This is a genomic window from Frigidibacter sp. MR17.24, assembly GCF_037095655.1.
GTDB lineage: Bacteria > Pseudomonadota > Alphaproteobacteria > Rhodobacterales > Rhodobacteraceae > Frigidibacter.
In genome coordinates, this window is record NZ_JBAWKE010000001.1 from 185,894 (window position 1) to 241,286 (window position 55,393).

Here is a 55,393-nt window from a genome sequence, read left to right on the forward strand (position 1 = left end):
CGGTGGCGAGTCGCGGGGCAAACGCGATTTCGCCGCGGGGCCGTGCGGCGGCGGCGGGCAGGGTCCTGCCCGCCGGGTTGTTGCGGCAAAGCCTCAGGCGGGGCCCCGTCGGGCGCCCCGCACACCCCCCCCGAGGCCCGGGCGTCAGGCCGCGCGGCGGCGGCGCAGCGCGGCCAGCCCGCCAAGGCCCGCCAGCATCGCCCAGCCCGCCGCCGGCAGCGGCACCGGCGCCAGCGTCGCGCGCGCGGCCATCGCGGCGCGGTCATAGCTGGTCCCGGCGAAGACGAAGCTGTCCCAGTTCGTCAGCGACAGGCTGAAGGCATCGCTGAAGGTCAGCGAGAACACGCCGCCCGCCAGCACCAGCCCGGCGATGTCGTCGATCGCGTAGCGTGCGAAGCTGACGGTGTCGTCATCCGCGCCGCCGTCGAACAGGCCGAAGGTCGCGCCGGCAAAGCTTGCGTCTAAGCTCAGCAGGTCGTTGCCGGTGCCGAAGAAGCTCGCGCCCACGATCGTCGCGCCCTCCTGCATCACCAGGCTGTCGTCGCCGCCCCAGAGCATCAGCGCCGTGCCCGCGGTGCCGACCAGCGCGCCGCTGTTCACGATCGCCTGCACACCCATCGACCGCGGATCGCTCTCGATCGCCGCCTCGACGCCCTGGATCAGGCCCGCGTTGTAGACGGCCGAGGCCGCGTGCGGCGTGGTCTCGGGCGCGTCGTCATCGGCGACATTCGCGTCGAAATCGATCCCGGCGCTGCCCGCGGCGACGATGCTGCCGGTGTTGATGACCGTGCCCTGGTCGATGTCGAGCGCGTCCTGCGGCTCGCCCGCGCCGGTCCAGACGTTCTCGAGCACGCCCGCGTTCAGCACATAGGCGTTGCGCCCCACCTGCAGCGCGTCGTCGGCGCCCTGGATCCGGCCGGTGTTGACCACCCGCGCGTCGTCGCCGGTCTCGACGCCCTCGTCGGTGGTCGAGATCATCGTGCCGCTGTTGGTGATGTCGGCGCCGGTGCCCGCGCCGTTGCGGATCGCGCGGTCGACGCCGGTGATGGTGCCGGTATTGACCACGGTCAGCCCGTCGAGGTCGTCGGCGTCGATGCCGCGGTTGCCGCCGGCGATGGTGCCGGCGTTGATCACCGTCAGCCCGGTGCCGCCGTCGATGCCGTCGCTGTCGTCCGACACCAGCGTGCCGAGGTTGGTGATCGTCGTGCCGGTGCCGCGGGCGCGGATCGCGTCGCGCCCGGTGCCGCTGACGCTCGCGCCGGCGGTCACGGTGACGCTGCGGTCCGCGGGCGTGGTGGCCAGGGTGAAGCCCGCGGCCGGCGCGCCGGTGCCGGTGCAGGTGGTGGCGGCGCCGGCGGTCATGCACAGCGTCGCGGCCGAACCGGGCGCGGCGGCCAGCAGGATCGCGACGGGCGCGGCGGACAGCAGAAGGGATTTCATCGGCAAGCCTCGGATGTGTCGGTTGCCCCCGGCCTAGGCGGCGGGGATGACAGCCCGGTGACATCGCCACAAAGAAGCCGCAATTTCAGGAAACGCCGTGTTTCCGAAACGAAGACGGCGGCCCCGGGGGCCGCCGTCGATGGTCCTGTCCGCGGGCGCCGCGGCTCACTCGGCGACGGTGACCTTGGCCATCCAGTCGGGGTCCTTCACCGCGCCATTCTGCGACTGGCTGCCCTTCTTGATCGCGTCGACCACGTCCATGCCGGCGATCACGTGGCCCACGACCGTGTACTGGCCGTCAAGGAACGGGCCCGGCGCGAACATGATGAAGAACTGGCTGTTGGCCGAGTTCGGGTTCTGCGACCGCGCCATGCCCACGACGCCGCGCGCGAAGGTCTCCTGCGAGAACTCGGCCGGCAGGTCGGGCCGCGACGACCCGCCCATCCCGGCGCGCGAGGTGTCGTCGCCGTGCTTGCCGAATTCCACGTCGCCGGTCTGGGCCATGAAGCCGTCGATCACGCGGTGGAAGACGACGCCGTCATAGGCGCCCTCGCGCGCGAGCGCGGTGATCTGCTCGACATGCTTCGGCGCCAGGTCCGGCAGCAGGTCGACCACGATCTCGCCCTTGGCCGTGCCGTCGACCTCGATCACGAGGTTCGGCCCGGGGCCGTCCTCGAAGGCCAGCGCGGGCGAGGCCAGCGCGGCCAGCGCCGCGGCCAGCGCAAGCTTACGCGACATCGGCGGCCACCCGGACGGTGATCATCGTGTCGGGGGTCACCGGCGGCTCGCCGCGCACGATCTTGTCCACGAACTCCATCCCCGCGGTGACGCGGCCATAGACCGTGTACTGGCGGTTCAGGAAGTGGTTGTCCTTGAAGTTGATGAAGAACTGGCTGTTGGCCGAGTTCGGGTTCTGCGAGCGGGCGGCGCCCAGCGTGCCGCGGTCGTGCGGCACGTTCGAGAATTCGGCCGGCAGGTCCGGCAGGTCCGAGCCGCCGGTGCCGGCGCGGCGCAGGTTCGACGGGTCCTTGCCATGTTCGACATCGCCGGTCTGGGCCATGAAGCCGTCGATCACGCGGTGGAAGACCACGCCGTCATAGGCCTTGGCGCGCGCCAGTTCCTTCATGCGCTCGGCATGTTTCGGCGCGATGTCGGGAAGAAGTTCGATGACCACTTCGCCGTCCTTCAGCGTGATGATGACGGTGTTTTCCGGGTCTTTGATATCGGCCATTTGCGGCTCCCTTCCTTCAGGTCGGCCGGACCCTAGACGCGGCCCGCGGCCAAGGGAAGCGCCAAAGCGGCAGGCCGGTTGACGAATTGCGGAGGATAGGCTTCCCATGGCGCGCCGGCCGCCCAAGGGCCGGACACGCGGAACCGGAGGAGGGGCATATGGCCTGGAAGACGCTCGACGACATGGATCTGGCCGGCAAGACCGTGCTGGTCAGGGTCGATATCAACGTGCCGGTCGAGGGCGGACGCGTGACGGATGCGACCCGGATCGAGAAGATCGTGCCGACAGTGAAGGACATCCTGGCCAAGGGCGGCAAGCCCGTCCTTCTGGCGCATTTCGGCCGCCCCAAGGGCGCGGTCGTGCCCGAGATGAGCCTGAGGATCTGCCTGCCCGCGCTGGAGGCCGCGCTGGGCGTGCCGGTGAAATTCGCCGAGGACTGCGTCGGCGCCCCGGCCAAGACCGCCGTCGCCGCGCTTGAGCCGGGCGAGGTGCTGCTGCTGGAAAACACCCGCTTCCACGCCGGCGAAGAGAAGAACGACCCCGCGATGGCCGCCGCACTGGCGGCGCTTGGCGACATCTACGTCAACGACGCCTTCTCGGCCGCGCACCGCGCCCATGCCTCGACCGAGGGCATCGCCCGGCTGCGCCCGGCCTGCGCCGGCCGGCTGATGGAGGCCGAGCTGAAGGCGCTCGAGGCGGCGCTCGGCACCCCGGTGCGCCCGGTGGTGGCGGTGGTGGGCGGGGCCAAGGTCTCGACCAAGCTCGATCTTCTGGGCAATCTCGTGGGCAAGGTCGATCACCTGGTGATCGGCGGCGGCATGGCCAACACCTTCCTCGTCGCCAAGGGCATCGAGGTCGGCAAGAGCCTGGCCGAGCGCGACATGGCCGCGACCGCGAACGAGATCCTCGAAAAGGCCGCGGCGGCGGGCTGCGAGATCATCCTGCCCGTCGACGTCGTCGTCGCGCGCGAATTCAAGGCGGGTGCCGAGAACGAGACCGTCAGCGCCGAGGCCTGCCCCGCCGACGCGATGATCCTCGACGCCGGCCCCGAGAGCGTGGCCCATGTCGCCATGGTCTTCGGCAAGGCCAAGACGCTGATCTGGAACGGGCCGCTGGGCGCCTTCGAGATCGCGCCCTTCGACGCCGCCACCAATGCCGCCGCGCTGAAGGCGGCCGAGCTGACGAAGGCCGGCAGCCTTGTGTCGGTCGCCGGCGGCGGCGACACGGTGGCCGCGCTGAATAAGGCCGGGGCCGCGGCCGACTTCACCTATATCTCCACCGCCGGGGGCGCGTTCCTCGAGTGGATGGAGGGCAAGGTGCTGCCGGGGGTCGCCGCGCTGGACGCCTGAAGGGGCCTGACCGGGGGCAGATCGGGGCCGGTTCGGCGCCTGATCCGGCCCGGTCCGCGCCGCCGGGGGCGGCGGTGATCTGCCGCGCCCGGGACACGGTCGGGCCGATGTTAGCGTCACCAGAATTGCACAAGTGTTTCCTAGGCTCTAACCCTGTGATCAAGGCGGTCGCCCACAGGGCCAGGACCGCCATGAACAGAAGATAGTCAGGATGGACCAGATGAACGCAGCACAGGCCGACCAGATGCGCAAGGGCGCGGGCTTCATCGCCGCGCTCGACCAGTCGGGCGGCTCGACGCCCAAGGCGCTGAAGCTCTACGGCGTCATGGAAGACGCCTATGGGTCGGAAGACGAGATGTTCGACATGATCCACGCGATGCGCGCGCGGATCATCAAGTCGCCGGCCTTCACCGGCGAGAAGGTCGTGGGTGCGATCCTGTTCGAACAGACCATGGACCGCGAGATCGACGGCATCCCCACCGCGACCTACCTGTGGGAGAAGCGCGGCGTGGTGCCCTTCCTCAAGATCGACAAGGGGCTCGAGGCGGAAGAGGGCGGCGTCCAGCTGATGAAGCCGATCCCGGGTCTGGACGACCTGCTGTCGAAGGCGGTCAAGGCCGGCATCTTCGGCACCAAGGAGCGCTCGGTGATCTCGGCCGCGAACCCCGAGGGCATCGCCAGGGTCGTCGCCCAGCAGTTCGCGCTGGGCAAGCAGGTGCTGAGCCACGGCCTCGTGCCGATCATTGAGCCCGAGGTGACGATCTCGATCGCCGACAAGGCCGAGGCCGAGGAGATCCTGCTGGCCGAGATCCTCAAGGCGCTGGACGAGATCCCGGCCGAGACCCCGGTGATGCTGAAGCTGTCGCTGCCGACCAAGCCCAACCACTACAAGCCGCTGGTCGACCACCCGAAGGTGATGAAGGTTGTGGCGCTGTCGGGCGGCTATTCGCGCGACGAGGCCAATGCCATGCTCGCGCAGAACACCGGCATGATCGCCTCGTTCTCGCGCGCGCTGACCGAGGGCCTGACCGCGCAGCAGGACGACGGCGCCTTCGACGTCGTGCTGGAAAAGACCGTGGGCGAGATCCACGCCGCTTCGGTCGCCGGCTGAGGGCTGCGGACTGTATGAAGAAGGGCCCGGAACCTTATGGTTCCGGGCCCTTTTCCGTTGCAGCTGAGAAATCGCTTCAGCCCAGTGTCACCAGCGCGTGGCGCTTCTTGCCGGCCGACAGCTTCACCGGTTCGGCAAGGTCGGTCGCGGCGAACATCCGGCCCGCGTCGGTCTCGGCGGCGTCGTTCAGCTTCAGCCCGCCCTCGGCGATCAGGCGCTTGGCATCCTTGCCCGACTTCGCCAGCCCCGAGCGCACGACGAGCTGCGCGAGCGAGATGCCCTCGGCCACCTCGGCCGGCGACAGCGCCAGCGTCGGAAGGTCGTCGCCGATCCCGCCCTTCTCGAACACCTCGCGCGCGGTGGCTTCCGCCGCCGCCGCCGCCTCGGCGCCGTGCAGCAGCGTCGTCACCTCGCGGGCGAGGATGATCTTGCCCTCGTTGATCTCAGACCCCTGCAGCGCGCCGATGCGGTCGCATTCCGCGACCGGCAGCTCGGTGTAAAGCTTCAGGAACCGCCCGACGTCGGCATCGGTCGAGTTGCGCCAGAACTGCCAGAACTCGTAGGGCGAGAGCATGTCGCCGTTCAGCCAGACCGCGCCGTTCGCCGACTTGCCCATCTTCTTGCCGTCCGAGGTCGACAGCAGGTGCGAGGTCAGGCCGAAGATCTGGTTGTCGGCCACGCGCCGGGTCAGGTCGATCCCGTTGACGATGTTGCCCCACTGGTCCGAGCCGCCCATCTGCAGCAGGCAGCCATAGCGGCGGTTCAGTTCCAGGAAGTCGTAGGCCTGCAGGATCATGTAGTTGAATTCCAGGAACGACAGCGACTGTTCGCGGTCGAGCCGGGATTTCACCGATTCGAAGGACAGCATCCGGTTGACGCTGAAATGGCGGCCGATGTCGCGCAGGAACTCGAGGTAGTTCAGCCCGTCGAGCCACTCGGCGTTGTTGAGCATCAGCGCCCCGTTCGGCGCATCCCCGTAATCGAGGTAGCGCGCGAAGACCTGCTTCAGCCCGTCGATGTTGCGGTCGATCGCGGCATTGTCCAGCAGCGGGCGCTCCTCGCTGCGGAACGACGGGTCGCCGACCTTGGTGGTGCCCCCGCCCATCAGCGTGATCGGCCGGTGGCCGGTCTTCTGCAGCCAGCGCAGCATCATGATGTTGAGCAGGTGCCCCACGTGCAGCGAGGCCGCGGTCGCGTCATAGCCGATATAGGCCGGGACCACGCCGGCGACGAACGCCTCGTCCAGCGCCTGCAGGTCGGTGCAGTCGGCCATGTAGCCCCGTTCGATCATGATCGACAGGAAATCGGACTTCGGATGCCAGCTCATCTCGGCTCCTTCGGGTGACGCGTTGCCGGGCCGGGCGGTCCCGGGCCCGGAGGGTGGCGATGCTGTAACGCCCGGGCCCTTCCGCATCAAGGCAAAGCATCCGCGGCTGGACGCGGGGCCGCGCATGGGTAGTGTCGCGCCAGGGGTTTTCCGGGCGCGAAGGGATGGCACGATGGCGGCAGGGGGGGCGATCTGGGCGCTTGGCACGATGTCGGGCACCTCGCTTGACGGGGTCGATGCGGCGATGCTGCTGACCGACGGCGAAGAGATCCTGGGCTTCGGCGATGCCGGCTACCGGCCCTATTCCGAGGCCGAGCGCGAGGTTCTGGCCGCGGCGCTGGGGTGCTGGCCGGGCGATCCGGGGGTGGCCGAGGCGGCCGAGGTGGTCGAGACCGCGCATGCCGAGCTGATGTCGGGTTTCGACGGGGCCGAGCTGTGCGGCTTTCACGGCCAGACGCTGGCGCATGACCCCTCGGGGCGCGGGGCCACGCATCAGGCCGGCGACGGCGGCGTGCTGGCCGAGGTGCTGGGCCGGCCGGTGGTCTGGGATTTCCGGTCCTCGGACGTGGCGCTGGGCGGGCAGGGGGCGCCGCTGGCGCCGTTCTTCCATTTCGCGCTCGCCCGGCTGATCGGGGCCGCGGGGCCGATCGCCTTCCTCAACCTCGGCGGCGTCGGCAACCTGACCTGGATCGACCCCGCCGCGCGCGGGCCCGAGGCGCCGGGGGCGCTTCTTGCCTTCGACACCGGCCCGGCGAATGCGCCGATCGACGATCTGGTGCGCCGTCGTCGTGGCCTCGCGCGGGACGAGGGCGGCCGGCTTGCCGCCGCGGGCAGCGTCGACGAGGCGATCTTTGCCGATGTGCTGGGCCATGGCTATTTCCTGAAGGTCCCGCCGAAGTCGCTGGACCGCAACGATTTCCACGCCCGGCTTGCGGCGGTGGACGCGCTGGGAGACGAGGATGCGGCCGCGACCCTGACCGCGATCGCGGCGGGCGCGGTCGCGATGGGGGCCGAGCATTTCCCGGCCCCCGTCTCGCGGGTGCTGGTCGGCGGCGGCGGGCGGCACAACCCGGTGATGATGGCGATGATCGCGAGCCAGCTCGATTGCCCGGTCGAGCCGGTCGAGGCGGCGGGGCTGGACGGCGACATGCTCGAGGCGCAGGCCTTCGCCCATCTCGCGGTGCGGGTGCTGCGCGGGCTTGCGACCTCGGCCCCCGGCACCACCGGCGTGCGCGCCGCGGTGGGGGGCGGCAAGGTCAGCCGGCCCGGGCCCTAGGCCCCGCAGGGCCGGGCGCGGGACAGCGCGGGCCGGGAAGGCTGTGGCCCGCGCGGCGGGGGGGGCGGGACGGTCGGCCCCGCGAGACCGGGGCTTGCGGGTCAAAGACCTGCGGGGCCAGCGCGGTGCGGGCCGGCCCCCGACGGCCTAGTACTTGGCGGGAACGTACAGCCCCTGCGGCAGCACGGCGCGTTCGTAATCGGGATTGAACACCCGGTCGGGCAGGCTGATCTCGTCATGGGGCACGTCGCCGTAGGGGATCAGCGACAGCAGGTGGTCGATGCAGTTCAGCCGCGCCCGCTTCTTGTCGTTGCCCGGCACGATGTACCAGGGCGCCTCGGGGATGTTGGTGCGCGCCAGCATCTCTTCCTTGGCCTTGGTGTACTGCTCCCACCGCACGCGGCTTTGCAGGTCCATCGGCGACAGCTTCCACTGCTTCATCGGGTCGTGGATGCGCATCAGGAACCGCATCTGCTGTTCCTCGTCGGTGACAGAGAACCAGTATTTCACCAGCCGGATGCCCGAGCGCACCAGCATCCGTTCGAACTCGGGCACGTCGTCGAAGAACTGGCGCACCTGGTCCTCGGAGGCGAAGCCCATCACCCGCTCGACGCCAGCGCGGTTGTACCAGCTGCGGTCGAACAGCACGATCTCGCCCCCCGCCGGCAAGTGCGGCACGTAGCGCTGGAAGTACCACTGGGTCTTCTCGCGGTCCGAGGGCGCGGGCAGCGCCACCGTGCGCACCACGCGCGGGTTCAGCCGCTGCTGGATACGCTTGATCACCCCGCCCTTGCCGGCGCTGTCGCGGCCCTCGAAGACCACGACCACCTTCTCTTTCGTGTGCTGCACCCAGTCCTGCAGGCGGATCAGTTCGGATTGCAGGCGCAGAAGCTCGCGGAAGTAGACGCGGCGGTCGATCTGCTCGGGGTGGGCCTTCTGGTAGATGCGCCGGATCTCGCGCGACAGGACGGCGTCCTCCAGCTCGATCTCGTAATCCTCGTCGAGCGTGTCGGCGAGTTCGGCCTCGAGCCAGTCGAGCGCGGCGTCGTCCTCGTCGGCGGCGACGGTGATGGCGGGGGCGGGCGGGGGGGCGTCGGGCATCGGGGATCCTCGGCTCGAGAGGGGGGCGCGGCCGCTTTCACCACGCGAAGGTGACAGCCCGGTGACAGTCCGGGTCATGCGTGTTTCGCATACCGGGCATGCAACGCAACATTCGAAACGTGCAAGGGGTTACGGCGGGCGTTTGATTGCGTTAACCGCGGCGGATCGGTGGCATGCCCCCGATCCGACACCTCCCGACTCCCGCGGTGCGCTTTCGTGCCGCATCCGAATGGACAAGTACAATGACTGACGCATCCTCCCCGCTGGCCGGTGGCCCGGCCGCTGGTGCAGAGGCGGCGCGCCCGGTGAACTCCGCCTCGCGCGTGCTGCTGGCGAGCCTCATCGGCACCACCATCGAATTCTTCGACTTCTACGTCTACGCCACGGCCGCCGTTCTGGTGTTCCCGGCGCTGTTCTTCCCCGGCGAGGACCCGACGACGGCGCTGCTGGCGTCGTTCGCGACCTTCTCGATCGCCTTCTTCGCCCGCCCGCTGGGCGCGGTGGTCTTCGGCCACTTCGGCGACAAGGTGGGCCGCAAGGCGACGCTGGTCGCGGCGCTGCTGACCATGGGCGTCTCGACGGTGGTCATCGGCCTGCTGCCGACCTATGCCTCGATCGGGGTCTGGGCGCCGCTGCTGCTGGCGCTGTGCCGCTTCGGGCAGGGCTTCGGCCTTGGCGGCGAATGGGGCGGTGCCGTCCTGATCGCGACCGAGAACGCGCCGGAAGGCAAGAAGAACCTCTTCGCGATGTTCCCGCAGCTGGGCGCGCCGGTGGGGCTGTTCCTGTCCTCGGGCACCTTCTACATCCTGCTGAACTTCATGTCGGGCGAGGACCTGCTGGCCTGGGGCTGGCGGCTGCCGTTCCTGGGCTCGATCCTGCTGATCGTGATCGGCATGTGGGTGCGCCTGTCGCTGACCGAGACGCCGGACTTCCAGAAGGCGATCGATCACCACGAGCGCGTGGCGGTCCCGGTGGTCGAGCTGTTCGCCCGCCACAAGCGCAGCCTGTTCCTGGGCACCTTCGTGGCGCTGGCGACCTTCGTGCTGTTCTACATCGGCACGGCCTACCTGCTGTCCTACAACGTCAAGGTCATCAAGATGCCGCTGGTCGAGGCGCTTGAGATCCAGCTGTGGGGCGCCATCGTCTTCGGCCTGTTCATCGTCGTCGCGGGCAAGCTGGGCGACAAGCTCGGCCGTCGCAACGTGCTGATCGGCGTGACCGCGCTGATCGGGGTGTTCTCCTTCTCGCTCGCGGGGCTGTTCGCGGCCGGCGTCGGCGGCATCCTGGTGTTCGTCACCATCGGCATGGCGCTGATGGGCGTCACCTACGGCCTGATCGGCGCCGCGCTCGCCGCGCCGTTCCCGACCCGGGTGCGCTATTCGGGCTCGTCGCTGACGTTCAACTTCGCGGGGATCTTCGGCGCCTCGCTCGCGCCCTACATCGCGACCTACCTGCAGTCGACCTACGGCATGGGCTATGTCGGCTACTACATGCTGGCCGCGGCGGTGATCACGCTGCTGTGCATCCTCGCCTCGGGCCGCGAAGAGGTCTGACCCCCTCAGCCGACCGGCATCGCGCGGGCCTCCCGAAAGGGGGGCCCGTCGTCGTTTCCGGCCCCCGCTGGCGCTGGTCCCGCGCGGGCGCGTGACAGCGCCGCGCCCGCCCCGTCCCAGCCCCGGCGCGGCCCCGGCGCGCCCTGGTCATGGTCCCGCGATGCCTCCCCCTGCGGCAGGCTGTCGCAGTTTCGCCTTTCCCCGGGCCGGGTGCGGGACTACCTTGAAGGGCAACACCCCCAGCCGGAGGCCAGGACATGACCGCGTTCACGCTGAACGGGACGGATGTCACGATCGACGTCGATCCCGAAACCCCGCTGCTCTGGGCGCTCAGGGACGAGCTGCACCTGACCGGGACCAAGTTCGGCTGCGGGGTCGCGCAATGCGGCGCCTGCACCGTGATGCTCAACGGCATGCCGCGGCGGTCCTGCGTGACCCCGATCGGCACGGTCGAGGGCGCCGACGTCGTGACGATCGAGGGGCTCGAGGGGCCAGAGGCCGAGGCGGTGCGCACCGCCTGGACCGCGATCGACGTGCCGCAATGCGGCTGGTGCCAGTCCGGGCAGGTGATGTCGGCGACGGCGCTGCTGCAGCAGGTCTCGGCCCCCAGCGACGAGGACATCGACAACGCCATGGCCGGCAACGTCTGCCGCTGCGCGACCTATGTCCGCATCCGCGCGGCGATCCACGACGCCGCCAAGATCCTGGAGGGCTGAGCCATGACCAGCCAGTTCACCGCCGCCATCGGCGCGGCCCGCCCCGCCGCCGAGCCGGTCGCGCCCGCGCCCCGCTTCATCGCCACCCGCCGCGGCGTGCTGGCCGGGCTCGGGGGGCTCACGCTCGCCTTCGCCCTGCCGGCGCCCGGCCTGCGCGCGCAGGAGGGCGCGGCGCCGCCCAAGGTGCCGGTCACCCCGAACGCCTTCATCCACATCGCCGCCGACGACACCGTCACGATCCTGTCCAAGCACCTGGAGATGGGACAGGGCCCCTATACCGGCCTTGCCACCCTGATCGCCGAGGAGCTGGACGCGGACTGGGGCCAGATGCGAGCGATGGGCGCGCCGGCAGACGACAGCCTTTATGCCAACCTCGCCTTCGGGGCGCAGGGCACCGGCGGGTCGACCGCGATCGCCAACAGCTACATGCAGATGCGCAAGGCCGGCGCCGCCGCCCGCGCCATGCTGGTCGCCGCCGCCGCCGCCGACTGGGGCGTGCCCGAGGCCGAGATCACCGTGGCCCGCGGCGTGATCGCCCATGCGGGCTCGGGGCGCAGCTCGGGCTTCGGCGCCTTCGCCGAGGCCGCGGCCGCGCTGCCGGTGCCGCAGGACCCGGCCGTGAAGGACCCCGCCGATTTCGTGCTGATCGGCACCGACCGGCCGCGGCTCGACACTGCCGCCAAGACCGACGGCAGCGCGCAGTTCACCATGGACCTCTACCGCGAGGGGATGCTGACCGTGGTCGTCGCGCATCCGCCGAAGTTCGGCGCGCGGCTGCGCGGCTATGACGACACCGCCGCGCGGGCCGTGCCCGGCGTCGAGATGGTGCACGAGATCCCCTCGGGCGTCGCGGTCTATGCCACCGGCATGTACGCCGCGCTGAAGGGCCGGCGGGCGCTGAAGCTCGACTGGGACGAGACCACGGCCGAGACCCGCTCGTCGGCGAAGATGTTCGAGCTTTATGCCGCGGCCGCCGCCAAGGGCGGCGACACCGTCGAGGCCGAGGGCGACATCGCGCCGGGCTTCGAGGGCGCGGCAGAGGTGCTCGAGGCCGAGATCCGCTTCCCCTTCCTCGCCCATGCGCCGATGGAGCCGATCGACGCGGTGATCGAGACCCGCGGCGCCAAGGCCGAGATGTGGTACGGCTGCCAGTTCCCCAGCTTCGACCGGCCGATGGCGGCGCAGGTGCTGGGCCTGCCGGTCGAGAACGTGACGATCAACGTGCTGATGGCGGGCGGCAGCTTCGGGCGGCGGGCGCAGGGCTCGGCCCATATCGCGGCCGAGGCGGCGGCGATCGCCAAGGCCGCGGGCCGCGACGGGGTGTTCAAGCTGGTCTGGACCCGCGAGGACGACCTGCGCGGCGGCTACTACCGGCCGCTGACCGTGCACCGGCTGCGCGCGGCGCTGGATGCCGACGGGGCGATCACCGCCTGGGAGAACGTGGTGGTGAACCAGTCGCTGCTGGCGGGCACGCCGATGGAGGCGATGATGCAGGGCGGCGTCGACCCGACCTCGTTCGAGGGGTCGTCGGGGCTGCCCTATGCCTTCGGCGCCCGGCGCATCGGCTGGGCGCAGATGCAAAGCCCGGTGCCGGTGCTGTGGTGGCGTTCGGTCGGGCACACGCACACGGCCTTCGCGGTCGAGACCTTCCTCGACGAGGTGCTCGAGCGCGCGGGCAAGGACCCGATCCAGGGCCGGCTCGACCTGCTGCGGCCCGAGGCCACGCGCGAGCGCGGCGTGATCGAGGCGGTGGCGAAGCTTGCGGACTGGAAGGGGCCGCGCCAGGGCGAGCGCGCCTATGGCTTCGCCTGGGCGAAAAGCTTCGGCACCTACGTGGCGCAGGTGGCCGAGGTCGAGAACCGCGACGGCCGGCCGCGGGTGACCCGGGTCTGGTGCGCGGTCGACTGCGGCGTGGCGGTGAACCCCAACATCATCACCGCGCAGATGGAGGGCGGGATCGGCTTCGCGCTGTCCACCGCGCTCTACTCGGCGATCACCCTGGGCGAGGGCGGCGCGGTCGAGCAGGGCAATTTCGACGACTACCCGATGATGCGCATCCACGAGATGCCGGCGGTCGAGGTGGCGATCGTGCCCTCGACCGAGGCGCCGAGCGGGGTCGGCGAGCCCGGGGTCCCGGCGCTGGCGCCGGCGGTGGCGAACGCCTGGCGGGTGCTGACCGGGACGGCGGTGCGCGAACTGCCCTTCGCGGCGCGGGGCATGGCCTGAGCGGGCCGGGACAGGAGAGAGAGATGGATATCCGACTGACTGCCGCGCCCCGCGCGCCGGCCCCCGTTCCCGCCATCGCGCGCGCCCCCGCGGTCGCTGCCGCGCTTCTTGCCTTTGGCGTCGCGGCCGCGGGGCCGCTGGCGGCGCAGGAGACGCTGCGCGCGCCCGAGGCTTTCGCCGGCATCGCCGACCAGGCCGAACGCTCGGCCGCGCTCTTCGCCGAGATGGGCAAGGTGCTGCAAAGCCCGCGCTGCCTGAACTGCCACCCGGTCACCGGCGGCCCGACCCAGGGCGACGACATGCACCCGCACATGCCGCCCGTGATCCGCGGCGAGGCCGATTTCGGCGCGCCGGGCATGACCTGCAACACCTGCCACGGCGCCGGCAACGTCGCCTTCACCACCGGCGAGGGCTCGATCCCCGGCCACGAGCCCTGGCAGCTGGCACCGGTGTCGATGGGCTGGCAGGACCAGTCGCTCGCCGCGATCTGCGCCCAGATCAAGGATCCCGATCGCAACGGCGGCCGCGACCTCGAGGCGCTCTACGAACACAACGCCGAGGACGGTCTCGTCGGCTGGGCCTGGCACCCCGGCGAGGGCCGCGCGCCCGCGCCCGGGTCGCAGGAGATCTTCGGCGCGCTCACCCGCGCCTGGATCGACACCGGCGCTGCCTGCCCGGCAGGGTGACGAAAGCGGGGTGACGAAGGCGGGGGGCGCTGCCCCCCGGGTCCCGTTCCGGGACCTCCCCCCGGGATACTTGGACAAAGTCGAAGCCAGGTCACGGCCGCTTGTTCGACTTTGTTCAAATATCCCGGGGAGGCGCGGCGCAGCCGCGGCGGGGCGGAGCCCCGCGCCGCCTACCGCTTGCGCATCGCGTCCATGAGGGCGGCGCCGAGGCCGCCCATCGCGCCGTCCTTCGGGGCGGGGCCGGCCGTCTTCGGGCCTGCCGTCTTGGGGCCGGCCGACATGGCCGCGCCGCCGCGCGGGCCGGGCTTGCCCTCGGGGGCGAGGGCGCCGCGCTGCGGGCGTGCGTCGGGCTTCGCGCCGTCCTTGCGCATCGTCAGGCCGATGCGCTTGCGCGCGACGTCGACCTCGGTCACGCGCACCTTCACCACGTCGCCGGCCTTCACCACCTCGTGCGGGTCCTTCACGAAGCGGTCGGCAAGCTGGCTCACGTGCACCAGCCCGTCCTGGTGCACGCCGATGTCGACGAAGGCGCCGAAGGCCGCGACATTGGTCACCGTGCCTTCCAGCAGCATCCCGGGCCTGAGGTCCTTGATCTCGTCCACGCCCTCGGTGAAGGTCGCGGTCCGGAAGCTGGGGCGGGGGTCGCGGCCGGGCTTTTCCAGTTCCGACAGGATGTCGCGCACCGTCGGCAGGCCGAAGCGGTCCGACACGAAGTCGCGCGCGTCGAGGCCCTTGAGCAGCGCGCCGTCGCCCATCACCGCACGCAGGTCGCGGCCGCAGGCCTTCACGATCGCGCGGGCCACGTCATAGGCCTCGGGGTGGACCGAGGAGGCGTCGAGCGGCTCCTTGCCCTCGGAGATGCGCAGGAAGCCCGCCGCCTGCTCGAAGGCCTTGGGGCCGAGGCGCGCGACCTTGAGAAGCTCGCGTCGGGTGGCGAAGCGGCCATTGGTGTCGCGGTGCAGCACGATCGCCTCGGCGAGCGAGGCGCCGAGGCCGGAGACGCGCGCGAGCAGCGGCGCCGAGGCGGTGTTGAGGTCGACGCCGACCGCGTTCACCGCATCCTCGACCACCGCCTCGAGCGACTTGCCGAGCCGGTGCTGGTCGACGTCGTGCTGGTACTGCCCGACCCCGATCGACTTCGGCTCGATCTTCACCAGCTCGGCCAGCGGGTCCTGCAGCCGCCGCGCGATCGAGACCGCGCCGCGCAGGGACACGTCGAGCCCGGGGAATTCGCGCGCGGCCAGTTCCGAGGCCGAGTAGACCGAGGCGCCGGCCTCGGAGACGATGACCTTGGTCGGCTTCTCGCCGCTACCCTGCGCGGGCAGCTTCGCGATCACCTCGGCCACCATCCGCTCGGTCTCGCGCGAGGCGGTGCCGTTGCCGATCGCGACCAGCGCCACGCCGTGGCGGCGGATCAGCATCGCCAGCTCCGCCATCGCGCCCTGCAGGTCGTTCTTCGGCTGGAACGGGTAGATCGTCGAGGTCGCCAACAGCTTGCCGGTCGCGTCCACCACCGCGACCTTGCAGCCGGTGCGGATGCCCGGATCGACCCCCATCGTCACCTTGCCGCCGGCGGGCGCGGCCAGCAGCAGGTCCTTGAGGTTGCGCGCGAAGACGTTGATCGCCTCGGCCTCGGCGCGGTCGCGCGCCTCGGCCATCAGGTCGAGCGTCAGCGAGCCGCGCAGCTTCACCCGCCAGGCCCAGCCCGCCGCCTGTGCCAGCCAGCGGTCGCCGGGCGCGGTGGCGCCGGCGACGCCGAGCGCCGCGCGCGCCATCTGTTCTGCGCGGGCCGTGCCGGGCGCGGCCTCGGGCTCGACCGCGAGGTCGAGCGACAGCACGCCCTCGTTGCGCCCGCGCAGCATCGCGAGCACCCGGTGCGAGGGCGCCGAGTCGAACGGCTCGTCATGGGCGAAGTAGTCGGCGAACTTGGCGCCCTCGGCCTCCTTGCCCTCGACCACCTTCGCGCTCAGCCGGCCCGCGGATTTCATGTGCCCGCGCAGCCGGCCCAGAAGCTCGGCATTCTCCGACAGCCGCTCGGCCAGGATGTCGCGCGCGCCCTCGAGCGCGGCCTTCACGTCGGCGACCGCCCCGGTCACGAAGCCCGCCGCCAGCGCCTCGGGGTCCTGCGCGCGGTCCGACAGGATCCGCTCGGCCAGCGGCTCGAGCCCGTTCTCGCGCGCGATCATCGCCCGGGTGCGCCGCTTGGGCTTGTAGGGCAGGTAGAGGTCCTCCAGTTCCGACTTCGTCGTCGCGGCCTTGAACTGCGCCTCGAGCGCCTCGGTCAGCTTGTCCTGCTCGCGCACCGATTTCAGGATCGCGCCGCGGCGGTCCTCCAGCTCGCGCAGGTAGCCGAGCCGGTCGGCGAGCGTGCGCAGCTGGGTGTCGTCGAGCCCGCCGGTCACCTCCTTGCGGTAGCGCGCGATGAAGGGGACGGTGGCGCCGCCGTCCAGAAGCTCGATCGCGCTGCGCACCTGCCCGGGCTGCGCCCCGATCTCGGCGGCGATGAGAAGCGGGATGCGGGCGATCGGATCGGGGGTCATGGGGCGCTCCGGTGAGTCTGGACTGGCCGCCCTCAATAGCCCGCGGGGCCCCCCCGCGAAAGCCTGCCGTCGCCGCGCGGGCGGCTTTGCGCGCGGCCTTGCCTGCGCCGTCCCGGGGCGCGCGGCCCTTGGTGTGCGGCCCTCAGGTGCCGCGCGGCTTTGCGCGCAGCGTCGGGTCGGCCTCGGTCGGGTCCTCGGGCCAGGGGTGGCGGGGGTAGCGCCCGCGCATGTCCTTGCGCACGTCAGCATAGGACGAGGCCCAGAATCCCGGCAGGTCCATCGTCACCTGCACCGGCTTGTGACCCGGCGACAACAGCGTGATCCGAAGCGGCCGGCGGCCGACCACCGGATGGCGGGTGACGCCGAACAGCTCCTGCAGCCGGACCTCGATCGAGGGGTTCTCCTCGGAATAGTCGATCGGGACGCGGCGGCCCAGCGGCGTCTCGAAATGCTCGGGCGCGCCGCGGTCGAGGATCTGCTGGCCGTCCCAGCCGATCATCAGCCGCAGCGCCTCGGTCAGGTCCATCGCGCGCAGGTCGGCTTCGGTGCGGCGCTTGCCGATATGGGGCAGAAGCCAGTCCTCGGCCGTGGCCAGAAGTGCCGCGTCGGACGGGTCGGGCAGGTCGGCGCCCTCTTCGCGCAGAAGCGCGATCCGGGCGCGCAGCCGCGCGGCCTTCGGCGACCACGGCAGGCCCAGCTGGCGCAGCCCGTCGAGCGCCGCGCGCGCCAGCGCCTCGGGCGGCGCATCGGGCCAGGGACGGTCGGCGAGCGTCAGGGCGAAGAGCTTCTCGTGCCGGCGGGCGATGACCCGGCCGTCGCGGCGCGACCATTCGGCGACGTCGGTCCAGCGGATCTCGTCCTTGAAGAGCGCGCGCAGCTCGGCCTCGGGCAGGGCGGTCGCCTGCCGGATCTGCGCCTCGCGCGGGTCGCCGTCGGTGTCGGTGACGACGATCAGCGGCTGTTTGGCCAGCGGGTCGGTCTCGGACAGTTTCGCGCCCTTGCCGCCGGACAGAAGGTAGCGTGCGGCCTCGCCCGGGCGGCGCAGCCCGATGCGGTCGGGATAGGCCAGCGCCGCCATCGCGCCGGGCGACAGGTCGGTCTCGGGTCCGGCAAGGCGGGTCAGGCGCCTGGCCTCGGCCCGGATCCGCTCGACCGTGCCGCGGTGCAGGGCGAAACTGTGCGCGGCCTCGAACCGCTTCGGGTCGCGGATCGCGGCCAGCCGCAGCGACAGGTCGACCGGCGCACCCTTCAGCGGATCGCGTTCCGCCAGAAGCGCCGCCAGCGTCGCGGCGCCGGGGCCGGCCTTGGCCAGCATGTGGCCGATCCGGGGATGGGTGGGCATCCGCGCCAGCGACCGGCCATGCGCGGTGATCCGCCCGGCGTCGTCGAGGGCGCCCAGCCCGGTCAGCAGCAGCCGCGCCTCGGCGAAGGCGGGGCCGGGCGGCGGGGTCAGGAAGGCCAGATCGCCCGGAGCCGCGCCCCAGAGCGCGAGGTCCAGCGCCAGCGAGGCGAGGTCCGACGTCTCGATCTCGGGCGGGGCGAAGGCCGGAAGCGCGCCCTCCTCGCCCTTCGTCCAGAACCGGTAGCAGATGCCCTCGGCCACGCGGCCGGCGCGGCCGCGGCGCTGCTCGGCCTCGGCGCGCGAGACGCGCTCGGTCACCAGCCGGGCCATGCCGGCGCCGGGGTCGAAGCGCGCGCGCCGGGCGCGGCCGCCGTCGATCACCACGCGCACGTCCTCGATCGTGAGCGAGGTTTCGGCGATGGCGGTCGAAAGCACGATCTTGCGGCCCGCCGCCGCGGGGGCGATGGCCGCGCGCTGGGCCGCGAACTCCATCGCGCCGAACAGCGGGTGGACATGGCAGCCCGGCGGCAGCCGGCCCGACAGCTGCGCCTCGACGCGGCGGATCTCGCCCTCGCCGGGCAGGAAGACCAGCACCCCGCCCGCGGTCTCCTCGACCGCCTGCACGATCAGCCCGGCGAGGCCCGCCTCGAAGCGCAGCGACCGGTCGGGCGGGCGCGGCAGCCAGCGGGTCTCGACCGGGAAGGCGCGGCCGTCGGAGATCACGACCGGCGCGTCGTCGAGCATCGCGGCCACGGGGCCCGCGTCGAGCGTCGCCGACATCACCACGACCTGCAGGTCGGGGCGCAGCGCGCCGCGCACCTCCCAGGTCAGCGCGAGGCCGAGGTCGGCGTTCAGCGAGCGTTCGTGGAATTCGTCGAAGATCACCGCGGCGATGCCGGGCAGGTCGGGGTCGGATTGCAGCATCCGGGTCAGGATGCCCTCGGTCACCACCTCGATCCGCGTGTCGGCGCCGGTCTTCGCCTCGCCCCGGATCCGGTAGCCGACGGTGCGGCCGACGGGTTCGCCCAGCGTGTCGGCCATGCGTTCGGCCGCCGCGCGGGCAGCGAGACGGCGGGGTTCGAGCATGACGATGCGGCCGGTGGAGCCCGCCGCGCGCTGCGCGTCGAGCAGCGCGAGCGGCACGCGGGTGGTCTTGCCGGCGCCGGGCGGCGCCATCAGCACGGCACGGCCCCGCGCGGCAAGGGCGGAGATCAGCTGGGGCAGGACATCGTCGATCGGCAGGCGCATGCGGTCTTATCGCCGCGGGCGCCGGGCTTGGCCAGAGGGGTGACGCGATGCGGCGGCGGCGTCTTTGCCCACGGTGCCCGGCCCGATCCAGCGCAGGGCTGGCCGGCGACGTCCGGCCACGGGAGCCCGGCATCCCTTGTCGCCGTCACGGTTGTCGCGCGGGGGGGCAGTCCCGGAGGTGCGCGCAGGCCTGCCGGCGCGTGCGGCAGGAACCTGTCGGGGCGGTGACGGCTGCGCAAACGGCCCCGCATGGCGCGCATCGTGACGCCTGCCGCGGCGCCAACGGAAAAGGGCCCCGCGCTGGCGGAGCCCTTGTCGACACTGGTCGGGCGGTGGCCCGTCCGCGCGGGTCAGGCGGCAGCCTGGGCCTTCGCGATGTCTTTCTTGATCTTCAGCGCACGGTCCGACAGCTCGGTGTCCTTGGCCTTGGCGAGGTAGGCGTCGAGCCCGCCGCGGTGGTCGACCGAACGCAGGCCGGCGGCCGAGACGCGCAGCTTGAAGGACTGGCCCAGGACGTCCGAGATCAGGGTGACGTCGTTGAGGTTGGGCAGGAACCGGCGACGCGTCTTGTTGTTCGCGTGGCTGATGTTGTTGCCCGTCATCGGGCCTTTCCCGGTCAGTTCGCAAACGCGCGACATGGTTCGATCCTTCAGTTTCCCGGTCCCTCGCCGCAGGGGCGGGACAGCTGGTGTGCCATACAATTGGGGGGCGCCGCGGCGGGGCACCCCGAATTCCGTCCGCGGGCAATACGGGGAAGCCGGGGGAAGGTCAAGCGATTCATCGCGCGCCGGGTCCGTGCCGGTTGCGCGCGGGTCTCGCGGGTGTCGCGCGCGCACGAGGCGGCCGTGGCGGCCGTGGCCGCCGCGCCGCTCGGGAACCGCAGCTCGCCGGACCGGGCCGGGATGGCGCGGCCGCCGCGCCGGGCAGGTGGGGGCGGCAGGGCGAAGCGAGCGGCGGGACAGGCAGGCCGGACAGGTCTTCTGGGGCGGAGGCGGTGGGGAAGGCCCGGCGGGGAAGGCATGGTGTGGCAGGCGGCGACGGGCGGGCGTGATCGGACAGGGACGGGACAGGCGGCGCGGGGCGGTCAGTCGAGCGCGGCCAGGACCTCGGCCGCGGCGCGCGAGGGGGCGGCGGTGCCCGCGGCGACCGCGGCCCCCAGCGCGTCGAGCCGGGCGCGGATCGCGGGGTCGCGCGCGATCCGCGCCAGAAGGCCCGCGCGGACCTCCTCCTCGAACCAGTCGCGGGCCTGGCTGGCGCGGGTCGCGGCCCAGTGCCCCTCGGCGCGGCGCCAGTCCGCAAGCTTGCACATCTCCTCCCAGGCCGTCTGCAGCCCGGCAAGCTCGAGCGCCGAGACCGGCAGCGCCTTGGGAAAGCCCGGCGGGTCCTGCGGGCGCTTGCGCAGCAGCCGCAGCGCCCCCGCGTAGTCGGCGGTGGTGCGGGTCGCGGCCGCCTTCAGGTCGCCGTCGGCCTTGTTCACCAGGATCAGGTCGGCCATCTCCATGATCCCGCGCTTGACCCCCTGCAGCTCGTCGCCGCCGGCCGGGGCGAGCAGCAGCACGAAGAGGTCGGTCATCGTCGCGACCATGGTCTCGGACTGGCCGACGCCGACGGTCTCGATCAGCACGACGTCGAAGCCCGCGGCCTCGCACAGCGCCACCGCCTCGCGCGTGCGCCGGGCGACGCCGCCAAGCTGGGCCTGGCTGGGCGAGGGGCGGATGAAGGCGCGGGGATCGCGCGCCAGCCGCTCCATCCGGGTCTTGTCGCCGAGGATCGAGCCGCCCGATCGTGCCGAGGACGGGTCGACCGCCAGCACCGCGACGCGCAGGCCCTGCGCGGTGACGAGGCCGCCGAAGGCTTCGATGAAGGTCGACTTGCCGACGCCGGGCGTGCCCGACAGGCCGATGCGCAGCGCCTGCCGGCCGGCGGGGGCGAGCCGGTCGAGCAGCGCCTCGGCCCGCGCGCGGTGGTCGGCGCGGCCGCTCTCGACCAGGGTGATCGCGCGCGACAGCGTCCGCCGGTCGCCGGCGAGGATCGCCTCGGCCATGTCGTCGTGGGCGTCGCGCGGCTGGTCGGTCATCGGGCGGACTTTCGCTGTGGCAGGGCCCGGGGCGGGCCGGGAAGGGGGACGGGACAGGGGCGGCTGTGGACGGGAGCGGACGGGCTGGGCTGCGGTCGGGCGGGCTGTGGGCTGTGGATGGGCTGGGCTGTGGACGGGCGGGGCGGGAGAGGGCGGGGCCGGGAGAGGGGGGCGGGACCGGGTGGACCGGGTTGACGGCGGGTGGGGACAGAACATGTTGCGTGACGCAGATGTCAACCGGCGTGAGGCCGTGACGCTTCGCCATCCGGGGCGCCGCCCGGTAGGATCGCCCCGAAGACAGCGCGCCGGCCCGCGGGGCGGGCGCCGAGGAGAATGCAGATGCGCCCGACCCGACCGACCGCCCCGGTCCGCACCGCAGCGAAGGACGCCGCACAGGTTGCCTTGCAGGCTGGCCCGCAGGTTGCCGCGCGCAGCAGCATGCCGGGTTTCGGTCTGGCCGCCGTGCTGACCGCTGCGCTGGCGCTGGGCGCCGGCGGGCCCGCGCGGGCCGACCAGTCCGACAGTGCCACCTTCGGGCTGTCGCTGCTGGGGCTGAGCGCGGGGACGCTGCAGATCGAGGGCCGGATCGAGGGCGGGGCCTATGCCGTCTCGGGCCGGCTGCAGAGCGGCGGTCTGGTGGCGATGATCCGCAAGATCTCGTATGACGCGCAGGCGCAGGGGCGCGTCCGCGACGGCCGCTTCACGCCGCAGCGCTATGCCGAATCCGCCGACACCGGCCGGCGCAAGACCCGGGCGGTGATGGACTATGCCGCCGGCGTGCCGCAGGTGAAGGAATACGACCCGCCGCGCCGCGCCAAGGACCCGAAGGTCGACCCGGCGGGCCAGGGCGGCACCGTCGATCCGCTGACCGCCGCCTATGCCGTGCTGCGCGACGTCGCGCCCGAGGGCGCCTGCGACCTTTCGCTGGATCTGTTCGACGGCGAGCGGCGCACCGCGGTGCGGCTGTCCAACCCGCGCCCGCACCGGGGCGGTGGGCTGAGCTGCGACGGCGAGTACCGCCGGGTCGCGGGCTTCGACGCCGACGACATGGCCGAGGCCAGCCGCTTTCCGTTCACGCTGGTCTACGTGCCGCTGTCGGACGGCCGGCTGCGGGTCAGCGAGGTCAGCATGGACACGATCTATGGCAAGGGCCGGCTGACGCGGCGCTGAGGCGGCGCGCGGGCCCGGTCCGCAGGAGGCAGGGCCAGAGGAGGCAGATCGCGGCGGGGCAGGTCCCGGCGGGGCGGGGCCGGACGATGCAGGGTCCCGGGCGGCCGTCTCAGCCGATCAGCGCGTCGACCCAGTCGGGCACGAGCTGCGTCGCCGGACCGCGGCGGGCCTCGTCGAAGACCGAGCTGCGCGACGAGGCGTCGAGGTTCAGCTCGATCGTGCGGGCGCCGGTGGCGGCGGCCAGCTCGACGAAGCCCGCGGCCGGGTAGACGTTGCCCGAGGTGCCGATCGCGGCGAACAGCTCCGCCGCCTCGAGCGCCTCGGCGATCTCGTCCATCCGATAGGGGATCTCGCCGAACCAGACGATGTCGGGCCGGGTGGCGGGACGGGCGCAGCGCGGGCAGGGGTCGGCGGGCGCCATCTCGGCCGGGGCGGGCCAGCGGTGGCCGCAGGCGGCGCAGAGCGCGGTCTCCAGCCCGCCATGCATGTGGATCACCGCCGAGGCGCCGCCGCGTTCGTGCAGGTCGTCGACGTTCTGGGTCACGATCGTCACCCGGTGGCGCGGGTCGCCCTGCAGCCGCGCCAGCGCCTCGTGCGCGGCATTGGGCCGCGCGGCGCGGGCCTTGGCGCGGCGTTCGTTGTAGAAGCGGTGCACCAGCGCGGGGTCGGCGCGGAAGCCCTCGGGGGTGGCGACGTCCTCGATCCGGTGCTCTTCCCACAGCCCGTCGGCGGCGCGGAAGGTCGCAAGCCCGCTTTCGGCCGAGATGCCCGCCCCGGTCAGGATCACGATGTTCATGGGGCCTCCGTCGTTCGGCGGCGGTTGCATCGCGGCCGGTCCCGGCCCAAGACTGCGCCGATGAGCCACGATGCGTCCAGCCCCGACACCGCGATCCTGTTCGTCTGCCTCGGCAATATCTGCCGCTCGCCCGCCGCCGAGGCGGCGATGCGCGCGCGCGCCGCGGCGGCGGGGCTGCGGCTGGCGCTCGACAGTGCGGGGACCGGGGACTGGCACGCGGGCGAGCCGCCGCACCCGCCGATGATCGCCGCCGCCGCGCGGCGCGGCTACGACCTTGCGCCCCTGAGGGCGCGGCAGGTCACGCGCGCCGATTTCGACCGCTTCGACCTGATCCTGGCGATGGACGGCGACAACCTCGCCAATCTGCGCCGGATCGCGCCGGCCGGGGCGCGGGCGCGGATCGCGGCCTTCCTGCCCGGGGGCGACGCGGTGCCCGACCCGTATTTCACCGGCGATTTCGACGGCGCGCTCGACCGGGTCGAGGAGGGCGTGGCCCACTGGCTGGCCGAGCTGGGCGCGCGCTGAGGGGCCGCACTCGCCCGGAAGACGCGCCCCCGGGGGCGCCTGCGGGCGCGCCTCAGCCGGGGCAGCTGGCCTTGGCGCGCTCGATGAAGCCCTCGTAGCGGGTCCAGAACGCCTTGTCGCCGGCGCTGTCGGACATGCGCACCCGTTCGGCGCGGTCGGGCTCGGCGAAGAAGCCCGCGGCGCGGCGCTGGTCGAGGAAGCCCAGCGACTGGTTGGCGGCGCGCTGGGCGCAGCCGCAGCGCTGGGTGCTGGCCGACGAGCGGCCGGCGGCAAGGCAGGCAGAGTTCACGGGCCCCTCGGTCCCCCCGGCGCAGGCGCCGAGCAGTCCGAGAAAGGCCAGAGGGATCAGGCGTCTGGTCATCTTCCGTCCATCGGGTGCAACGGGCGGACTATGGGCGGGGCCCGGCGGGGCCGCAACCGCCGGGCCACCGACGACACGCTCTGTTGCGCGCCCGTCACGCCCGGGTCACGGGCCCGTCATGGGCCCGTCATGACCGCCGCCGCGGCGGGCGACACGAGTGGCATGCCCGGGGGCCGGACGGGCGGCCGCACGGGCCGCGCGATCGGTGGCCGCGTCCCCGCCCGACCTCAGCCGGTCACCTCGGCGGGATAGCCCGCCTCGTCCAGTGCGGCCAGCATCGCCTCGGGGGCGGCGGTGGTGCGGATCTCGACGGTGCGGGCGGCGGGCGTGATCACCACCTTCGCGCCGCCGTCGACGCTGGCGACGGTCTTTTCGACCACGCCGTGGCAGTGGCTGCAGGACATGTCGGGAACGTGCAGGATCATCGCGGATCTCCTTTCCGGTCGGTTGCCCCCAAGATCGGCATCGCGCCGGCAAGATCAAGCCGCGCGGCGGCCTCTCGCGCCCGCTTGACCGGTGCGGCAAACCCGCTCATATGGCGCGCATGACCGAGCTCGCCCAGATCCGCAATTTCTCCATCGTGGCGCATATCGACCACGGCAAATCCACCCTCGCCGACCGCCTGATCCAGATGACGGGGACGGTGGCCGAGCGCGACATGAAGGCGCAGCTGCTCGATTCGATGGATATCGAGCGCGAGCGCGGCATCACCATCAAGGCCAACACCGTGCGGATCGAGTATCCGGCGAAGGACGGCAAGACCTACATCCTGAACCTGATCGACACCCCCGGCCACGTCGACTTCGCCTATGAGGTGTCGCGGTCGATGCGCGCGGTCGAGGGCTCGCTGCTGGTGGTCGACGCGAGCCAGGGTGTCGAGGCGCAGACGCTGGCGAACGTCTATCAGGCGATCGACGCGGGCCACGAGATCGTGCCGGTGCTGAACAAGATCGACCTTCCCGCGGCCGAGCCCGAGCGGGTGAAGGAGCAGATCGAGGACGTGATCGGCATCGACGCGAGCGACGCGGTCCCGATCTCGGCGAAATCCGGCCTTGGCATCCCGGACGTGCTGGAAGCCATCGTCACCCGCCTTCCGGCGCCCAAGGGCGACCGCAACGCGCCGCTGAAGGCGATGCTGGTCGACAGCTGGTACGACCCCTACCTTGGCGTCGTCGTGATGATCCGGGTCATGGACGGCGTGATCCGCCGCAACGACACGATCAAGATGATGCAGACGGGCGCGGTCTACGGCATCGACAAGCTCGCGGTCCTGAAGCCCAAGATGATCGACATCGCCGAGCTGGGCCCCGGCGAGATCGGCGTCTTCACCGCCTCGATCAAGCAGGTGCGCGACACCCGCGTCGGCGACACGATCACGACCGAGAAGAAGGGCACCGACACGCCGCTTCCGGGCTTCAAGCCCGCGCAGCCGGTGGTGTTCTGCGGCCTCTTCCCGGTCGATGCCGCCGATTTCGACGACATGCGCGACGCGATCGAGAAGCTGGCGCTGAACGACGCGTCCTTCAGCTACGAGATGGAGACCTCGGCGGCGCTGGGCTTCGGCTTCCGCTGCGGCTTCCTCGGCCTTCTGCACCTCGAGGTGGTCCGCGACCGGCTCGAGCGGGAATACGATCTGGACCTGATCACCACGGCGCCCTCGGTGGTCTTCAAGCTGCACATGAAGGACGGCGAGGTGCGCGACCTGCACAACCCCGCCGACATGCCCGACCTGACCTACGTCGACCATATCGAAGAGCCGCGGATCAAGGCCACGATCATGGTGCCCGACGAATATCTGGGCGACGTGCTGAAGCTGTGCCAGGACCGGCGCGGGATCCAGATGGACCTGACCTATGCCGGCAGCCGCGCGATGGCGGTCTACGACCTGCCGCTGGCCGAGGTGGTCTTCGACTTCTACGACCGGCTGAAGTCGGTGACCAAGGGCTATGCCTCCTTCGATTACCAGCTGTCGGAATACCGCGAGGACTTCCTCGTGAAGATGCAGATCCTCGTGAACGACGAGCCGGTGGACGCGCTGTCGATGATGGTGCACCGCGACCGGGCCGAGGGCCGGGGCCGCGCGATGTGCGAAAAGCTCAAGGACCTGATCCCGCGGCACATGTTCAAGATCCCGATCCAGGCGGCGATCGGCGGCCGCGTCATCGCGCGCGAGACGCTGTCGGCGATGCGCAAGGACGTGACCGCCAAGTGCTACGGCGGCGACGCCACCCGGAAGAAGAAGCTGCTGGAGAAGCAGAAGGCCGGCAAGAAGCGCATGCGCCAGTTCGGCAAGGTCGAGATCCCGCAGGAGGCCTTCATCTCGGCCCTGAAGATGGACGACTGAGCCTTCGGGCATCTGATGACGGGGGGCGGTGCCGAAGGGCGCCGCCCCTTTCGCATGTCCCTCGGGCCCGCCGCACAGCCCCGCCGGCGCCGGCGGTTCGGTGCCGGGCGCCTGCGCGGCGGTGACGGCGGCGGCGAAGATCAGGCGGGCCGCATCGTGGCCGGGGCCGGGCACGATCGGTTCCGGCTTCGGGTTCGGGTCGGTCGTGGCGCCCGCCGGGCAGGTTCACCGGGCCCGTCGTGGCGCCGAGGCTGCCGTTCGGATCGAACAGCAGGCGCTTGCCGCCGAAGACGGTGCCCGCGGCCAGCACCCTGTCGTCCGGCCTCGGCGGGCCGTCGTCGGTCGGGCTGCAGGTCTGGCCGTCGGCCACCAGCGGCGGCAGCTTCGCCCGGCCACACCCGGCAGCCGATGCCCGACAGCCCGGCCGAACACGGGCCGGGGTCGGGGATGGTGTCCTCGGTGGACGCGTTGCCGTGGTGGACGGTGACATCCCCGTTGTTGCTGGCCGTCGCGCCGGCGACGATGCCACGCGCGGGCGGTCGTCAGGCGTCTCGGGATCCGCGGCCCCGCCTGTGCCCGGGGGGGCGCGGCGGGCGGGGAGGGCGCGGTTATCCACAGGCCTCGCGCGCCGTCCACAGCCGGCGCGCGCCCGGCTTCTGGACAGCCCCCGCCCAAGGCCCGATATTGGCCGCCATGAGTCTGCCCCCCGGTTTCCTCGAAGAGCTTCGCACCCGCATCACGCTGAGCAGCGTGGTCGGCCGCAAGGTCACGTGGGATCGCCGGAAGTCGAACCAGGCCAAGGGCGACTGGTGGGCGCCGTGCCCGTTCCACCAGGAAAAATCCGCGTCTTTCCATGTGGATGACCGCAAGGGCTTCTATTACTGCTTTGGCTGCCACGCCAAGGGCGACGCCGTCACCTTCCTGCGCGAGAGCGAGAACCAGTCCTTCATGGAGGCGGTCGAATCCCTCGCGCGCGAGGCCGGCATGACCATGCCCGCCCGCGATCCCGTGGCCGCCAGGAAGGCCGACCGCCGCAGCCAGCTGGCCGAGGTGATGGAAGAGGCGGTGAAGTGGTACCGGCTGCAGCTGAAGACCGCCTCGGCCGGGCCCGCGCGCGACTATCTCGAGCGGCGCGGCCTCGGCCCCGCCGGGCAGGAGCGCTTCGGCATCGGCTGGGCCCCGGACAACCGGCAGGGCATCCTGCAGGCGCTGACCGCCAAGGGGATCGCGGCCGATCTGATCGTCGCCGCCGGGCTTTGCGCCAAGCCCGAGGACGGCGGCGCGCCCTATGACCGCTTCCGCGGCCGCATCATCTTTCCGATCCGCGACGGGCGGGGGCGGGCGATCAGCCTGGGCGGGCGGTCTATGGACCCGAACGCGCGCGCCAAGTACCTCAACGGCCCCGAGACCGAGCTGTTCGACAAGGGCCGCAATCTCTACAATCAGGAGGCCGCGCGCAACGCGGTGGCGAAGGGCGCGCCCCTGATCGTCACCGAGGGCTACATGGACGTGATCGCGCTGAGCGAGGCGGGCTTCGGCGGCGCCGTCGCCCCCTTGGGGACCGCGATCACCGAGGATCAGCTGCGGCTCTTGTGGCGGATCTCGCCCGAGCCGGTGGTGGCGCTTGACGGCGACAAGGCGGGGGTCCGCGCGGCCGAGCGGCTGATCGACCTTGCGCTGCCGATGCTCGAGGCCGGGAACGCGCTGCGCTTCGCGGTGATGCCGGCGGGCGAGGACCCCGACGACCTGATCCGCGCCCGCGGCGCGCAGGCGATGGCGCAGGTGATCGAGGGCGCGCAGCCGATGGTCGACCTGCTGTGGCGGCGCGAGACCGAAGGCAAGGTCTTCGACAGCCCCGAGCGGCGCGCGGGCCTCGACCGGCGGCTGCGCGAGCTGATCCGCCAGATCCGCGACCCCTCGCTGCGCGGCCATTACGCGGCCGAGATCGCGCGGATGCGCGGCGAGCTGTTCGGCTTCCGCACGCCCGGCGCCGAGATCCTGCGCGCGCCCGCGCCGCCGGCCCATGACGGCTATGACCCGGGCTATGGCGGCGGCTATGCCGAGGATCGGGGCTATGGCGACGACCGCGGCTATGGCGGGGACCGGGGCGGCAGCTACGGCGGTGGCGGCGGCTATGGTGGCGGGGGCGGCGCGCGCCAGGGCGGCTTCCAGCCGCGCCCGCGCCGGCCGTGGCAGCCGGGCGGCCGGTTCGGTGCCCGCCCGGTCGAGATCCAGCCGCTGGCCGGCACCCGCGCCTCGATGCTGGCGGCGGCCGCGGGCGACGAGGAGGGGCTGGTCGAGGACCGGCTGCGCGAGGCGATCATCCTGGCGATCTGCGCCGCCCACCCGGCCTGCATCGTCGCGTTCGAAAGCGATCTCGAACGGATCGAGCTGATCGGCGAGGGCCACGACCGGCTGCGCGGCGCGCTGCTGCGCGAAGCGCGGGGCGGGGACGCGCCGCTGCGCGAGCGGATCGATTCGGCGGCGCGCGCCGTCCTTGAAACGATCGAACAGCTTCCCCATGTTGCGATCGCGCCGCCCGCGAGGGCGGATGCGGACGCGCAATTCGCCAGGGCCTGCCTGTCGGAAGAGCTGGCGAAGCTGGCGGCGCGGCGCGGCGTGCGCGAGGAGATCGCCGATGCGGTGGCCGATCTCGCGGGCTTCGCGGACGAAGGCGTGACCTGGCGGCTGGGAAAGGCCGCCGAGGCACGGCAGCGGGCCGAACGGTCGCGTCTGAACGATTCCTCGGATCTTGGCGAGGATCGCGACGCGCTGACCCGGCAGCTGCAGGACATGATCGACCGCGAGGTCTGGCGAAAGCCCCGCCGCTGACGGCCGCCCCGCCCGGGTGCGCGCACCGTGGGCGGGCGCCTTCGGCACCCCGCGGCACCGGTCGGCGCCGCTTTCCGCGGCAGCACGGTGACACGGGGCATCGACGTCCTATCTGTGACGCGAGGTGCCCTGTGATCCGGCGCCGCGATTCGGTAAAGAGGTCGGATATGATTCGCAGCTGGTCGAATCATGTCCGGTGATCCGGCGGCCCGCCGCTGCCGCCGGAAGATGACGGATGACCCCGCGCGGGGCGCAATGGCCCGAGGGCCCCGCGACGACCCGATGAGGAGTGCCCATGGCTGCCAGAGACGCCGAAGACGTGAAGCACGACGATCAGGATCAGGACCATTCGCTGGACATGAGCCAGGCGGCTGTGAAGCGCATGATCGCGGAAGCGAAAGAGCGCGGCTACATCACCTATGACCAGCTGAACCAGGTCCTTCCGCCCGAGCAGGTCTCGTCCGAGCAGATCGAGGACGTGATGTCGATGCTCTCGGAGATGGGCATCAATGTCATCGAGGATGACGAGGCCGACGATGGCGAGGGCAATGCCAACGCCGCCGCGAACGGGGGCCAGGTGGTCGAGGCCGCCTCGGGCTCGCGCGAGGTCGCGGTCGCGACCACGACCTCCGAGACGCTCGACCGCACCGACGACCCGGTGCGGATGTACCTGCGCGAGATGGGCTCGGTCGAGCTGCTGTCGCGCGAGGGCGAGATCGCCATCGCCAAGCGGATCGAGGCCGGCCGCAACACGATGATCGCGGGGCTGTGCGAAAGCCCGCTGACCTTCCAGGCGATCACGATCTGGCGCGACGAACTTCTGTCCGAAGAGATCCTGCTGCGCGACGTCATCGACCTCGAGACCACGTTCGGGCGCAATCTCGACGGCGAGGGCGAGGACGACATGGAGGAGGCCATCGTCGATGGCGCCGCCGTCTCGCCCGCCCAGCCCAAGCGCCAGGGCGAGCAGGAGCTGGATGCCGACGGCAACCCGATCGCCTCGGACGACGGCGACGAGGATGACGAGGCCTCGGCGATGTCGCTCGCGGCGATGGAAGCCGCGCTGAAGCCCAAGGTGCTCGAGACGCTCGAGATCATCGCCGACAACTACGCGCAACTCGCCGAGATGCAGGATCTGCGGATGTCCGCGACCCTGTCCGAGGGCGCAAGCTTCTCGGTCGCCGACGAGGTCGCCTATCAGAAGCTGCGCGGCGAGATGGTGATGCTGGTGAACGAGCTTCACCTGCACAACAACCGCATCGAGGCGCTGATCGACCAGCTTTACGGCATCAACCGCAAGATCATGTCGATCGACTCGGGCATGGTGAAGCTTGCCGACGCCGCCCGCATCAACCGGCGCGAGTTCATCGACGAGTACCGCGGCTATGAACTCGACCCGACCTGGGTCGACCGGCTGATCGCCAAGGGCGGTCGCGGCTGGCTCGCGCTGTTCGAGAAGAGCCGCGACAAGGTCGACGACCTGCGCGCCGAGATGGCGCAGGTCGGCCAGTATGTCGGCGTCGACATCCAGGAATTCCGCCGGATCGTGAACCAGGTCCAGAAGGGCGAGAAGGAAGCGCGCCAGGCCAAGAAGGAGATGGTCGAGGCCAACCTCCGGCTCGTGATCTCGATCGCGAAGAAGTACACGAACCGCGGCCTGCAGTTCCTTGATCTCATTCAGGAAGGCAACATCGGCCTGATGAAGGCCGTCGACAAGTTCGAGTATCGCCGCGGCTACAAGTTCTCGACCTACGCGACCTGGTGGATCCGCCAGGCGATCACCCGCTCGATCGCCGACCAGGCGCGCACGATCCGCATCCCGGTGCACATGATCGAGACGATCAACAAGCTGGTGCGCACCGGCCGGCAGATGCTGCACGAGATCGGCCGCGAGCCGACGCCGGAAGAACTGGCCGAAAAGCTGCAGATGCCGCTCGAGAAGGTCCGCAAGGTGATGAAGATCGCCAAGGAACCGATCTCGCTGGAAACGCCGATCGGCGACGAGGAAGACAGCCAGCTTGGCGACTTCATCGAGGACAAGAACGCGATCCTGCCGCTGGACAGCGCCATTCAGGAGAACCTGAAGGAAACCACGACCCGCGTTCTGGCCAGCCTCACCCCGCGCGAGGAACGGGTGCTGCGGATGCGCTTCGGCATCGGCATGAACACCGACCACACGCTGGAAGAGGTCGGCCAGCAGTTCTCGGTCACCCGCGAACGGATCCGGCAGATCGAGGCCAAGGCGCTGCGCAAGCTCAAGCACCCGTCGCGGTCGCGCAAGCTGCGCTCGTTCCTCGACCAGTAAGGGCGCGGCACGATGGAGATCTCGGAGCTGCGGGACGCCTGCGTCTCGGACGCCGCCCGCGCGACCTTCGACCGGCTGGTCGAGGGCTTTGCCGCGCGGCCCGACCTGTCGGTCTTCGCGCATGAAAAGGGCTTCCAGTCCGCGCTGCGCATCGAGCGCGGCGAGGACTGGGTCTTTGCCGCCGTGCCGAACGACGACGGCGTGCTGGCCTATGTCCGCAAGCCCGAGCTGCGCCGCGGCACCGTGACGCCCGAGGCGCTGGCCGCGGCCTTCCCGGGCGCGCGCACCGCCAAGTCGGGCGAGGTCATCGTGCTGCTGGCCAGCCCGGACGAGGCCGCGCGCTGGCTGGACGTCGTCGCGGCAGGGGCCTGATCGGGGGGCTTTTCCCCGCGCGCTTCGCACCCTAGATAGCAGGTCGACGGGGCACGGATGGTCCCGCCGTGGCCCGCGGCTGCGCGCGGGCCCCGCGAAGGAGAGTGCCATGCCCCGTATCGTCACCGCCATCGCCGCCCTCGGGCTGGCCGGCCTTTGTGCCACCCCCTCGCTTGCCTGGCTCGCGCCGAACCAGCTGCGCGTCGACGGCCCGGCCGAGGATTTCACCGTCGACTACCGCCCCTCGAACACGATGGACGACTACTGGTGCGCGGCGGGGGAATACACGATCAACCACCTGCACCTGCACCCGACCACCCGGATCTACCGCACCACCGGCTCGAGCCCGCGCGCGATCGGCGAGATGCGGTTCTCGGTGCTGGCCGACCGGGCCTCGGGCGATACCGGCGTGGTCTCGATCGGGCGCGATGACGGCGGCTTCACCGCCGCCCATGCCCAGGCGATGTGCGAGCTGACCTGGCCGCTGCTGATCGACTGATCGCGATGCGTGCCGCCCCCGCCGCCGCCCTTGCCGCCGCGCTGCTCGCGACGCTTTGTGCCGGCGCCGCGCGGGCGGAGGTGGCGACGGCTGCCGCGGGGCTGTCCTGCGGCCCGGGGGCGGTGCTGCGGCTTGACCGGGCAGGCGCGACCGAGGGGCTTGCGCGGCTGAACGCTCTGCGCGCCGGGGCGGGGCTGGCGCCGGTGGCGCTGTCGGCGGTGCTGTCCGAGGCGGCCGAGGGCCATGCCTGCGACATGGTCCGGCGCGGCTATTTCGACCACCGCGCGCCCGAGGGCACCGGGCCGATGGACCGGGTGCTCGCGCGCGGGGCCGACATCTGCTGGGTGGCCGAGAACATCGCCGCGACCACCGCGCCGCAGGACCCGATCGCGCAGGCGCTGGCGATGTGGCGCGGCTCGCCCGGGCATCTGCGCAACATGCTGGCGCCCGAGGCGCGCGGCGTGGGGCTGGCCGCGATCCGGGGCGGCGGCCGCACGGTCTGGGTGATGGTGCTGGGCCGCGGCTGCTGAGGCTTGCCATTCCCGCGGCCGCGTGACCTGATCGGGCCCATGCAGACCACCTTCCAGATCGCGACCCGCGGCCCCGGCAGCTATGAATTCACCGCCGATCTCGTCCGCTGGCTTGCGGGGCACGGCGACGGGCTGCTGACGCTTCTGGTGCGCCATACCTCGTGTTCGCTGCTGATCCAGGAGAATGCCGATCCCGAGGTGCAGACCGACCTGCTGGCCTGGATCTCGCGCACCGTGCCGCCGACGACCGATCCCGCGATGGCCTACCTGACCCATACCTACGAGGGGCCCGACGACATGCCCGCCCATATCCGCGCCGCGCTGCTGCCGGTCAGCCTGTCGATCCCGGTCTCCGGCGGGCGGATGCGGCTGGGCACCTGGCAGGGCGTGTTCCTGTTCGAACATCGCACCGCCCCGCACCGGCGCGAGGTCGCGGCGCATTTCCGCCCCGACTGACGCCGCCCGGGCCGGATTGAGTCCCGCGGGACACAGCGATCGGCCACGACATCTGGTGGGGTGGAAATTCGGCTACCCAACGATTCGCGGTGGCCCTATAGTGCCGGTGAAAACAACGGACCGACCGACGAGGGAGAGGGCCATGCGCTGCCCGTTCTGCGGCAATGTCGACACTCAGGTGAAGGATTCCCGGCCCGCCGAGGATCACGTCGCCATTCGCCGCCGCCGCTTCTGCCCGGCCTGCGGCGGCCGCTTCACCACCTATGAACGCGTGCAGCTGCGCGACCTGATCGTCATCAAGTCCTCGGGCAAGCGCGAGGAATTCGACCGCTCGAAGCTGGAACGCTCGATCCGGATCGCGATGCAGAAGCGCCCGGTCGAGCCCGAGCGCGTCGACCAGATGATCTCGGGCATCGTGCGGCGGCTGGAATCGATGGGCGACACCGACATCCCCTCGAAGGTGATCGGCGAGATCGTGATGGAGACGCTGGCGCGGATCGACACCGTGTCCTACGTGCGCTTCGCCAGCGTCTACAAGAACTTCCGCGATGCCGACGACTTCGACAAGTTCGTGTCCGAGCTGCGTCCCGCCGGCAGCGGCGACGAGTGACCCCGCCGCGAGAGAAGCTGACGCCGTGACTGTCGAGGATGACCGCCGCTTCATGGCGCTGGCGATTTCGCTCGGGCGCCGGGGGCTGGGGCGGACATGGCCCAACCCCGCCGTGGGCTGCGTCATCACCCAGGGCACCCGCATCGTCGGGCGCGGCGCGACCCGGCCGGGCGGGCGGCCCCATGCCGAACGCGTGGCGCTGGAACAGGCCGGCGCCGCCGCACGCGGCGCCACCGCCTATGTCAGCCTCGAGCCTTGCGCCCATCACGGCCGCACCTCGCCCTGCTGCGAGGCGCTGGCGGCGGCGGGCGTCGCCCGCGTCGTCAGCGCGATCGAGGATCCCGATCCGCGCGTCGCGGGCCGCGGCCACGCGATGCTGCGCGCGGCGGGGATCACGCTCGAGGTCGGGCTGATGGCGGACGAGGCCGTCGCGGCGCAGAAGGGCTTCCTGACCCGGATCGGGCAGGGCCGGCCGATGCTGACGCTCAAGCTCGCCACCAGTTTCGACGGCCGCATCGCCACCGGCACCGGCGAAAGCCGCTGGATCACCGGGCCCGGCGCGCGCCACCTGACCCATGCGCTGCGCGCGCGCCACGACGCGATCCTGGTCGGCGCGGGCACGGTGCGGGCGGATGACCCGATGCTGAACGTGCGCGGGCTTGGCGCGGTGAACCAGCCGCTGCGGCTGGTGGCCTCGGCGGCGCTGGACCTGCCGCTGGGGCGGCTCGCGGACAGCGCGCGCACGCTGCCGGTCTGGCTGCTGCACGGGCCCGAGGCGGCCATCGACCGCCGCGCGGCCTGGGCCGAGGCCGGCGCGCGGCTGATCGAGGTGCCGGCGCCGGGCGGGCGGATCGACCCCGCGGCGATGATGGTGCGGCTGGGCGCCGAGGGGCTGACGCGGGTGTTCTGCGAGGGCGGCGGGCAGCTGGCCGCGTCGCTGCTGGCGGCGGGCCTCGTGGACGAGGCGGTGGGCTTCACCGCGGGCCTTGCGCTGGGCGCCGGGGGGCGGGCCGCGATCGGCACGCTGCCGGACGCGGCGCTGGCCGATCACCCCCGCTTCCGGCTGGCCGAGACGCGGGCCGTCGATGGCGACGTCTTCCACCGCTGGGTCCGGGCCTGACGGGCGCCGGGCGCCGGCCGCGCTAGCGCCGCCAGATCCAGGCCTGCGACGCCAGCCGTCCCTGCAGTTTCGCCAGCATCCGGTTCGCCGCGCCCGGATGCGGGATCCGGCCCTCGGCCAGCCGCTCCAGCGCGACCTCGGGCGGGCAGGGCAGGCCCGAGACCGGGTCGTGATAGCGCGGATAGGCGATCAGCGCGGCATGGGCGAAGGCGGCAAGGCCCGGGCGCACCCGCCGCCGCGCCGGCACCGGCCCCAGATCGCGCGTCAGCCCCCAGCCGGCATAGAACGGCGCGCCGAAGCAGGTGACCGGGCAGCCGCGCAGCAGCGCCTCGAACCCCAGCGTCGAGGTCATGGTCCAGACCTCGTCGACCTCGGCCAGCAGGCGGGCGGGATCGGTGCCGGCGACGACGAAATCGGCCAGCGTGAACAGCTCTGTCGGCGCGATCGCCCCGGGGCGCAGCCCCGCCTCGACATCCGGGTGCGGCTTGTAGAGCAGGATCGCGTCGGGGTTGCGGGCGCGGGTCGCGATCAGCAGGTCGCGGTTCGTGCGCACCTCGCCCGCGCCAAGCCGGATCGAGGCGTCGTCCTCGACCTGCCCGGGCACGAGGATCCGGTGCCCGGCCGGCATCTCGGGCAGCGCGCCGCCAAGGTTGTACTTGCTGAGCCCGGCCGCGACGATCCGCGCGACCAGCCGCTCGGCCCGGCGGGTGCCGCCCGCGGGCGGGCCGGCGGCGACCAGCCGTTCAAGATCGCTCTCGCGCGCGGGGTCGTAGTAGATCCCGCTGCGGTCCAGCACCAGCGACAGCGGCGGCACCAGCTCGGCCCCCAGCCCGCGCGACCGCAGGAAGCCGTCCTCGACCCGCGTCACCGGCCCAAGCCCCGGCGGCACCCGCCCGGCCCAGCCGATCAGCCGGCGCCCCTCGGCCGCGGCGCGGGCCTGCGCGGGGGCGGGCGCCTCGGCGAAGACGATGCGCCGCTCGCGGCCCAGCATCTTCTGCAGCGGCCCGCGCTTCCACAGCCGCATCCCCAGCGCGACATGGCCGCGGCCGTCGTCGCGGAAGGCGCGGACCTCGGCCTCGAGCTGGTCGACCGCCTCCTCGAAGCTGGCCAGCCGGTCGCGGCAGCGGTCGTACCAGGTGGGCGCCAGGATCATCGCCGCGGCGAAAAGCTGCGCGCGCGTCAGCTTGCGCTGTCGGCGCCAGACCGGGCGTTCGTCCTCGGTCAGGCCCCAGCCGGCATAGAAGGGCTGGCCGAAGACGCGGGGGCGATGGCCGGCCAGAACCGCCTCGAACCCCAGCTGCGAGCTGACGGTATAGACCGCGACCGCGCCCTCGAGCAGCACCTGCGGCGCGACGGGCCGCGTCTCGAGGCTGACCCGGCCGGTGGCGTGTTCGGGGCCGTAATGGCCGGGGCGGGCGCCCGACTGCGTCTCGGGGTGGGTCTTGATCAGGATCCGGGCGCGGGGGTGTTCCTCCTGCGCGATCAGCAGCATCTCGAGGAAGGTCGTGTCGCGCGCGCCGCCCATCGGGATCGAAGCGTCGCCCGCGGTCTGGTCGACGACCAGAACGTACCCCGGGTCGGGCGGCGGCAGGTCAACGTCGGCGATGTTGTATTTGGACAAGCGCAGCGCCGAGATCCGGTCGATGCCATCGCGCGCGCGTCGCAAAAGGTCTGCATCGTCGAGCGGGTGGTCAAGCAGCAGCCGCTCGAGCGACGAGGGCTGGCGGCTGTCGAAATGCACGCCCCCCTGGTCCGGCGTGCCGGTCGCGTCGAGCATCAGCCCCAAGGGCGGCCCGCCGCCCGCGCGCCCCGGCCGGACCGAGCGCAGGAAGGCGTCCTCGATGCGCAGGAGACCCGCGCCGCTGCGCCGGGCCACGGCCTCGCCGCGATGGGCGAAGGGGCTCTGGCCCCAGACCGCCACAAGATCCGCCGGGCCGGGACGGCCCAGCAGCCCGGGCCGCGGCGCATGGCCGGCAAGGCTGAGGATCCGGCGCAGCACCCGGTCGCGGGCGAAGCCGCCGGTGTAATAGAAAAGCCGCCGGGCGGTGCCGGCGGCTTCGGGATCGGGATCGGCGGGCAGGGTGTCAGCCCCCCGAGAGCGACGACAGCCCGGCGCCGGCCGATTGCACCTGGTTGAGCGAGGCGGCCGAGCCGGTGATCGCCGAGATCGTCTTGGTCCACTGCACGAAGGGCGCCTCGGTCACGTAGACGGTGTCGCCGTCGCGGATCACGAAGTCCCGCGCCAGGAACATGCCCGTGGGCTTGGTCAGGTCGAGGACGTAGACCATGCGCTGGGGCCCGACGAGGTCGGTGCGTCCCAGCACCTGGTTCGCGATCGCCGCCGGTTCGTTGCGCAGCACGAAGACGCCGGTCGGATCGGCGAGGTTGGTGGCCAGGCCCCCGACCTGTGCGATCGCCTCGAGCGCCGAGAGGTCCTGGGTCTCGAACCGGACGCGGCGCTGGCCGGCGGTGGCGCCCAGCGCGGTGAACGCGCGCTGATCCTCCTCGACGACGATGACGTCGCCGGGGCGCAGGCCGATGTCGAGCGAGGGGTTCTTCCACAGGTCGGTCAGCCAGACGGTGCCGGTCTGGTTGCCGCGGGTGACGGTGACCTTGGCGACGTCGGGCTCGATCGCGATGCCGCCGGCGCGCGACAGCATCGACGACAGGGTGCGGGTCGGGCGTTCGATCGGGTAGACGCCCTGGCCCGAGACCGAGCCCATCACCGTCACCGTGGCGCCGTCGCCGGCGACGCGGGTGACCGAAACCTGCGGGTCCGGGGTCTGGGCGTCGAGCTTTTCGGTGATGATCCGGCGCAGGCCCTCGGGCGTGTTGCCGGCGGCCTTGATGCGCCCGGCATAGGGCACGAAGATGAAGCCCTGGCCGTCGACCTGCACCTCGGAGAGCTGCGTCGCGGGCTGGCCGGCGCTGGCCAGCAGCCCCTGGTCGACGTTTTCCCAGATCGTCAGGCCCAGCGTGTCGCCGGGGCGGATGTCGTCCGAGCCGACGACGCCCGCGCGCAGGAAGGCCTGGCTGAAGCCGAGCGCCGGCACCACGCCCGCGGCGCGGTTCACCCGGTCGTTGACCGCGACGACGAAGGCGTCGCCCTGGCGCTGGACGGAACTGGAGTAGATCTCGCGCTTGTTGGGGCCCGTGCGCGGCAGGCCGCACCCGGCCACCACCGCCGCGAGAACAAGCAGGGTCGCTGCGCGCGCCCCGCGGGAAGCCTTTACTGTCACTGCCCGGGCTCCTTTACGGATGCTGCCTCGATGTCTTTTTTCTTGGCTTTTTCCGGCAAGGGTACGGAATCCGAAGTCAAAATGCCAGTGGCATCATTGCACGACGACCAATTGTTGCCGAGGTGCCGCAACGCCCTCGGCCAGGGCGTCATAGGGGTCCTCGGCCGCCAGCATCATGTCGATGACCTGGCGCAGCGCGTGGCGCCGGCCGCGGGCCGAGTAGAAGCCGCCGGGCACCTGGCTGGTTTCCAGCAGGTAGTGGCGATAGTCGCGGTAGGCGCGGCTGTCGGGGCGGCGGGGGCGGGCGAAGAAGTCGGGCAGCGGCTGCGGCGAGCAGAACTCGGGCTGGGAATAGACCGCCGCGCCGAAGACCTTCAGCGGCAGCCCGCGCCACAGCACCTGCTGCGCCGCGGTCGAGTTCACCGTCACCGCCGAGCGGGCGCCGTTCAGCAGACCCGCCAGCTTGCCGCCGCGCACGTAGTGCACCCGGTCGGCGACGCCGTGCCGCGCGGCCAGCCGGCGGATGTCGGCGCGGATCGGGCTGCGCCCGTCCTCGAGCGGATGGGCCTTGAACACCAGGTGGTGGTGGCGCGGCGCCCCCTCGGCGAAGCCCTGCAGGCAGGTGTCGATGAATTCGGTCATCGTGGCGAAGGGCCCGTGCATCCGGAAGCTCGCATCATGGGCGAGCTGCATCAGCACGAGGTGGTAGGGAAACCCCCCGAGCCGGATCGCGCGGGTGGCCGCGACGCGTTCGAGCGCGTGCACCGGCATCAGCAGCAGCCGCTTCAGGTGCAACCGGAACTCGCCCAGCACCGAGATGCCGCGGTGCGGCCGGAACCCGGCATAGCGGCGGTTCAGCGCCATGACGTAGAAATGGTAGAGCGCGCCGTAGAACACGTGGTGGCGCATGTCGCCCCAGCGCGCGGGCGCGGCCGGCATCTCCATCTCGGAGCGTTCGAGCGCGCGGCGCATGCCCGCGATCGTCATCCCCATCAGCCGCGAATGCCCGTTTGACCCCTCGCGTTCATAGGTGATCCAGTAGGGCCGCAGGTAGCCTTCCTCGAACACGTGCACGGTGACGCCGCGGGCGCGGGCCTCGGCCACCGCCGCGGCATGGACCGGGCGGGTGTCGCCGTACAGCACGATGTCGGTCACCGCCTCGCGGTCGATCAGCGCCGAGAGCGTGTCGCGCCAGTCCTCGGGCGCGCCGGCATAGGCGATATAGCCGGCGCGATCGGACCAGAAGCGTTCGTCGCCGCGGTTGAAGCCCACGCGCAGCACCCGCGCGCCCGACCGGGCCAGCATCCGCCCGACCCGGTCGAAGAACGGCCCGTGCGGCCCCTGCAGGAACAGGAAGCAGCGCAGGCCGGCCGCCGCCGGCCCGCCGGGCGTGCCGCCGCCAGTTACGCCGCCACTGCCGGCGATGCCGATCCTGGGGCTGTCCTGCGGTCCCGCCGGCCCCGGGCTCATGCGCGCGGGCCCCGCGGACGGGGCCGGACGGCGTGGGGGGCGGGGCATGCGGGCACTCAGTCCTCCGGGATGCGGGTGTCGGCCCCATCTAGCCCCGGACCTGGCTAAGGGGCAATGAACCGCGCGGGGCTGCGCCCGTGTTGGGCGCCGATTGCGGCGCCGTCGCGGCAGTTTGCGGGTGATTGCGCGAAGTCCTGCGCCTTGCGCGGGGCGCGGCGCGGGTCTAGCACTTGGCGCCAGACCCGAAGACCCGGACACACCAGCAGAAAGGGGGCCGCATGTTCACCGGCATCGTCAGCGACATGGGCGAGATCCTCGAGCTCGAGCAGCAGGGCGACCTGCGCGCCCGGATCGGCACCGCCTATGACCCGGCCACGATCGACATCGGCGCCTCGATCGCCTGCGACGGCGTCTGCCTGACGGTGATCGCCACGGGGACCGAGACGCCGGCCGGCCCGCGCAACTGGTTCGACGTGCAGATCTCGGCCGAGACGCTGTCGAAGACCAGCCTCGGGGCGAACGGCTGGACGCCGGGCAAGCGCATCAACCTCGAGCGGGCGCTGAAGGTCGGCGACGAGCTGGGCGGCCACATCGTCTCGGGCCATGTCGACGGCGTGGCCGAGATCGTGGCGATCCGCGACGAGGGCGACAGCACCCGGCTGACCTTCCGCGTGCCGGCCGAGCTTGCGGGCTTCATCGCGCCCAAGGGCTCGGTCGCGCTGAACGGCACCTCGCTGACGGTGAACGAGGTCGAGGGCGCGACCTTCGGCGTCAACCTGATCCCGCATACCAAGACCGTCACCACCTGGGGCACCGCGCGCGAGGGCGATCCCGTCAACCTCGAGGTCGACACGCTGGCGCGCTATGTCGCGCGGATGTCGGAATGGTCGGCGGCGGTGGCCAAGGCATGAGCGCGGGGCCGGGGCACAACGGCGGGCCGGCGCTGGCCGCGGGGCGCGGCTGGCGGGCGCATTGCTGGGGCCGGGCGCGGGCCGACCTGCTGCCGACCCTGCCGATCGAGGTGGTGCGGCTGCGGGTGCGCCGCGCGGCCGAGATCGGGCTGGACTACCGCACCTATGCCACGGTGCGCGCGACCACCGGGCATGACATCGTGGCCTTCCTCTATTCGTCGAACGCGCTGCGGCTGTTTCGCGCGGCGCAGGCGCTCGAGGCCGGGCGCGCCGGGGCGCTCGCCGCGCAGCGCGGCGTCGCGCGCCACCTCGCGCAGCAGCCACCGCTGAGCCCCGAGGCGGGGCTGGCGGCGCTGGCGCGGGCGGGGATCGGCTTCGACGGCGCGGGGGCGGCGCCGGGGCTGCTGGGCTGGTCGGCGCTGGGGCAGGCGGTGCGCGCGCTCGCGGGCGGGCGGCCGTCGGACCGGGTGATGCTGGTGGGCGACACCGGGCTCGAGCGCGACTGGGCCGCGGCGGCCCGGCTTGCCGGCTACCTGCCGGCCGAGCGCTTCTTTTCCGCCCCGGGCTGACCCTGCCGCCGGGCAGGCCGGGCGGCCGTCGCACCGACCGCTCCGCCACCGCCGGGCCGGAGGTCGCCCGGCCGACGCACCGCCCGCCGCGCCCGTCAGACGCTGCCCGATGCCGGGCGGCCTCTCCCGCCGCGCGGACCGGCCCGACGCCGAACAGCCCGCTGCCTCCCGGCTGCCGCGCCACCAAACCCGCCGCCGGCGCCCGCGCCACCGGACCGAGGCTCAGACCGCCCCGCGCCCCGCTCCGTCATCTCTCTCAGTGCCGCTAGCCGACACTCAGTCTGCCCCCGCCGCCAAGTGGAGCGCCCGCCGGTCCAACGCCCACACCGCCGCGCAGACCGGCCCGCCGTCGCACCGACCGCTCTGTCGCTGGCACGGCCGACCACGCCGCCCGGCTGATCCCTTTGCCAGCCCTGTGGTTGCCGCTGCCGGCGGGCAGGCACCCCGCGCCGACGAGGAGACCGACCGCTGCGCCTGTCCGGCCGTCGCCGCCACCGGCCCGAGGACCGCACCGCTGTGCAGACTGGTCCGTCGGGGGGCAGATCGCCGGGCTGCGGGCTCCCTGTCCGGACGGCCGCCGGTGTCGCCGGGCGCGCTGGCGGTGGCGTTCGCCCGACCGGACCCGCCGCCGCGGTGGCCAGTGTCCCGCCGCCGGGCGCGGCCGGGGCGGCGATCCGCGCAGGGCGGGCCTGCCGTGGCGCACGCCGGGCCCGGCCCGCGAATCTGGTCATCGCCCGGAAGACGCGCTAAACCCGCCGCGACTGTCCGGAGCCCTGCCATGACCGAACCCGTTCCCGCCACCGCCGCAGACGACCAGCACTACCGCGACGCGATCTCGACCACCGAGGAGATCATCGCCGATGCCCGCGCCGGCCGGATGTTCATCCTCGTCGACCACGAGGACCGCGAGAACGAGGGCGATCTGGTGATCCCGGCCGAGATGGCGAGCGCGGATGTCGTGAACTTCATGGCCACCCACGGCCGCGGCCTGATCTGCCTGCCGATGGAGGGCAAGCGCATCGACGCGCTGAACCTGCCGCTGATGGCCTCGAAGAACTCGTCGCGCCACGAGACCGCCTTCACCGTCTCGATCGAGGCGCGCGAGGGCGTCGATACCGGGATCTCGGCCGCGGACCGGGCGCTGACCATCGCGGTGGCCATCGCCGAGGACACCCAGCCGCAGGACATCGCCACCCCGGGCCACATCTTCCCGCTGCGCGCCCGCGACGGCGGCGTGCTGGTGCGCGCCGGCCATACCGAGGCCGCGGTCGATGTCGCGCGGCTGGCCGGCATGAAGCCCGCCGGCGTGATCTGCGAGATCATGAACGACGACGGCACCATGGCGCGGCTGCCCGACCTGGTGAAATTCGCGCAGAAGCACGGGCTGAAGATCGGCACGATCTCGGACCTGATCGCCTACCGCCGCCGCCACGACAACCTGGTGACCGAGACCGCGGTCAAGCCGGTGCACTCGGCCCATGGCGGCGAGTGGGTGATGCGGATCTTCACCGATGCCACGCAGGGCGCCGAGCAGATCGTGCTGACCAAGGGCGACCTGTCCTCGGCCGAGCCGGTGCTGGTGCGGGTGCACCAGCTCGACCCGCTCGAGGACGTGCTGGGGATCGGCGAGGGCTCGGACCTCGCGGCCGCGATGCGCACCATCGGCGCCGCCGGCCGCGGCGTGATCGTGCTGCTGCGCGACACCACCATGCGCCTCGCGGTCGAGGGCCACGCCAGCCCGCACGTCCTGCGCCAGTACGGCATGGGCGCGCAGATCCTCGCCACGCTCGGGCTCAAGCGCATCACCCTCGTGACCAACAGCACCAAGCCGCGTGTCGTGGGCCTCGAGGGCTACGGGCTCGAGATCACCGGCACCCAACCGATCACGGAGTGACGACATGGCCGCGACCGAACAGCACCACAGCCTTGCCCTGCCGGACTTCGACCGCCCGGTGAAGATCCTCATCGTGGTGGCGCCCTATTACAAGGACATCGCCGACCAGCTGCTGGCCGGCGCCCGCGCCACGGTCGAGGCGGTGGGCGGCAGCCACGACACCGTCGAGGTGCCCGGCGCGCTGGAGATCCCGACCGCGATCGCGATGGCCGCGCGGATGACCGACTACGACGGCTTCGTCGCGCTGGGCTGCGTGATCCGCGGCGAGACGACGCATTACGACACCGTGTGCAACGACAGCTCGCGCGGGCTGACGATGCTGGGCCTGCAGGGCGCCTGCATCGGCAACGCGATCCTGACCGTCGAGACCCGCGCGCAGGCCGAGGTCCGCGCCGAGGCCGCGGGCCAGAACAAGGGCGGCGGCGCGGCGGCTGCGGCCTTGCATCTGGTCGCGCTTTCCCGCAAATGGGCCCGCCGTACCCGGGGCGTGGGCTTCCTCGCATCCGCCGAGAGCTGAGCCCCGCCCCCCGTTCCGCCGTCCAGGCACCGAGGATCCGATGACCGACGAAACCCCGCGTCCGATCAAGCGCACCCAGGAAGAGAAGCGGCAGATGAAATCCGCCGCGCGTCTCTATGCCGTGCAGGCGCTGTTCCAGATGGAGACCTCGGGCCAGACCCCCGAGCGGATCACGCGCGAGTTCGAGACCCATCGCTTCGGCGCGGTCTATGACGAGGACGAGATGGCCGAGGGCGACCCCGACCTGTTCCGCCGCCTCGTCGACGACGCGGTGGTCTGGCAGGCGCGGATCGACCAGATGACCGACCGCGCGCTGGTCGCCAAGTGGCCGATCGACCGCATCGACCCGGTGCTGAGGGCGCTGTTCCGCGCCGCCGGGGCCGAGCTGGTCAACCCCGCGACCCCGCCCAAGGTGGTGATCAACGAGTTCGTCGACGTCGCCCGCGCCTTCTTCCCCGAGGGCAAGGAGCCGAGCTTTGTCAACGCCGTGCTCGACCACATGGCCCGCGAGGCGCGCCCCGAGGCCTTCTGACCGCGACGCCCGGGGGACCGGGGCTGGTCGGGGCCGGGACTGATCCGGGGCGGGGCTGATCCAGGGCGGGTCGGGGCCGGGCGGATGTCGCCGGCGCCCCGATCCGGGCTCTGGCGCGACACCGCGGTCCGGGCCGTGGATATTTTTGCCAATGCGAAAGCCCGTGCGGCTATCCTCGACCCATGGTCCGGGAAAGGCGCAGCGATGCCCGAGCTGATCCGTCTCTACATCCGCAGCGCCGTGATCGGCGTCGCGCTGGCCGCGGTGTTCACCGGACTGCTGCTCGGCTTCGACGTGGCCGGGCTGCGCCACCTCGTGACCTCGGTCGCGGGGGGCGGTCTGGCGGTGGCGATGATGGTGCTGGCCAATGCGGTGGTCTTCGGATCGGTCCAGTTCGCGATCGCGATCCTGCGCGGCGGGCCGCCGCCGGGCCGACCGGGGCGCCCCGGACGCCCCGGACGCGACGATCCCGGTGCGCGCTGAGCCCGCGGCCGGGCGGGAAGCGCCGCTAGCCCAGGCGATCGCTTGGGCGCAGGGCCCTCGGCGGGGCGCGGCGTTCCGCGCGGGGAGGGGCGTCAGACGATCCCGGCCCGAGCGGAGGAAAGGGGAAAGCGGCGGGAACCGCGGCAACCGTGGATGGCGTGATTTCCCGAGAGCCTGGATATACCAGGTGGGCGCCAGGTACCAAGGCCAGGGCCTTGGCAGAGCCAGCTCCCGAGGAAATGCTTATCGGCCACTGGAAAAAAGCCTCTCACGCGAGGGGCAGTACCCGCCGTCGCACAAGATAGGGCCGGGGGGCGGCGGCTGCAAGGGTCCGCGGTGCGACAGGATGAACCCGGCCGGGCCACCGCGCGCCGGCGCTGACCGGCATGTGACTGGACAGGCGTTCGTGGAATGTTCATGCTTGGGCCATGCCCGCCGACAGCCCCCGTCCCAGCCCCTATCCCCCGGCCCCGCAGCACGCCGACGACTGGTCGCAAGATCCCGCCGCCGCGCCCGATGCCGTGCCCGATGCGGGCCCGGCGGCGGCCGGCCCCGGTGCGCCGGTCGCCGGCCTTGCGGGCGCGGCCGCGCCGGCCCGCGCGCCGATGCCCGGCCAGCTGATCGCGCGCGGCACCTGCCGCCACCTTGCGGCGCTGGGCTTCGTCACGGTCGAGGAGCTGGTGCCGGCGCCGGGCCTGCGCGTCGACGTGATGGCGCTGGGGCCGAACGGCGAGATCTGGATCGTCGAATGCAAGTCGGGCCGGGCCGATTACACCTCGGACCGGAAGTGGCAGGGCTATCTCGACTGGGCGGACCGATTCTTCTGGGCGGTCGACGCCGATTTCCCGACCGCGCTGCTGCCGGCCGAGACCGGCCTGATCCTGGCCGACGCCTATGATGCCGAGATCCTGCGCATGGGGCCCGCGACGCCGCTGGCGCCGGCGCGGCGCAAGGCGGTGACGGCGGGATTCGCGCGCCACGCCGCGCGGCGGCTGCAGGCGCTGCGCGATCCGGGCGCCCGTCTGGGCTGAGCATCGGCGCCGCCCTGTGGCGTCCTGTGGCGCGCTTCGGTGAACAGCAACGGCGGCGGGGACGGGCGCGCGGCCTGCGCCCGGACTGTGGTGCGGGTCGCTGCGATGGCGCGCCGGGGGCGCGGTCCGGCGGCCATGGCGACGGGCCGCATCGCGGTGCGGGCGGTCAGTGCGGGGCGGCCGGCGGGATGATGGGCGCGGCGCGCCCGGCGGATCGCGGCGTCAGCGACGGCCCTTGCCGGGCTTGCCGCCCTTGCCCTGCGGCGCGCCGTCGCTGCCCATCTGCCGGGCGGCCTCGGCCGCGGCGCGCAGCTCCTCGGCGATCTCCTCGGCCTCTTCGGGATCGAAATCCAGCGGCAGCTCCAGCCCCTCGGCCTCGACGTAGATTCGCACCATCCCGAGCGTGGTCGGGCCGATCTGCAGATTGGCCGAGATGTCGCTTTCCTTGTCGATGCTCATGGTCGGGTCCTTTCGCGGGGGCGCATCGGCGAGTAGCGCGAAACCCTGCCGCCAAGCAAGCGACAATCGGGTGCCGAGGGGTCTTGCAAACCCCGCGCGCTCCCTGTAGATCGCCCACCAGTGCCGCTTTAGCTCAGTTGGTTAGAGCGCTAGATTGTGGATCTAGAGGTCCCCCGTTCGAGCCGGGGAAGCGGTACCATAACATTTCCCACCAGTTTCAGAGACTTGCGCCATCCGGCGTTCGCGCGTGTCCGTTTGCGGCGCGCGGGGCTTTGTGCCGATGCCGCGCGCCACCGTGCCGCGCCGGGAGGCCGTCGCGCTTTGGTGAAGACCGGACTGGTGGCGCCTTGGGCGGGTACGGCCAGCGTGGCGGCCGGTCAGGGCGGCCTCAGGCCAGCAGCATCGCTGTGCCCGCGGCAAGGGTCACGACAAGCGTCAGGACCATGGCGCAGAAGATCATCGGACAGCAGTCATCGGTCACCACTTCGGCTTCCTCGCCGGCACGCTCGTCAACTCGCATCGCATAAGCTCCCTCGGAACCAGGCCAAGCTGACAGGAAATGGATTGCGTGCCAACAAAATTGCTGGTGTCGCAGCATATGGCGCCGCGCGTGTGGACAATCGGCGGGCGCGCCGGCGACTGCGCCGGTGGCGACGCACAGTCCGGCGCCGGCCCACACCCGCGCGACACCCCGCGCCGGTTCCGGCCCGGGCCCTGCGGCGCGGCTGCGCCGGCCGCACCGACGCCGGGCTTGCATTCCGCGCGAAACGGTCCAGCCTGAAGCAAAACGGAGGGTACGGATGGCTTCGCTGGTGGTGGCCTGCCAGATCGCGGGCGCGGTGGCGCTGCTGCTGTTCGGCATCGGCCTCGTGCGCGAGGGGCTGGGCCAGGCGCTCGGCCTGCGGCTGCAGGTGGTGCTGGGCCTTGGCACGCGCACCGGGCCGCGCGCGTTCCTGTCGGGGCTGGTGGCGACGCTGGGGCTGCAATCCTCGACCGCGACCGCGCTGATGGCCAGCGGCTTCGTCGAGCGCGGGATGATCCGGCCGCGCATGGCGCAGGTCGCGCTGCTGGGCGCGAATGTCGGTACCGCGCTGACCGCCTGGGCGATCGCGAGCGGGCTCGAGGCGCTGGCGCCGGTGCTGCTGCTGTCGGGCTATGTGCTGATCCGCCGGGCCGGGGTGGTCTGGGCGGGCGTCGGGCGGGCGCTGGTCGGGGTCGGGCTGATGCTGCTGTCGCTGGCGCTGCTGGGGCAGGCGACGCAGCCGCTGCGCACGGCGCCCGAGCTTGCGGCCTTCCTCGGGCTGCTCGACGCGGCCTGGCCGGTGGCGCTGGTCTTTTCGGCCGCGATCGCCGCGCTCTGCGCCTCGTCGCTGGCGGCGGTGCTGCTGGTGGCCTCGCTCGCGGTGCCGCCGGGGCTGGCGGTGGTGCTGGTGCTGGGGGCGAACCTCGGCGGCGCGCTGCCCGCGGTGCTGGCCACCGCCGGCGCCGGGGCCGAGGCGCGGCGGCTGACCTGGGGCAATCTCGCGGTGCGCGCGGCCGGCTGCGCGGTGGCGCTGCCCTTGGCCGGCCCGCTCGGCGCGGCGCTGGCCGGGCTGCCCTCGGGCGGCAGCCTCGCGGTCGAGGCGCATCTCGCCTTCAACCTGGGCCTGGCCGCGGTGATCTGGCCGGCGCTCGGCCCGGTCGCGGCGGCGGTCGCGCGGGCGATCCCGGCCGATCCGGCCCGCGCCGACGACCGCCCGCGCTGGCTGGACGAGGACGCGCTGCAGACCCCGGCGCTGGCGCTGGCGGGCGCCGGGCGCGAGGCGCTGGCGATCGGCGACACGGTCGAGCGGATGCTGATCCAGACCCGCACCGCCTTCCTGTCCGACGACGCCGCGCCGCTGGCCGAGGTGACCGAGCTTGAGACCCGCATCGACCGCCGCCAGCAGGAGGTGAAGGCCTATCTCACCCGGCTTGGCCGCGACGCGGGCGAGGCCGAGCGGCGGCGCACGATCGCGATCCTCGACTATGTCATCAACCTCGAGCATATCGGCGACATCATCGACAAGGGGCTCGCGCCCGAGTTGCGCAAGAAGATCGGCCTCGGGCTGCGGTTCTCGGACGAGGGGCGCGAGGAGCTTGACCGGATGTTCCTGATCAGCCTCGAGACGCTGAAGATGGCGCAGAGCGTGTTCCTGCAGGGCGACCGCGATCTCGCGCGGCGGCTGATGGAACTGAAGGTCGACATCCGCAAGCTGGAGCGCCAGTCGGCGCAGCGCCACCTGATCCGCCTGCGCGAGGGGCAGGAGACCAGCCTCGACAGCTCGTCGCTGCATCTCGACATCCTGCGCGACCTGAAGCGGATCACGGCGCACATGGTCGCCGTCGCGCACCCGATCCTCGATCAGGAGGGTCTGCTGACCGAAAGCCGGCTGCGGCAGGGCTGACCGGCCCGGCGCCGCCCGGGGCCGTCCGGCGCCCTCGTGGACCTGTCGTGACGGGCGGGGCAGGCGGCCCGAGCGGGGTCGCGCGCCTTCAGCGCAACAGTGCCCCCGTGGGTATCCAGCCGGGTCGCCGATGGGCGCGGCGCACCGATCCACGGGCGGATCGGTCGCGGGCGTCCCGGCGGCGGGACGCCGAAATCACATCAAGTCGGGCTTGGTTGAAGTCGGGCTTACATGAAGCCGAGTTCCAGCCGCGCCTCGTCGGACATCATGTCCATGCCCCACTGCGGCTCCCACACGAGGTTCACCGCGACGTCCTTGACGCCGTCGAGCGGCGCCACCGCGTCCTGCACCCAGCCCGGCATCTCGCCGGCGACCGGGCAGCCGGGGGCGGTCAGCGTCATCGTGATGCCGACCTCGTTCTCGGGGGTGATCTCGACGGTGTAGACAAGGCCCAGATCGTAGATGTTCACCGGGATCTCGGGGTCGTAGACGGTGCGGCAGGCCTCGACCACGCTGTCATACAGCGGATGGTCGGTCGTCGAGGGCTTGATGAGCGGCGTGCCTTCGAGCGGAAGGGAGTCGCTGGCGGGGCTGGTCATCGGCGGTGCCTCGTTGCGGATGTTGACGGATTATATAGGGAAAGGCGGGGCGGGAATAAAGCCCTCAAGCCCCGTCGCGACGCGGCCCCGGTGCCGAATCCGGGACGGATGCCGATCCCGATCCCGATCCCGCCGGCGGCGCCTGCAGCCGCGGCAGGTTCGCCTCGACCCAGTCGGTCAGGGCCACCATCCGCTCTGCCGCCTCCTGGCCCAGCGGCGTCAGGGCATAGTCGACATGCGGCGGCACCACGGGGTGCTGGCGGCGCTCGACGATGCCGCAGCCCTCCAGCTCTTGCAGCGTCTGCGCCAGCATCCGCTCGGAAATGCCGCCGATGCGCCGGCGCAGCCCCGAGAACCGCTGCCGCCCCTCGGTCAGGGCGACGATCACGATCACCCCCCACCGGCTCGCCAGGCAGCGCAGCACCTGCCGCGACGGGCAGTCGGCGGCGAAGACATCGGCCAGGGGCGGGGTGCCGGACGGGCTGTGCATCGGGGGCGACCTCCTGTGCCGGGATGCGGGATACTTACGAAGTCGTGCGTACTTACGATCCGTAAGTTCAGCGCCTAGGTTGGCCGCGTCAAGGACATTCGACCAATGGAGGCGAAGATGATCGGTGTGACAGGGGCGAGCGGCCAACTGGGCCGGCTGGTGCTGGCGGCGCTGGAGACGGCGGGCAAGTCGGCCGAGGTGGTGGCGATCGTGCGCGATCCGGCCCGGGTTTCGGCGGGCGCGGTGACGGTGCGCAAGGGCGACTATGCCGATGTCGCGGGGCTGACCGCGGCCTTCGCGGGGATCGACACGCTGCTGCTGATCTCGGGCAACGAGATCGGCCAGCGCAGTGCGCAGCACCGCAACGCGATCGCGGCGGCGAAGGCCGCGGGGGTGACGCGCATCGTCTACACCAGCCTGCTGCGGGCCGACCGCTCGACCCTCTCGCTCGCGCCCGAGCATCTGGAGACCGAGGCGATGCTGAAGGCCTCGGGGCTGGCCTTCACCATCCTGCGCAACGGCTGGTACACCGAGAACTACACCGGCCAGATCGGCGGCGTGCTGGCGGGCGGCGGCGTGATCGGCGCGGCCGGCGCGGGCCGGATCAACTCGGCCCCGCGCGCCGATTACGCGGCGGCGGCCGTCGCGGTGCTGACCGGCGCCGGCCATGACGGCAAGACCTACGAGCTTGCGGGGGACGAGGGCTGGACGCTGGCCGACTATGCCGCCGCGATCGCGGCCGCGACGGGGCGCGACATCGCCTATCACGACCTTCCGGTGGCCGATTATGCCGCCAAGCTCGAGGGGTTCGGCCTGCCGGCCCCGGTCGCGCAGATGCTCGCGGGCTGGGAAGGCGAGATCGCGAAGGGCGTGCTCGCCTCGGACGACCGCAGCCTGTCGGCGCTGATCGGCCGCCCGACGGTGCCGATGGCCGAGACGCTGCGCCATGCGCTTGCGGCCGAGGGCGCGCTGGCCTGAGGCCCGCGCCCAAGGGGGCGCTTCGGCCCCTCAGGCGGGGGTGCCGGCCCCCGCCGCCTGCCGCCGCGCGACCAGCGCCGCGACCAGGATCGAGACCAGCGTGCAGGCGGTGAACAGCCAGAAGCCCCAGGCGATCTCGATCCGGCCGACGCCGACCCCCTTGGCGATCACCACGTAAAGCGCCACGAGGAAGATGTCGGCCATCGCCAGCCGGCCCAGCCAGCCCAGCGGCGCCGCGAGCGCCGCGGGCAGCCGCCCGGTCAGCTGCAGGTACAGCCCCGCGAGCTTCAGCCACGGCGCGACCACGGCGAACAGCCCGACCAGCGCCGCCAGCACCGGCGTGTCGTGCCACAGCGTCACCAGCCCCGAGACGACCGAGATCTCGGACAGGCCGAAGACCGGCAGCAGGCCCGCGCGCAGCAGCGGCGCGGTCCAGGCCAGCGGGTAGAGCCCGGCCAGCAGCAGCACCGCCAGCCGCAGCAGCAGGGTCGGGACAGGGGAGGCGGGACGCGTCACGCGGGGCAGGCCGTTTCATGGCGACGCCACGGCGCCTTCGCCGCAACCCTGCGGGCCCGGGCGGCGGGGGTCAAGCCCCGGCCGTAGAGCGGCCGCAAGCCCGTGACAGCCGCCATGCGGGCCTCCCCGCAGCCCCGGCGCTGCGCGCAGGAGAGGGGGCTGTCCCGTGCAATCACGCCGCGCGCTGCGGCCGAAGCGGACGGTCCGCCGCTGCGGTCGAAGCGGACGGACCGCCGCTGCGGGCGGGGAGAGGACGGGCGGGTGCCGGGGCGCGGTCAGCGCACGGATTCGATCGGGCCCTCGGCGCGGCCGTGGATGAACTGCTGCACGTAAGGGTCCGGCGTCGCGTCCATTTCCGCGACACTTCCCGTCCAGCGGATCTGGCCCGCATGCAGCATCGCCACCTTGTCGGCAATGGTGCGCACGCTGGTCATGTCATGGGTGATCGTCATCGTGGTCGCGCCCATCTCGGTCACGATCTCGCGGATCAGCTCGTTGATCACGCCCGACATGATCGGGTCGAGACCCGTCGTCGGCTCGTCAAAGAAGATGATCTCGGGTTCGGCGGCGATGGCGCGGGCGAGGCCCACGCGCTTTTGCATCCCGCCCGACAGCTCGGCCGGGAACTGGTCGGCCACCTCGGGCTTCAGGCCCACGCGGCGCAGCTTCTCGACCGCGACCTCGCGCGCCTCGGCCTTGCCCATCTTCTTCGGCCCGCGGATCAGCCGGAAGGCGACGTTCTGCCAGACGGTCAGGCTGTCGAACAGCGCCCCGCCCTGGAACAGCATCCCGAACCGGTCGAGGAACGCCTCGCGCGAGACGCGGGCCACGTCCTCGCCGCCGACGCGGATCGTGCCGCTGTCGGGGCGGATCAGGCCCAGGATGCACTTCAGCGTCACCGACTTGCCCGTGCCCGAGCCGCCGATGATCACCATGCTCTCGCCCTTGGGCACGCGCAGCGTCACGCCGTCGAGCACGCGCTTGGGCCCGAAGGCCTTCGACAGGTTTTCAAGCTCGATCATGACGAGAAGAACGCCTCGGTCAGCAGGTAGTTCGAGGCCAGGATCAGCACCGAGGCCATGACCACGGCCGCCTTGGTCGCCGCGCCCACGCCCTGCGCGCCGCGGCCCGAGTTCATGCCGTGGTAGCAGCCGACGCTGGCGACGATGAAGCCGAAGACCGCGCCCTTCACCAGACCCGAGCCGACGTCCCAGAACTGCAGGAAATCGATCGTGTTCTTGAGATAGGTGGCCGAGTTGAAGTCGAGCCGGGTGATGCCCAGAAGGTACCCGCCCATGATCCCGATCGAGTCGCCCACGCCCACCAGCAGCGGCATGCACAGCGTCGCCGCCAGCACCCGCGGCACCGTCAGGTACTTCATCGGGTTGGTGGACAGCGTCACCAGCGCGTCGACCTGTTCGGTCACCTTCATCGTGCCGATTTCCGCGGCGATCGACGAGGCGACGCGCGCCGCGACCATCAGCCCGCCCAGCACCGGCCCCAGTTCGCGCGTCATGCCGATCGCGACGATCTGCGGCACCACCGCCTCGGCCGAGAAGCGCGAGCCGCCGGCATAGATCTGCAGCGCCAGCGCGGCGCCGGTGAAGACCGCGGTCATGCCGACCACGGGCAGCGACAGCCAGCCGATCTGCAGGCAGGCGGTCAGGAACTCGCGCCAGTAGAACGGCGGGCGCAGCAGGTGCGACACGGTCTCGGCCGCGAACAGGCCGAAGCGGCCGATCCCGGCCAGCGCCCCGATCACCGAGCGGCCCAGCAGGGCCAGCGGATGGGTCAGCACCGCGCTCATGCCGCGCCTCCGTGGTAGACGCGGCGGTAGCGGGGGCTGAGGCCGGTGAGAATTTCATAGCCGATGGTGCCCGCGACGGCGGCAAGGTCGTCGGCGGACTGCTTCTCGCCCAGCATGTCGAGATGGGTGGGCGTGTCGGCCAGGTGGGTGACGTCGACCGTGATCAGGTCCATCGAGACCCGGCCGAGGATCGGGCAGGGCACCAGCCCCTGCCACAGGTGCGCGCGCCCCGAGAGGCTGCGCAGCAGCCCGTCGGCATAGCCGGCCGAGACCGTCGCGACCAGCATCGAGCTTTCGGCGATGAAGGTGTTGGAATAGCCCACCGTCTCGCCGGCGTGGATCTCGCGGATCTGGATCACCGGCAGCGACAGGCGCAGCGGCTTGCGGCCCTGGTCGAACGGCGCGCAGCCGTGCAGGCCGATGCCGGGGCGCACCAGCTCGAAATGGAACTCGGGGCCAAGCAGGATGCCGCCCGTGGCCGAGAGCGAGCGCGGAACGCCGGTGTCTTCGGTCAGGCGCATGAACTCCTCGCACTGGAAGATGTTCATCGGGTGCTGCGGCTCGTCGGAACAGGCGAGGTGCGACATCAAAAGCGTCGGCCCGGCCTCGAGCACGATGCCCGCGGCGGCCTCCCATTCGGCCGCCTCGAGCCCGAGCCGGTTCATCCCGGTGTCGAGCTGGATGCCGAAGGGCGCGCCCGGCAGCGCCTCGAAATGCAGGGTCAGCTGGTCGAGCGAGTTCAGCATCGGCACCAGCTGGGCGCCGCCGATCGCCTCGGCATCGCCCGCCATGTGGCCCGCGAAGACCGAGATCGTCGGCCCGGGGCCCAGCGCGCGGCGCAGCTCGGCGCCCTCGTCCGCGGTGGCGGTGAAGAAGTTGCGTACCCCCGCGCCGGCAAGGGCGCGGGCGACTTGACCGGCGCCGAGCCCGTAGGCATCGGCCTTGACCACGGCGCCGGTCTCGACGGCGGCGCTGCTCATACGGTCAAGGGCGCGCCAGTTGGCGATGACGGCATCGAGGTCGATATGCAGATCGGGCTTGGCCATGCGGGCTTTCTCGACATGGGGCAGGGGAAGGTCAAGCGGAAACGGCGCGGGGCCCCAGGCGGGGTCTCAGGCGGGGGTGGCGGCGGCCCCCCGGTCCGGGTCGGCAGGGGGGGCGGCAGGGGGATCGGCGGGGGGATCCAGCGGCGTCGCCTCGGGGCCGGGCTCGGGTTCGGTCGCGGCCCGACGCGGGCGCGAGATCAGCAGCGCCACGTCCACCAGCGCCCGCGCCGCCGACAGCCCGCCGGGGCAGGTCATGTAGAAGGGCGACCAGACCGGGCCGAACTTCTGCTTGTAGCGGCGCAGCCCGTCGAAGCTGTAGAACTCGTCGCCCCGGCGGTAGACCAGCGTGCCGATCCGCGCCCAGACCGGCGCCAGCGGGTGGTCGGGCAGCCCCGAGAGCGGCGCGCCGCCCAGCGAGAACCAGCGGAACCCGCGCGCCTTGGCATGCAGGATCGCCTCGCACATGAACGCCTCCATCAGCACCGGCGAGGCGCCGCCGACATGGCGCATCAGGTCCACCGCCATCTCGTTGCCCTCGCCCGAGGCCCAGAGGTTCGCGAAGGCGACGATCCGCCCCTCCTGCCGCATCACCGCCATGTCGAAATGCGCGAGGTACTGCGCGTCGAAGGCGCCGAGCGAGAACCCCTTTTCCTTGCCCGTGCGCTCGGCCAGCCAGGCGTCCGAGACCGGGCGCAGCGCCTCGATCAGCGCGGGCACCTGCGCCGCGGGGACCACCTCGAAGGACAGCCCGTCGCGCTCGGCGCGCTTGCGGGCATAGCGCAGGTCCTTGCGCGCCGGCCCCTCCATCGCGAAGGCCGGCAGGTCGATGCGCGCCACCTCGCCGATCTTCAGGATCGAATGGCCCAGCTCCAACAGCTTCTCGATCCGCGCGAAGGGCAGCGAGTAGAAGACGGGCCGCATCCGGGCGCGGTCGGCCATCTCGACGAAGCGCCACATCAGCCGCTCGCCCGCGGCCTCGTCGCCCACCGGCCCGCCGAGGCAGACCCAGCTGCGCCCCGAGATGCCGTACATCAGGAACGCGCTCTCGTCCTCGGCCACGAGGAAGCGCTTGTCGCCCAGCAGCGCCACCTGCCGGGCGCTGTCGGGGCTTGCCGCCACCAGCCGGCGCACGGCGGGCGGCACCGGGTGGGCGCGCGGGCGGGTGGGGGCGGGGCGGTTGACCAGCCCGTCAAGCGCGATCGCCGCCGTCGCCACCGCAAGCGCGAGCGAGGCGCGCAGGCTGCGCGGCGCATCGCCGGCCCAGGCGAAGGTCCAGAAATCCT

The 55,393-nt window shown here is 72.2% G+C and carries 51 protein-coding genes, 1 tRNA gene and 1 other RNA gene (1 of these 53 only partly in view); 28 read left to right on the plus strand and 25 right to left on the minus strand.

The features are described from left to right. Positions 1-144 precede the first annotated feature (144 nt). The 3 genes from V8J39_RS00975 to V8J39_RS00985 form a co-directional block, all read right to left on the minus strand. Positions 145-1,440: a VPLPA-CTERM sorting domain-containing protein gene (locus V8J39_RS00975; RefSeq protein ID WP_336459001.1), complete on the minus strand. Its 1,296-nt coding sequence runs from the start codon at positions 1,438-1,440 to the stop codon at positions 145-147. A gap of 165 nt (positions 1,441-1,605) precedes the next feature. Continuing rightward, the gene (locus V8J39_RS00980) at positions 1,606-2,178 is read right to left on the minus strand and encodes a peptidylprolyl isomerase (RefSeq protein WP_336459002.1); all 573 of its coding nucleotides are present in this window, start codon (positions 2,176-2,178) and stop codon (positions 1,606-1,608) included. Beyond that, positions 2,168-2,671: a peptidylprolyl isomerase gene (locus V8J39_RS00985; protein WP_336459003.1), complete on the minus strand. Its 504-nt coding sequence runs from the start codon at positions 2,669-2,671 to the stop codon at positions 2,168-2,170. Before V8J39_RS00985 ends, V8J39_RS00980 begins: the two co-directional genes overlap by 11 nt. A 158-nt stretch (positions 2,672-2,829) precedes the next feature. On the opposite strand from V8J39_RS00985, the gene V8J39_RS00990 reads away from it, so the two are divergent. Next, positions 2,830-4,020, plus strand: coding sequence for a phosphoglycerate kinase (locus tag V8J39_RS00990; protein ID WP_336459004.1), 1,191 nt, complete (start codon positions 2,830-2,832; stop codon positions 4,018-4,020). 220 nt (positions 4,021-4,240) lie between these two features. Further along, positions 4,241-5,131 (plus strand): fructose bisphosphate aldolase, encoded by an 891-nt coding sequence (locus tag V8J39_RS00995; protein WP_442902555.1) that lies wholly within the window; start codon positions 4,241-4,243, stop codon positions 5,129-5,131. A gap of 76 nt (positions 5,132-5,207) precedes the next feature. Here the strand turns inward: V8J39_RS00995 and tyrS are convergent, their stop codons facing one another. Further along, the gene (gene tyrS, locus V8J39_RS01000) at positions 5,208-6,458 is read right to left on the minus strand and encodes a tyrosine--tRNA ligase (RefSeq protein ID WP_336459006.1); all 1,251 of its coding nucleotides are present in this window, start codon (positions 6,456-6,458) and stop codon (positions 5,208-5,210) included. A gap of 172 nt (positions 6,459-6,630) precedes the next feature. Between tyrS and V8J39_RS01005 the strand changes: the two genes are divergently transcribed. Continuing rightward, positions 6,631-7,734 (plus strand): anhydro-N-acetylmuramic acid kinase, encoded by a 1,104-nt coding sequence (locus V8J39_RS01005; RefSeq protein WP_336459007.1) that lies wholly within the window; start codon positions 6,631-6,633, stop codon positions 7,732-7,734. A gap of 147 nt (positions 7,735-7,881) precedes the next feature. Here V8J39_RS01005 and ppk2 read toward each other — a convergent pair whose 3' ends face one another. After that, positions 7,882-8,835 carry a polyphosphate kinase 2 gene (ppk2, locus tag V8J39_RS01010; RefSeq protein WP_336459008.1) on the minus strand — a complete coding sequence of 318 codons (954 nt, stop codon included), beginning with the start codon at positions 8,833-8,835 and terminating at the stop codon, positions 7,882-7,884. A gap of 242 nt (positions 8,836-9,077) precedes the next feature. On the opposite strand from ppk2, the gene V8J39_RS01015 reads away from it, so the two are divergent. From V8J39_RS01015 to V8J39_RS01030, 4 genes are all read left to right on the plus strand, one after another. After that, positions 9,078-10,388: an MFS transporter gene (locus tag V8J39_RS01015; RefSeq protein ID WP_336459009.1), complete on the plus strand. Its 1,311-nt coding sequence runs from the start codon at positions 9,078-9,080 to the stop codon at positions 10,386-10,388. 257 nt (positions 10,389-10,645) lie between these two features. Further along, a complete protein-coding gene (locus V8J39_RS01020) occupies positions 10,646-11,104 on the plus strand; it encodes a (2Fe-2S)-binding protein (protein ID WP_336459010.1) in 459 nt (152 codons plus the stop codon). Between the two features lie 3 nt (positions 11,105-11,107). Next, the gene (locus V8J39_RS01025) at positions 11,108-13,330 is read left to right on the plus strand and encodes a xanthine dehydrogenase family protein molybdopterin-binding subunit (RefSeq protein WP_336459011.1); all 2,223 of its coding nucleotides are present in this window, start codon (positions 11,108-11,110) and stop codon (positions 13,328-13,330) included. A 23-nt stretch (positions 13,331-13,353) separates the two neighbouring features. Next, entirely contained in the window at positions 13,354-14,016 is a 663-nt protein-coding gene (locus tag V8J39_RS01030; RefSeq protein ID WP_336459012.1) for an Isoquinoline 1-oxidoreductase subunit, read from the plus strand. 170 nt (positions 14,017-14,186) lie between these two features. Here V8J39_RS01030 and V8J39_RS01035 read toward each other — a convergent pair whose 3' ends face one another. The 4 genes from V8J39_RS01035 to meaB form a co-directional block, all read right to left on the minus strand. Next, positions 14,187-16,556, minus strand: a complete 2,370-nt coding sequence (locus V8J39_RS01035; RefSeq protein ID WP_336459013.1) for a Tex family protein — start codon at positions 16,554-16,556, stop codon at positions 14,187-14,189. A gap of 142 nt (positions 16,557-16,698) precedes the next feature. Further along, positions 16,699-19,146, minus strand: a complete 2,448-nt coding sequence (hrpB, locus tag V8J39_RS01040; protein WP_336459014.1) for an ATP-dependent helicase HrpB — start codon at positions 19,144-19,146, stop codon at positions 16,699-16,701. A 350-nt stretch (positions 19,147-19,496) separates the two neighbouring features. Beyond that, on the minus strand, positions 19,497-19,784 hold the full coding sequence (gene rpmB, locus V8J39_RS01045; RefSeq protein ID WP_336459015.1) for a 50S ribosomal protein L28: 288 nt from the start codon (positions 19,782-19,784) through the stop codon (positions 19,497-19,499). Positions 19,785-20,230: 446 nt separating this feature from the next. After that, positions 20,231-21,223 carry a methylmalonyl Co-A mutase-associated GTPase MeaB gene (meaB, locus tag V8J39_RS01050; RefSeq protein ID WP_336459016.1) on the minus strand — a complete coding sequence of 331 codons (993 nt, stop codon included), beginning with the start codon at positions 21,221-21,223 and terminating at the stop codon, positions 20,231-20,233. A 438-nt stretch (positions 21,224-21,661) separates the two neighbouring features. Here meaB and V8J39_RS01055 point away from each other — a divergent pair, with 438 nt between their 5' ends. Continuing rightward, on the plus strand, positions 21,662-22,393 hold the full coding sequence (locus V8J39_RS01055) for a DUF3108 domain-containing protein (protein WP_336459017.1): 732 nt from the start codon (positions 21,662-21,664) through the stop codon (positions 22,391-22,393). A 109-nt stretch (positions 22,394-22,502) separates the two neighbouring features. Here the strand turns inward: V8J39_RS01055 and V8J39_RS01060 are convergent, their stop codons facing one another. Next, positions 22,503-23,189, minus strand: a complete 687-nt coding sequence (locus V8J39_RS01060; protein ID WP_336459018.1) for an NAD-dependent deacylase — start codon at positions 23,187-23,189, stop codon at positions 22,503-22,505. Between the two features lie 60 nt (positions 23,190-23,249). Here V8J39_RS01060 and V8J39_RS01065 point away from each other — a divergent pair, with 60 nt between their 5' ends. Then, a complete protein-coding gene (locus tag V8J39_RS01065) occupies positions 23,250-23,714 on the plus strand; it encodes a low molecular weight protein-tyrosine-phosphatase (protein ID WP_336459019.1) in 465 nt (154 codons plus the stop codon). A gap of 52 nt (positions 23,715-23,766) precedes the next feature. On the opposite strand, the gene V8J39_RS01070 is transcribed toward V8J39_RS01065, so the two are convergent. Both V8J39_RS01070 and V8J39_RS01075 read right to left on the minus strand, forming a co-directional pair. After that, positions 23,767-24,075: an arginine transporter gene (locus V8J39_RS01070; RefSeq protein WP_336459020.1), complete on the minus strand. Its 309-nt coding sequence runs from the start codon at positions 24,073-24,075 to the stop codon at positions 23,767-23,769. A 227-nt stretch (positions 24,076-24,302) separates the two neighbouring features. Next, entirely contained in the window at positions 24,303-24,500 is a 198-nt protein-coding gene (locus V8J39_RS01075; RefSeq protein WP_336459021.1) for a heavy-metal-associated domain-containing protein, read from the minus strand. Positions 24,501-24,619: 119 nt separating this feature from the next. Between V8J39_RS01075 and lepA the strand changes: the two genes are divergently transcribed. The 9 genes from lepA (at position 24,620) to ribD (ending at position 35,143) form a co-directional block, all read left to right on the plus strand. Next, positions 24,620-26,419, plus strand: a complete 1,800-nt coding sequence (gene lepA, locus V8J39_RS01080) for a translation elongation factor 4 (protein ID WP_336459022.1) — start codon at positions 24,620-24,622, stop codon at positions 26,417-26,419. 693 nt (positions 26,420-27,112) lie between these two features. Further along, positions 27,113-29,251, plus strand: a complete 2,139-nt coding sequence (dnaG, locus tag V8J39_RS01085; RefSeq protein WP_336459023.1) for a DNA primase — start codon at positions 27,113-27,115, stop codon at positions 29,249-29,251. 295 nt (positions 29,252-29,546) lie between these two features. Then, the gene (gene rpoD / locus V8J39_RS01090) at positions 29,547-31,556 is read left to right on the plus strand and encodes an RNA polymerase sigma factor RpoD (protein WP_336459024.1); all 2,010 of its coding nucleotides are present in this window, start codon (positions 29,547-29,549) and stop codon (positions 31,554-31,556) included. A 12-nt stretch (positions 31,557-31,568) separates the two neighbouring features. Further along, complete coding sequence (locus V8J39_RS01095; RefSeq protein WP_336459025.1) at positions 31,569-31,928, plus strand: hypothetical protein; 360 nt, start codon at positions 31,569-31,571, stop codon at positions 31,926-31,928. A gap of 109 nt (positions 31,929-32,037) precedes the next feature. Further along, complete coding sequence (locus V8J39_RS01100; RefSeq protein ID WP_336459026.1) at positions 32,038-32,427, plus strand: hypothetical protein; 390 nt, start codon at positions 32,038-32,040, stop codon at positions 32,425-32,427. Positions 32,428-32,432: 5 nt separating this feature from the next. After that, positions 32,433-32,957: a CAP domain-containing protein gene (locus V8J39_RS01105; RefSeq protein WP_336459027.1), complete on the plus strand. Its 525-nt coding sequence runs from the start codon at positions 32,433-32,435 to the stop codon at positions 32,955-32,957. A gap of 39 nt (positions 32,958-32,996) precedes the next feature. Then, a complete protein-coding gene (locus tag V8J39_RS01110) occupies positions 32,997-33,413 on the plus strand; it encodes a secondary thiamine-phosphate synthase enzyme YjbQ (RefSeq protein WP_336459028.1) in 417 nt (138 codons plus the stop codon). Between the two features lie 142 nt (positions 33,414-33,555). After that, positions 33,556-34,023, plus strand: coding sequence for a transcriptional regulator NrdR (gene nrdR, locus V8J39_RS01115; RefSeq protein WP_336459029.1), 468 nt, complete (start codon positions 33,556-33,558; stop codon positions 34,021-34,023). A gap of 52 nt (positions 34,024-34,075) precedes the next feature. Next, the gene (gene ribD, locus V8J39_RS01120; RefSeq protein ID WP_442902556.1) at positions 34,076-35,143 is read left to right on the plus strand and encodes a bifunctional diaminohydroxyphosphoribosylaminopyrimidine deaminase/5-amino-6-(5-phosphoribosylamino)uracil reductase RibD; all 1,068 of its coding nucleotides are present in this window, start codon (positions 34,076-34,078) and stop codon (positions 35,141-35,143) included. A gap of 22 nt (positions 35,144-35,165) precedes the next feature. Here ribD and V8J39_RS01125 read toward each other — a convergent pair whose 3' ends face one another. From V8J39_RS01125 to V8J39_RS01135, 3 genes are all read right to left on the minus strand, one after another. After that, on the minus strand, positions 35,166-37,223 hold the full coding sequence (locus V8J39_RS01125; RefSeq protein ID WP_442902557.1) for a capsular polysaccharide biosynthesis protein: 2,058 nt from the start codon (positions 37,221-37,223) through the stop codon (positions 35,166-35,168). A gap of 4 nt (positions 37,224-37,227) precedes the next feature. Then, entirely contained in the window at positions 37,228-38,382 is a 1,155-nt protein-coding gene (locus V8J39_RS01130) for a polysaccharide biosynthesis/export family protein (RefSeq protein ID WP_336459032.1), read from the minus strand. 93 nt (positions 38,383-38,475) lie between these two features. Next, the gene (locus V8J39_RS01135) at positions 38,476-39,852 is read right to left on the minus strand and encodes a capsule biosynthesis protein (RefSeq protein WP_336459033.1); all 1,377 of its coding nucleotides are present in this window, start codon (positions 39,850-39,852) and stop codon (positions 38,476-38,478) included. A gap of 278 nt (positions 39,853-40,130) precedes the next feature. Here V8J39_RS01135 and V8J39_RS01140 point away from each other — a divergent pair, with 278 nt between their 5' ends. The 6 genes from V8J39_RS01140 (at position 40,131) to V8J39_RS01165 (ending at position 44,758) form a co-directional block, all read left to right on the plus strand. Beyond that, positions 40,131-40,763: a riboflavin synthase gene (locus V8J39_RS01140; RefSeq protein ID WP_336459034.1), complete on the plus strand. Its 633-nt coding sequence runs from the start codon at positions 40,131-40,133 to the stop codon at positions 40,761-40,763. Further along, the gene (locus V8J39_RS01145) at positions 40,760-41,332 is read left to right on the plus strand and encodes a hypothetical protein (protein ID WP_336459035.1); all 573 of its coding nucleotides are present in this window, start codon (positions 40,760-40,762) and stop codon (positions 41,330-41,332) included. The genes V8J39_RS01140 and V8J39_RS01145 overlap by 4 nt, the downstream gene beginning before the upstream one ends. Positions 41,333-42,110: 778 nt before the next feature. Continuing rightward, positions 42,111-43,226 carry a 3,4-dihydroxy-2-butanone-4-phosphate synthase gene (ribB, locus tag V8J39_RS01150; RefSeq protein WP_336459036.1) on the plus strand — a complete coding sequence of 372 codons (1,116 nt, stop codon included), beginning with the start codon at positions 42,111-42,113 and terminating at the stop codon, positions 43,224-43,226. A gap of 4 nt (positions 43,227-43,230) precedes the next feature. Next, positions 43,231-43,743 carry a 6,7-dimethyl-8-ribityllumazine synthase gene (locus V8J39_RS01155; RefSeq protein ID WP_336459037.1) on the plus strand — a complete coding sequence of 171 codons (513 nt, stop codon included), beginning with the start codon at positions 43,231-43,233 and terminating at the stop codon, positions 43,741-43,743. 40 nt (positions 43,744-43,783) lie between these two features. After that, on the plus strand, positions 43,784-44,275 hold the full coding sequence (gene nusB / locus V8J39_RS01160; protein ID WP_336459038.1) for a transcription antitermination factor NusB: 492 nt from the start codon (positions 43,784-43,786) through the stop codon (positions 44,273-44,275). Positions 44,276-44,479: 204 nt separating this feature from the next. Then, on the plus strand, positions 44,480-44,758 hold the full coding sequence (locus tag V8J39_RS01165) for a hypothetical protein (RefSeq protein WP_336459039.1): 279 nt from the start codon (positions 44,480-44,482) through the stop codon (positions 44,756-44,758). A 131-nt stretch (positions 44,759-44,889) separates the two neighbouring features. On the opposite strand, the gene ssrS is transcribed toward V8J39_RS01165, so the two are convergent. Then, a non-coding RNA gene (gene ssrS, locus V8J39_RS01170) (6S RNA) lies at positions 44,890-45,047 on the minus strand. 316 nt (positions 45,048-45,363) lie between these two features. Here ssrS and V8J39_RS01175 point away from each other — a divergent pair. After that, entirely contained in the window at positions 45,364-45,789 is a 426-nt protein-coding gene (locus V8J39_RS01175) for an MmcB family DNA repair protein (protein ID WP_336460163.1), read from the plus strand. 222 nt (positions 45,790-46,011) lie between these two features. On the opposite strand, the gene V8J39_RS01180 is transcribed toward V8J39_RS01175, so the two are convergent. Next, positions 46,012-46,248 (minus strand): DUF6324 family protein, encoded by a 237-nt coding sequence (locus V8J39_RS01180; protein WP_336459040.1) that lies wholly within the window; start codon positions 46,246-46,248, stop codon positions 46,012-46,014. 122 nt (positions 46,249-46,370) lie between these two features. On the opposite strand from V8J39_RS01180, the gene V8J39_RS01185 reads away from it, so the two are divergent. Beyond that, positions 46,371-46,447: transfer RNA gene (locus V8J39_RS01185), tRNA-His, on the plus strand. Between the two features lie 189 nt (positions 46,448-46,636). On the opposite strand, the gene V8J39_RS01190 is transcribed toward V8J39_RS01185, so the two are convergent. Next, positions 46,637-46,768, minus strand: coding sequence for a hypothetical protein (locus V8J39_RS01190; RefSeq protein WP_336459041.1), 132 nt, complete (start codon positions 46,766-46,768; stop codon positions 46,637-46,639). 280 nt (positions 46,769-47,048) lie between these two features. Between V8J39_RS01190 and V8J39_RS01195 the strand changes: the two genes are divergently transcribed. Then, the gene (locus V8J39_RS01195) at positions 47,049-48,674 is read left to right on the plus strand and encodes a Na/Pi cotransporter family protein (protein ID WP_336459042.1); all 1,626 of its coding nucleotides are present in this window, start codon (positions 47,049-47,051) and stop codon (positions 48,672-48,674) included. 227 nt (positions 48,675-48,901) lie between these two features. Here the strand turns inward: V8J39_RS01195 and V8J39_RS01200 are convergent, their stop codons facing one another. Together V8J39_RS01200 and V8J39_RS01205 are read right to left on the minus strand one after the other, a co-directional pair. After that, positions 48,902-49,273, minus strand: coding sequence for an SUF system Fe-S cluster assembly protein (locus V8J39_RS01200; protein ID WP_336459043.1), 372 nt, complete (start codon positions 49,271-49,273; stop codon positions 48,902-48,904). A 64-nt stretch (positions 49,274-49,337) separates the two neighbouring features. After that, the gene (locus V8J39_RS01205; RefSeq protein ID WP_336459044.1) at positions 49,338-49,763 is read right to left on the minus strand and encodes a winged helix-turn-helix transcriptional regulator; all 426 of its coding nucleotides are present in this window, start codon (positions 49,761-49,763) and stop codon (positions 49,338-49,340) included. A gap of 117 nt (positions 49,764-49,880) precedes the next feature. On the opposite strand from V8J39_RS01205, the gene V8J39_RS01210 reads away from it, so the two are divergent. Next, positions 49,881-50,741, plus strand: a complete 861-nt coding sequence (locus tag V8J39_RS01210) for an NAD(P)H-binding protein (protein ID WP_336459045.1) — start codon at positions 49,881-49,883, stop codon at positions 50,739-50,741. Between the two features lie 30 nt (positions 50,742-50,771). Here V8J39_RS01210 and V8J39_RS01215 read toward each other — a convergent pair whose 3' ends face one another. The 5 genes from V8J39_RS01215 to V8J39_RS01235 form a co-directional block, all read right to left on the minus strand. After that, positions 50,772-51,257 (minus strand): paraquat-inducible protein A, encoded by a 486-nt coding sequence (locus tag V8J39_RS01215; RefSeq protein WP_442902538.1) that lies wholly within the window; start codon positions 51,255-51,257, stop codon positions 50,772-50,774. Positions 51,258-51,532: 275 nt separating this feature from the next. After that, positions 51,533-52,279, minus strand: coding sequence for an ABC transporter ATP-binding protein (locus V8J39_RS01220; RefSeq protein ID WP_336459046.1), 747 nt, complete (start codon positions 52,277-52,279; stop codon positions 51,533-51,535). After that, positions 52,276-53,064: an MlaE family ABC transporter permease gene (locus V8J39_RS01225; RefSeq protein WP_336459047.1), complete on the minus strand. Its 789-nt coding sequence runs from the start codon at positions 53,062-53,064 to the stop codon at positions 52,276-52,278. Before V8J39_RS01225 ends, V8J39_RS01220 begins: the two co-directional genes overlap by 4 nt. After that, entirely contained in the window at positions 53,061-54,110 is a 1,050-nt protein-coding gene (gene alr, locus V8J39_RS01230) for an alanine racemase (RefSeq protein WP_336459048.1), read from the minus strand. Before alr ends, V8J39_RS01225 begins: the two co-directional genes overlap by 4 nt. Before the next feature lie 66 nt (positions 54,111-54,176). Continuing rightward, a protein-coding gene (locus tag V8J39_RS01235) for a phosphatidylglycerol lysyltransferase domain-containing protein (protein WP_336459049.1) crosses the window boundary here: on the minus strand, positions 54,177-55,393 show its 3' portion. 673 nt of this gene lie beyond the right edge of the window; the window shows 1,217 of its 1,890 coding nt (coding positions 674-1,890); its start codon lies off the right edge, out of view — the gene reads right to left on this strand; the stop codon is at positions 54,177-54,179.

Coding starts and splice junctions, on each gene's coding strand:
- V8J39_RS00975 (WP_336459001.1), bottom strand. CDS start 1,440: ATGAAATCCCTTCTGCTGTCCGCCGCGCCCGTCGCGATCCTGCTGGCC.
- V8J39_RS00980 (WP_336459002.1), bottom strand. CDS start 2,178: ATGTCGCGTAAGCTTGCGCTGGCCGCGGCGCTGGCCGCGCTGGCCTCG.
- V8J39_RS00985 (WP_336459003.1), bottom strand. CDS start 2,671: ATGGCCGATATCAAAGACCCGGAAAACACCGTCATCATCACGCTGAAG.
- V8J39_RS00990 (WP_336459004.1), top strand. CDS start 2,830: ATGGCCTGGAAGACGCTCGACGACATGGATCTGGCCGGCAAGACCGTG.
- V8J39_RS00995 (WP_442902555.1), top strand. CDS start 4,241: ATGAACGCAGCACAGGCCGACCAGATGCGCAAGGGCGCGGGCTTCATC.
- tyrS (WP_336459006.1), bottom strand. CDS start 6,458: ATGAGCTGGCATCCGAAGTCCGATTTCCTGTCGATCATGATCGAACGG.
- V8J39_RS01005 (WP_336459007.1), top strand. CDS start 6,631: ATGGCGGCAGGGGGGGCGATCTGGGCGCTTGGCACGATGTCGGGCACC.
- ppk2 (WP_336459008.1), bottom strand. CDS start 8,835: ATGCCCGACGCCCCCCCGCCCGCCCCCGCCATCACCGTCGCCGCCGAC.
- V8J39_RS01015 (WP_336459009.1), top strand. CDS start 9,078: ATGACTGACGCATCCTCCCCGCTGGCCGGTGGCCCGGCCGCTGGTGCA.
- V8J39_RS01020 (WP_336459010.1), top strand. CDS start 10,646: ATGACCGCGTTCACGCTGAACGGGACGGATGTCACGATCGACGTCGAT.
- V8J39_RS01025 (WP_336459011.1), top strand. CDS start 11,108: ATGACCAGCCAGTTCACCGCCGCCATCGGCGCGGCCCGCCCCGCCGCC.
- V8J39_RS01030 (WP_336459012.1), top strand. CDS start 13,354: ATGGATATCCGACTGACTGCCGCGCCCCGCGCGCCGGCCCCCGTTCCC.
- V8J39_RS01035 (WP_336459013.1), bottom strand. CDS start 16,556: ATGACCCCCGATCCGATCGCCCGCATCCCGCTTCTCATCGCCGCCGAG.
- hrpB (WP_336459014.1), bottom strand. CDS start 19,146: ATGCGCCTGCCGATCGACGATGTCCTGCCCCAGCTGATCTCCGCCCTT.
- rpmB (WP_336459015.1), bottom strand. CDS start 19,784: ATGTCGCGCGTTTGCGAACTGACCGGGAAAGGCCCGATGACGGGCAAC.
- meaB (WP_336459016.1), bottom strand. CDS start 21,223: ATGACCGACCAGCCGCGCGACGCCCACGACGACATGGCCGAGGCGATC.
- V8J39_RS01055 (WP_336459017.1), top strand. CDS start 21,662: ATGCCGGGTTTCGGTCTGGCCGCCGTGCTGACCGCTGCGCTGGCGCTG.
- V8J39_RS01060 (WP_336459018.1), bottom strand. CDS start 23,189: ATGAACATCGTGATCCTGACCGGGGCGGGCATCTCGGCCGAAAGCGGG.
- V8J39_RS01065 (WP_336459019.1), top strand. CDS start 23,250: ATGAGCCACGATGCGTCCAGCCCCGACACCGCGATCCTGTTCGTCTGC.
- V8J39_RS01070 (WP_336459020.1), bottom strand. CDS start 24,075: ATGACCAGACGCCTGATCCCTCTGGCCTTTCTCGGACTGCTCGGCGCC.
- V8J39_RS01075 (WP_336459021.1), bottom strand. CDS start 24,500: ATGATCCTGCACGTTCCCGACATGTCCTGCAGCCACTGCCACGGCGTG.
- lepA (WP_336459022.1), top strand. CDS start 24,620: ATGACCGAGCTCGCCCAGATCCGCAATTTCTCCATCGTGGCGCATATC.
- dnaG (WP_336459023.1), top strand. CDS start 27,113: ATGAGTCTGCCCCCCGGTTTCCTCGAAGAGCTTCGCACCCGCATCACG.
- rpoD (WP_336459024.1), top strand. CDS start 29,547: ATGGCTGCCAGAGACGCCGAAGACGTGAAGCACGACGATCAGGATCAG.
- V8J39_RS01095 (WP_336459025.1), top strand. CDS start 31,569: ATGGAGATCTCGGAGCTGCGGGACGCCTGCGTCTCGGACGCCGCCCGC.
- V8J39_RS01100 (WP_336459026.1), top strand. CDS start 32,038: ATGCCCCGTATCGTCACCGCCATCGCCGCCCTCGGGCTGGCCGGCCTT.
- V8J39_RS01105 (WP_336459027.1), top strand. CDS start 32,433: ATGCGTGCCGCCCCCGCCGCCGCCCTTGCCGCCGCGCTGCTCGCGACG.
- V8J39_RS01110 (WP_336459028.1), top strand. CDS start 32,997: ATGCAGACCACCTTCCAGATCGCGACCCGCGGCCCCGGCAGCTATGAA.
- nrdR (WP_336459029.1), top strand. CDS start 33,556: ATGCGCTGCCCGTTCTGCGGCAATGTCGACACTCAGGTGAAGGATTCC.
- ribD (WP_442902556.1), top strand. CDS start 34,076: ATGGCGCTGGCGATTTCGCTCGGGCGCCGGGGGCTGGGGCGGACATGG.
- V8J39_RS01135 (WP_336459033.1), bottom strand. CDS start 39,852: ATGAGCCCGGGGCCGGCGGGACCGCAGGACAGCCCCAGGATCGGCATC.
- V8J39_RS01140 (WP_336459034.1), top strand. CDS start 40,131: ATGTTCACCGGCATCGTCAGCGACATGGGCGAGATCCTCGAGCTCGAG.
- V8J39_RS01145 (WP_336459035.1), top strand. CDS start 40,760: ATGAGCGCGGGGCCGGGGCACAACGGCGGGCCGGCGCTGGCCGCGGGG.
- ribB (WP_336459036.1), top strand. CDS start 42,111: ATGACCGAACCCGTTCCCGCCACCGCCGCAGACGACCAGCACTACCGC.
- V8J39_RS01155 (WP_336459037.1), top strand. CDS start 43,231: ATGGCCGCGACCGAACAGCACCACAGCCTTGCCCTGCCGGACTTCGAC.
- nusB (WP_336459038.1), top strand. CDS start 43,784: ATGACCGACGAAACCCCGCGTCCGATCAAGCGCACCCAGGAAGAGAAG.
- V8J39_RS01165 (WP_336459039.1), top strand. CDS start 44,480: ATGCCCGAGCTGATCCGTCTCTACATCCGCAGCGCCGTGATCGGCGTC.
- V8J39_RS01175 (WP_336460163.1), top strand. CDS start 45,364: ATGCCCGGCCAGCTGATCGCGCGCGGCACCTGCCGCCACCTTGCGGCG.
- V8J39_RS01180 (WP_336459040.1), bottom strand. CDS start 46,248: ATGAGCATCGACAAGGAAAGCGACATCTCGGCCAATCTGCAGATCGGC.
- V8J39_RS01190 (WP_336459041.1), bottom strand. CDS start 46,768: ATGCGAGTTGACGAGCGTGCCGGCGAGGAAGCCGAAGTGGTGACCGAT.
- V8J39_RS01195 (WP_336459042.1), top strand. CDS start 47,049: ATGGCTTCGCTGGTGGTGGCCTGCCAGATCGCGGGCGCGGTGGCGCTG.
- V8J39_RS01200 (WP_336459043.1), bottom strand. CDS start 49,273: ATGACCAGCCCCGCCAGCGACTCCCTTCCGCTCGAAGGCACGCCGCTC.
- V8J39_RS01205 (WP_336459044.1), bottom strand. CDS start 49,763: ATGCACAGCCCGTCCGGCACCCCGCCCCTGGCCGATGTCTTCGCCGCC.
- V8J39_RS01210 (WP_336459045.1), top strand. CDS start 49,881: ATGATCGGTGTGACAGGGGCGAGCGGCCAACTGGGCCGGCTGGTGCTG.
- V8J39_RS01220 (WP_336459046.1), bottom strand. CDS start 52,279: ATGATCGAGCTTGAAAACCTGTCGAAGGCCTTCGGGCCCAAGCGCGTG.
- V8J39_RS01225 (WP_336459047.1), bottom strand. CDS start 53,064: ATGAGCGCGGTGCTGACCCATCCGCTGGCCCTGCTGGGCCGCTCGGTG.
- alr (WP_336459048.1), bottom strand. CDS start 54,110: ATGGCCAAGCCCGATCTGCATATCGACCTCGATGCCGTCATCGCCAAC.